This is a genomic window from Arachnia sp., from assembly GCF_057238465.1.
In genome coordinates this window covers 34,204-88,573 of the sequence record NZ_DBHHFZ010000009.1, presented here as the reverse complement: position 1 = coordinate 88,573, position 54,370 = coordinate 34,204, and the positions used below count along the sequence as shown (strand labels likewise).

Annotated in this window: 63 protein-coding genes and 2 pseudogenes (1 of these 65 cut by a window edge); 51 read left to right on the top strand and 14 right to left on the bottom strand. The window is 65.0% G+C overall.

The genetic code is table 11. The features are described from left to right. Both ACO6D6_RS10615 and ACO6D6_RS10610 read right to left on the bottom strand, forming a co-directional pair. Positions 1 to 694 carry the 5' end (the start) of an FtsX-like permease family protein gene (locus ACO6D6_RS10615; RefSeq protein WP_484785228.1) on the bottom strand. It extends 719 nt beyond the left edge of the window, so 694 of the gene's 1,413 nt are visible here — the first part of the coding sequence; it begins with the start codon at positions 692 to 694; the stop codon falls past the left edge of the window. Then, complete coding sequence (locus tag ACO6D6_RS10610) at positions 691 to 1,401, bottom strand: ABC transporter ATP-binding protein (RefSeq protein WP_484785227.1); 711 nt, start codon at positions 1,399 to 1,401, stop codon at positions 691 to 693. Before ACO6D6_RS10610 ends, ACO6D6_RS10615 begins: the two co-directional genes overlap by 4 nt. 405 nt (positions 1,402 to 1,806) lie before the next feature. Between ACO6D6_RS10610 and ACO6D6_RS10605 the strand changes: the two genes are divergently transcribed. From ACO6D6_RS10605 to ACO6D6_RS10510, 20 genes and pseudogenes are all read left to right on the top strand, one after another. Further along, positions 1,807 to 2,520 (top strand): sensor histidine kinase, encoded by a 714-nt coding sequence (locus ACO6D6_RS10605; protein WP_484785226.1) that lies wholly within the window; start codon positions 1,807 to 1,809, stop codon positions 2,518 to 2,520. After that, complete coding sequence (locus ACO6D6_RS10600; RefSeq protein WP_484785225.1) at positions 2,517 to 3,191, top strand: LuxR C-terminal-related transcriptional regulator; 675 nt, start codon at positions 2,517 to 2,519, stop codon at positions 3,189 to 3,191. Before ACO6D6_RS10605 ends, ACO6D6_RS10600 begins: the two co-directional genes overlap by 4 nt. 274 nt (positions 3,192 to 3,465) lie before the next feature. Then, complete coding sequence (gene rpsJ / locus ACO6D6_RS10595) at positions 3,466 to 3,777, top strand: 30S ribosomal protein S10 (protein WP_014847259.1); 312 nt, start codon at positions 3,466 to 3,468, stop codon at positions 3,775 to 3,777. 8 nt (positions 3,778 to 3,785) lie between these two features. Further along, on the top strand, positions 3,786 to 4,448 hold the full coding sequence (rplC, locus tag ACO6D6_RS10590) for a 50S ribosomal protein L3 (protein WP_484785224.1): 663 nt from the start codon (positions 3,786 to 3,788) through the stop codon (positions 4,446 to 4,448). Continuing rightward, a complete protein-coding gene (rplD, locus tag ACO6D6_RS10585) occupies positions 4,445 to 5,332 on the top strand; it encodes a 50S ribosomal protein L4, sunset domain variant (RefSeq protein WP_484785223.1) in 888 nt (295 codons plus the stop codon). Before rplC ends, rplD begins: the two co-directional genes overlap by 4 nt. Then, positions 5,329 to 5,637 (top strand): 50S ribosomal protein L23, encoded by a 309-nt coding sequence (gene rplW, locus ACO6D6_RS10580; protein WP_484785222.1) that lies wholly within the window; start codon positions 5,329 to 5,331, stop codon positions 5,635 to 5,637. Before rplD ends, rplW begins: the two co-directional genes overlap by 4 nt. A gap of 17 nt (positions 5,638 to 5,654) precedes the next feature. After that, positions 5,655 to 6,491 carry a 50S ribosomal protein L2 gene (rplB, locus tag ACO6D6_RS10575; protein ID WP_484785221.1) on the top strand — a complete coding sequence of 279 codons (837 nt, stop codon included), beginning with the start codon at positions 5,655 to 5,657 and terminating at the stop codon, positions 6,489 to 6,491. Between the two features lie 18 nt (positions 6,492 to 6,509). Then, the gene (gene rpsS / locus ACO6D6_RS10570; protein WP_484785220.1) at positions 6,510 to 6,791 is read left to right on the top strand and encodes a 30S ribosomal protein S19; all 282 of its coding nucleotides are present in this window, start codon (positions 6,510 to 6,512) and stop codon (positions 6,789 to 6,791) included. A 28-nt stretch (positions 6,792 to 6,819) separates the two neighbouring features. Continuing rightward, the gene (gene rplV / locus ACO6D6_RS10565; protein ID WP_484785219.1) at positions 6,820 to 7,221 is read left to right on the top strand and encodes a 50S ribosomal protein L22; all 402 of its coding nucleotides are present in this window, start codon (positions 6,820 to 6,822) and stop codon (positions 7,219 to 7,221) included. A gap of 2 nt (positions 7,222 to 7,223) precedes the next feature. Beyond that, positions 7,224 to 8,036, top strand: a complete 813-nt coding sequence (gene rpsC / locus ACO6D6_RS10560; protein ID WP_061788451.1) for a 30S ribosomal protein S3 — start codon at positions 7,224 to 7,226, stop codon at positions 8,034 to 8,036. Between the two features lie 3 nt (positions 8,037 to 8,039). Continuing rightward, a complete protein-coding gene (gene rplP / locus ACO6D6_RS10555) occupies positions 8,040 to 8,459 on the top strand; it encodes a 50S ribosomal protein L16 (RefSeq protein ID WP_014847251.1) in 420 nt (139 codons plus the stop codon). Next, positions 8,459 to 8,692 carry a 50S ribosomal protein L29 gene (rpmC, locus tag ACO6D6_RS10550; protein WP_014847250.1) on the top strand — a complete coding sequence of 78 codons (234 nt, stop codon included), beginning with the start codon at positions 8,459 to 8,461 and terminating at the stop codon, positions 8,690 to 8,692. Before rplP ends, rpmC begins: the two co-directional genes overlap by 1 nt. A 2-nt stretch (positions 8,693 to 8,694) precedes the next feature. Further along, positions 8,695 to 8,967: a 30S ribosomal protein S17 gene (gene rpsQ, locus ACO6D6_RS10545; RefSeq protein ID WP_484785218.1), complete on the top strand. Its 273-nt coding sequence runs from the start codon at positions 8,695 to 8,697 to the stop codon at positions 8,965 to 8,967. 69 nt (positions 8,968 to 9,036) lie between these two features. Continuing rightward, positions 9,037 to 9,702 (top strand): response regulator transcription factor, encoded by a 666-nt coding sequence (locus ACO6D6_RS10540; RefSeq protein ID WP_484785217.1) that lies wholly within the window; start codon positions 9,037 to 9,039, stop codon positions 9,700 to 9,702. Next, positions 9,699 to 10,943, top strand: a complete 1,245-nt coding sequence (locus tag ACO6D6_RS10535; RefSeq protein WP_484785216.1) for a HAMP domain-containing sensor histidine kinase — start codon at positions 9,699 to 9,701, stop codon at positions 10,941 to 10,943. The genes ACO6D6_RS10540 and ACO6D6_RS10535 overlap by 4 nt, the downstream gene beginning before the upstream one ends. 206 nt (positions 10,944 to 11,149) lie before the next feature. After that, on the top strand, positions 11,150 to 11,905 hold the full coding sequence (locus ACO6D6_RS10530; RefSeq protein ID WP_484785215.1) for an ABC transporter ATP-binding protein: 756 nt from the start codon (positions 11,150 to 11,152) through the stop codon (positions 11,903 to 11,905). Then, positions 11,902 to 14,196: an ABC transporter permease gene (locus ACO6D6_RS10525; RefSeq protein ID WP_484785214.1), complete on the top strand. Its 2,295-nt coding sequence runs from the start codon at positions 11,902 to 11,904 to the stop codon at positions 14,194 to 14,196. Before ACO6D6_RS10530 ends, ACO6D6_RS10525 begins: the two co-directional genes overlap by 4 nt. A 54-nt stretch (positions 14,197 to 14,250) precedes the next feature. Continuing rightward, positions 14,251 to 14,334 (top strand): annotated as a pseudogene (locus ACO6D6_RS10520) (50S ribosomal protein L16); the annotation flags it as partial. Continuing rightward, positions 14,334 to 14,612 carry a 30S ribosomal protein S17 gene (gene rpsQ / locus ACO6D6_RS10515; protein ID WP_484785213.1) on the top strand — a complete coding sequence of 93 codons (279 nt, stop codon included), beginning with the start codon at positions 14,334 to 14,336 and terminating at the stop codon, positions 14,610 to 14,612. The pseudogene ACO6D6_RS10520 and the gene rpsQ (ACO6D6_RS10515), both read left to right, overlap by 1 nt. Positions 14,613 to 14,872: 260 nt before the next feature. After that, positions 14,873 to 15,514, top strand: a complete 642-nt coding sequence (locus ACO6D6_RS10510; protein ID WP_484785212.1) for a DUF417 family protein — start codon at positions 14,873 to 14,875, stop codon at positions 15,512 to 15,514. A gap of 89 nt (positions 15,515 to 15,603) precedes the next feature. Here the strand turns inward: ACO6D6_RS10510 and ACO6D6_RS10505 are convergent, their stop codons facing one another. Continuing rightward, on the bottom strand, positions 15,604 to 16,104 hold the full coding sequence (locus ACO6D6_RS10505; protein WP_484785211.1) for a ferritin: 501 nt from the start codon (positions 16,102 to 16,104) through the stop codon (positions 15,604 to 15,606). A gap of 194 nt (positions 16,105 to 16,298) precedes the next feature. Between ACO6D6_RS10505 and ACO6D6_RS10500 the strand changes: the two genes are divergently transcribed. The 13 genes from ACO6D6_RS10500 (at position 16,299) to rplO (ending at position 26,978) form a co-directional block, all read left to right on the top strand. Further along, on the top strand, positions 16,299 to 17,747 hold the full coding sequence (locus ACO6D6_RS10500) for a hypothetical protein (RefSeq protein ID WP_484785210.1): 1,449 nt from the start codon (positions 16,299 to 16,301) through the stop codon (positions 17,745 to 17,747). Positions 17,748 to 18,849: 1,102 nt separating this feature from the next. After that, a complete protein-coding gene (locus ACO6D6_RS10495) occupies positions 18,850 to 19,791 on the top strand; it encodes a PASTA domain-containing protein (RefSeq protein WP_484785209.1) in 942 nt (313 codons plus the stop codon). Further along, the gene (locus tag ACO6D6_RS10490; RefSeq protein ID WP_484785208.1) at positions 19,788 to 22,457 is read left to right on the top strand and encodes a VWA domain-containing protein; all 2,670 of its coding nucleotides are present in this window, start codon (positions 19,788 to 19,790) and stop codon (positions 22,455 to 22,457) included. The genes ACO6D6_RS10495 and ACO6D6_RS10490 overlap by 4 nt, the downstream gene beginning before the upstream one ends. Positions 22,458 to 22,718: 261 nt before the next feature. Then, positions 22,719 to 23,087, top strand: a complete 369-nt coding sequence (gene rplN, locus ACO6D6_RS10485) for a 50S ribosomal protein L14 (RefSeq protein WP_484785207.1) — start codon at positions 22,719 to 22,721, stop codon at positions 23,085 to 23,087. A gap of 1 nt (position 23,088) precedes the next feature. After that, on the top strand, positions 23,089 to 23,460 hold the full coding sequence (rplX, locus tag ACO6D6_RS10480; RefSeq protein ID WP_484785206.1) for a 50S ribosomal protein L24: 372 nt from the start codon (positions 23,089 to 23,091) through the stop codon (positions 23,458 to 23,460). Continuing rightward, positions 23,460 to 24,080, top strand: a complete 621-nt coding sequence (gene rplE, locus ACO6D6_RS10475; protein ID WP_484785205.1) for a 50S ribosomal protein L5 — start codon at positions 23,460 to 23,462, stop codon at positions 24,078 to 24,080. Before rplX ends, rplE begins: the two co-directional genes overlap by 1 nt. Positions 24,081 to 24,089: 9 nt before the next feature. Then, positions 24,090 to 24,275, top strand: a complete 186-nt coding sequence (locus ACO6D6_RS10470) for a type Z 30S ribosomal protein S14 (protein WP_130873492.1) — start codon at positions 24,090 to 24,092, stop codon at positions 24,273 to 24,275. Positions 24,276 to 24,366: 91 nt separating this feature from the next. After that, positions 24,367 to 24,771, top strand: coding sequence for a 30S ribosomal protein S8 (gene rpsH, locus ACO6D6_RS10465; RefSeq protein WP_484785204.1), 405 nt, complete (start codon positions 24,367 to 24,369; stop codon positions 24,769 to 24,771). Between the two features lie 28 nt (positions 24,772 to 24,799). Beyond that, positions 24,800 to 25,342, top strand: coding sequence for a 50S ribosomal protein L6 (rplF, locus tag ACO6D6_RS10460; protein WP_484785203.1), 543 nt, complete (start codon positions 24,800 to 24,802; stop codon positions 25,340 to 25,342). Next, positions 25,342 to 25,725: a 50S ribosomal protein L18 gene (gene rplR / locus ACO6D6_RS10455; RefSeq protein WP_484785202.1), complete on the top strand. Its 384-nt coding sequence runs from the start codon at positions 25,342 to 25,344 to the stop codon at positions 25,723 to 25,725. The genes rplF and rplR overlap by 1 nt, the downstream gene beginning before the upstream one ends. A 25-nt stretch (positions 25,726 to 25,750) precedes the next feature. Then, positions 25,751 to 26,356, top strand: coding sequence for a 30S ribosomal protein S5 (gene rpsE, locus ACO6D6_RS10450; protein WP_484785201.1), 606 nt, complete (start codon positions 25,751 to 25,753; stop codon positions 26,354 to 26,356). Then, positions 26,356 to 26,538, top strand: a complete 183-nt coding sequence (rpmD, locus tag ACO6D6_RS10445; protein WP_484785200.1) for a 50S ribosomal protein L30 — start codon at positions 26,356 to 26,358, stop codon at positions 26,536 to 26,538. The genes rpsE and rpmD overlap by 1 nt, the downstream gene beginning before the upstream one ends. Further along, positions 26,538 to 26,978, top strand: a complete 441-nt coding sequence (rplO, locus tag ACO6D6_RS10440; protein ID WP_484785199.1) for a 50S ribosomal protein L15 — start codon at positions 26,538 to 26,540, stop codon at positions 26,976 to 26,978. The genes rpmD and rplO overlap by 1 nt, the downstream gene beginning before the upstream one ends. Before the next feature lie 114 nt (positions 26,979 to 27,092). Here rplO and wecB read toward each other — a convergent pair whose 3' ends face one another. After that, on the bottom strand, positions 27,093 to 28,262 hold the full coding sequence (gene wecB, locus ACO6D6_RS10435; protein WP_484785198.1) for a non-hydrolyzing UDP-N-acetylglucosamine 2-epimerase: 1,170 nt from the start codon (positions 28,260 to 28,262) through the stop codon (positions 27,093 to 27,095). 269 nt (positions 28,263 to 28,531) lie between these two features. Here wecB and secY point away from each other — a divergent pair, with 269 nt between their 5' ends. The 5 genes from secY to ACO6D6_RS10410 are packed head-to-tail and all read left to right on the top strand — an operon-like array spanning position 28,532 to position 32,605. Continuing rightward, positions 28,532 to 29,833 (top strand): preprotein translocase subunit SecY, encoded by a 1,302-nt coding sequence (gene secY, locus ACO6D6_RS10430; protein ID WP_484785197.1) that lies wholly within the window; start codon positions 28,532 to 28,534, stop codon positions 29,831 to 29,833. Continuing rightward, positions 29,830 to 30,402, top strand: coding sequence for an adenylate kinase (locus ACO6D6_RS10425; protein ID WP_484785196.1), 573 nt, complete (start codon positions 29,830 to 29,832; stop codon positions 30,400 to 30,402). The genes secY and ACO6D6_RS10425 overlap by 4 nt, the downstream gene beginning before the upstream one ends. Before the next feature lies 1 nt (position 30,403). Beyond that, positions 30,404 to 31,231 (top strand): type I methionyl aminopeptidase, encoded by an 828-nt coding sequence (map, locus tag ACO6D6_RS10420; RefSeq protein ID WP_484785195.1) that lies wholly within the window; start codon positions 30,404 to 30,406, stop codon positions 31,229 to 31,231. Positions 31,232 to 31,257: 26 nt separating this feature from the next. Beyond that, on the top strand, positions 31,258 to 31,629 hold the full coding sequence (locus ACO6D6_RS10415) for a DUF1707 SHOCT-like domain-containing protein (RefSeq protein WP_484785194.1): 372 nt from the start codon (positions 31,258 to 31,260) through the stop codon (positions 31,627 to 31,629). Positions 31,630 to 31,678: 49 nt separating this feature from the next. Further along, positions 31,679 to 32,605 carry a lysophospholipase gene (locus ACO6D6_RS10410; RefSeq protein ID WP_484785193.1) on the top strand — a complete coding sequence of 309 codons (927 nt, stop codon included), beginning with the start codon at positions 31,679 to 31,681 and terminating at the stop codon, positions 32,603 to 32,605. A 9-nt stretch (positions 32,606 to 32,614) separates the two neighbouring features. On the opposite strand, the gene ACO6D6_RS10405 is transcribed toward ACO6D6_RS10410, so the two are convergent. Continuing rightward, on the bottom strand, positions 32,615 to 32,899 hold the full coding sequence (locus ACO6D6_RS10405) for a YciI family protein (RefSeq protein ID WP_484785192.1): 285 nt from the start codon (positions 32,897 to 32,899) through the stop codon (positions 32,615 to 32,617). 140 nt (positions 32,900 to 33,039) lie between these two features. Between ACO6D6_RS10405 and infA the strand changes: the two genes are divergently transcribed. The 7 genes and pseudogenes from infA to rplQ form a co-directional block, all read left to right on the top strand. Next, positions 33,040 to 33,261 carry a translation initiation factor IF-1 gene (infA, locus tag ACO6D6_RS10400; protein WP_014847213.1) on the top strand — a complete coding sequence of 74 codons (222 nt, stop codon included), beginning with the start codon at positions 33,040 to 33,042 and terminating at the stop codon, positions 33,259 to 33,261. Between the two features lie 228 nt (positions 33,262 to 33,489). After that, positions 33,490 to 33,603 (top strand): 50S ribosomal protein L36, encoded by a 114-nt coding sequence (rpmJ, locus tag ACO6D6_RS10395; RefSeq protein WP_002514836.1) that lies wholly within the window; start codon positions 33,490 to 33,492, stop codon positions 33,601 to 33,603. A 251-nt stretch (positions 33,604 to 33,854) separates the two neighbouring features. Next, complete coding sequence (rpsM, locus tag ACO6D6_RS10390) at positions 33,855 to 34,229, top strand: 30S ribosomal protein S13 (RefSeq protein WP_014847212.1); 375 nt, start codon at positions 33,855 to 33,857, stop codon at positions 34,227 to 34,229. 37 nt (positions 34,230 to 34,266) lie between these two features. After that, a complete protein-coding gene (gene rpsK / locus ACO6D6_RS10385; RefSeq protein ID WP_014847211.1) occupies positions 34,267 to 34,671 on the top strand; it encodes a 30S ribosomal protein S11 in 405 nt (134 codons plus the stop codon). 30 nt (positions 34,672 to 34,701) lie between these two features. Beyond that, entirely contained in the window at positions 34,702 to 35,307 is a 606-nt protein-coding gene (rpsD, locus tag ACO6D6_RS10380) for a 30S ribosomal protein S4 (RefSeq protein WP_014847210.1), read from the top strand. Between the two features lie 131 nt (positions 35,308 to 35,438). After that, on the top strand, positions 35,439 to 36,485 hold the full coding sequence (locus tag ACO6D6_RS10375) for a DNA-directed RNA polymerase subunit alpha (protein ID WP_484785191.1): 1,047 nt from the start codon (positions 35,439 to 35,441) through the stop codon (positions 36,483 to 36,485). Between the two features lie 47 nt (positions 36,486 to 36,532). Continuing rightward, positions 36,533 to 36,901: pseudogene (gene rplQ / locus ACO6D6_RS10370) on the top strand (50S ribosomal protein L17); the annotation flags it as partial. A gap of 157 nt (positions 36,902 to 37,058) precedes the next feature. Here rplQ and ACO6D6_RS10365 read toward each other — a convergent pair. The 9 genes from ACO6D6_RS10365 to ACO6D6_RS10325 all read right to left on the bottom strand — a co-directional run bounded on the left by ACO6D6_RS10365 (position 37,059) and on the right by ACO6D6_RS10325 (position 49,075). After that, positions 37,059 to 38,315: an AGE family epimerase/isomerase gene (locus ACO6D6_RS10365; protein WP_484785190.1), complete on the bottom strand. Its 1,257-nt coding sequence runs from the start codon at positions 38,313 to 38,315 to the stop codon at positions 37,059 to 37,061. A 635-nt stretch (positions 38,316 to 38,950) separates the two neighbouring features. Beyond that, complete coding sequence (locus ACO6D6_RS10360; RefSeq protein ID WP_484785189.1) at positions 38,951 to 40,171, bottom strand: hypothetical protein; 1,221 nt, start codon at positions 40,169 to 40,171, stop codon at positions 38,951 to 38,953. Further along, entirely contained in the window at positions 40,168 to 40,518 is a 351-nt protein-coding gene (locus tag ACO6D6_RS10355) for a DUF6507 family protein (RefSeq protein WP_484785188.1), read from the bottom strand. Before ACO6D6_RS10355 ends, ACO6D6_RS10360 begins: the two co-directional genes overlap by 4 nt. After that, positions 40,515 to 41,789, bottom strand: coding sequence for a hypothetical protein (locus tag ACO6D6_RS10350; RefSeq protein ID WP_484785187.1), 1,275 nt, complete (start codon positions 41,787 to 41,789; stop codon positions 40,515 to 40,517). The genes ACO6D6_RS10355 and ACO6D6_RS10350 overlap by 4 nt, the downstream gene beginning before the upstream one ends. 66 nt (positions 41,790 to 41,855) lie before the next feature. Next, positions 41,856 to 45,818, bottom strand: a complete 3,963-nt coding sequence (gene eccCa, locus ACO6D6_RS10345) for a type VII secretion protein EccCa (RefSeq protein WP_484785186.1) — start codon at positions 45,816 to 45,818, stop codon at positions 41,856 to 41,858. After that, complete coding sequence (locus tag ACO6D6_RS10340; RefSeq protein ID WP_484785185.1) at positions 45,815 to 46,516, bottom strand: hypothetical protein; 702 nt, start codon at positions 46,514 to 46,516, stop codon at positions 45,815 to 45,817. Before ACO6D6_RS10340 ends, eccCa begins: the two co-directional genes overlap by 4 nt. Continuing rightward, on the bottom strand, positions 46,513 to 47,826 hold the full coding sequence (gene eccD / locus ACO6D6_RS10335) for a type VII secretion integral membrane protein EccD (protein ID WP_484785184.1): 1,314 nt from the start codon (positions 47,824 to 47,826) through the stop codon (positions 46,513 to 46,515). The genes ACO6D6_RS10340 and eccD overlap by 4 nt, the downstream gene beginning before the upstream one ends. Beyond that, positions 47,826 to 48,335, bottom strand: coding sequence for an OCRE domain-containing protein (locus ACO6D6_RS10330; protein WP_484785183.1), 510 nt, complete (start codon positions 48,333 to 48,335; stop codon positions 47,826 to 47,828). Before ACO6D6_RS10330 ends, eccD begins: the two co-directional genes overlap by 1 nt. Beyond that, positions 48,332 to 49,075: a hypothetical protein gene (locus ACO6D6_RS10325; RefSeq protein ID WP_484785182.1), complete on the bottom strand. Its 744-nt coding sequence runs from the start codon at positions 49,073 to 49,075 to the stop codon at positions 48,332 to 48,334. The genes ACO6D6_RS10330 and ACO6D6_RS10325 overlap by 4 nt, the downstream gene beginning before the upstream one ends. Positions 49,076 to 49,378: 303 nt before the next feature. On the opposite strand from ACO6D6_RS10325, the gene ACO6D6_RS10320 reads away from it, so the two are divergent. The 6 genes from ACO6D6_RS10320 to ACO6D6_RS10295 all read left to right on the top strand — a co-directional run. Then, positions 49,379 to 49,723: a hypothetical protein gene (locus tag ACO6D6_RS10320; RefSeq protein ID WP_484785181.1), complete on the top strand. Its 345-nt coding sequence runs from the start codon at positions 49,379 to 49,381 to the stop codon at positions 49,721 to 49,723. A 64-nt stretch (positions 49,724 to 49,787) separates the two neighbouring features. Beyond that, the gene (locus ACO6D6_RS10315) at positions 49,788 to 50,114 is read left to right on the top strand and encodes a hypothetical protein (RefSeq protein WP_484785180.1); all 327 of its coding nucleotides are present in this window, start codon (positions 49,788 to 49,790) and stop codon (positions 50,112 to 50,114) included. Next, positions 50,114 to 51,196 (top strand): DUF6177 family protein, encoded by a 1,083-nt coding sequence (locus ACO6D6_RS10310; RefSeq protein ID WP_484785179.1) that lies wholly within the window; start codon positions 50,114 to 50,116, stop codon positions 51,194 to 51,196. Before ACO6D6_RS10315 ends, ACO6D6_RS10310 begins: the two co-directional genes overlap by 1 nt. Before the next feature lie 4 nt (positions 51,197 to 51,200). Then, on the top strand, positions 51,201 to 51,536 hold the full coding sequence (locus ACO6D6_RS10305) for a hypothetical protein (RefSeq protein WP_484785178.1): 336 nt from the start codon (positions 51,201 to 51,203) through the stop codon (positions 51,534 to 51,536). Further along, positions 51,533 to 51,916 (top strand): DUF6507 family protein, encoded by a 384-nt coding sequence (locus tag ACO6D6_RS10300; protein ID WP_484785177.1) that lies wholly within the window; start codon positions 51,533 to 51,535, stop codon positions 51,914 to 51,916. The genes ACO6D6_RS10305 and ACO6D6_RS10300 overlap by 4 nt, the downstream gene beginning before the upstream one ends. 51 nt (positions 51,917 to 51,967) lie before the next feature. Next, positions 51,968 to 54,370: hypothetical protein (locus ACO6D6_RS10295; protein WP_484785176.1), on the top strand; the 2,403-nt coding region annotated here is incomplete at its 3' end.

The window sequence follows — 54,370 nt, the reverse complement described above, 5'->3', positions numbered from 1 at the left end:
CGAATGCAGCCACCAGGATTCCGGCGAACACCGCGACCCGCTTCCAGGTCGTGGGGGGTTTCACGCCGCGGCGTGCGACGCCGAGCGGGGAGATCCGCACCTGCCGCAGACCCCACCAGGTGGCGATCAGCGCGATGATGACGTTCGCGGCGGCGACGGCCAGCGCCAGCCACCAGGGCAGTACCAGCGTCACCGGTTGGGTCTGGAACTCCAGTGCTCCCCAGGCGGGGGCGGTCACCAGGTAGAACAGGCCGCCGAGGAGGGTGCCGATGCCCGCCTGGATGGCCGAGTCGATCAACGACATGCGGGTCACGTCACCGGAACTCAGGCCGAGCAACCGCAGGGCTGACAGCCGCTGCTCCCGGCCCCGTGCCCCCAGCACCGCAGCCGAGGCGGACAACGAGATCATCGTGGGCACCAGCAGGGCCGTGGCGATCAGGGCCAGGACGAAGTAGAACATCAGGACCAGATCGAAGGAGGAATCCTCTGCCTTGAGGGCGGCCAACAGGCCCGCGGGGTGGCTCCAGCGTTCGTGGAACATCATGGTTCCACCCGCGATGGTGAAGGCCAGGGCCGCGGATATGGTGTTCGCCAGCACCGAGGCGAAGAACAGCAGGGCCTCGCCCTGGCGAACCGCGAACCGCGCGCGGGTGAGCTGGAACGTGAGGCTGGTCAAACCGGTGGCGGCGCTCATCGTGCGACCTCCACGTCTAGGCGGCGGTCGGCGTGGACCAGACCGTCACGGATCTCCACCAGGCGCGAACACCAACGGGCGACCGCCGGGTCGTGGGTGACCATCACCAGCGACGCACCGGCCTGGGCGGCGGTGGCGGTCAGCAGCTGCATCACCTCGTGGCCCGTGGCCTGGTCGAGGGCACCGCTCGGTTCGTCGGCGAACACCACACGGGGGTTCGTCGCCAGCGCGCGGGCTATCGCGACTCGCTGCGCCTGCCCGCCGGACATGTCGGAGGGGCGGCGATCAGCCAGATCGGGAATACCGATCTTCGCCAGGATCTCGTCGGCCTTCGCCAGCGCGGTGCGACGCCGGGTGCCGGTGAGCAACAGCGGCAGCGCCACGTTCTCGCGGGCCGGGAGCTCCGGGATCAGCTGGCCGTCCTGGAAGACGAAACCGAACTGACTCAAACGCAGGTGGGAGCGCTGCGCATCGGACATCCGGGTGAGGTCCTCGCCCGCGAACAGCACATGGCCGTCGTTCGGGACCAGCACCCCCGACAAACAATGCAGGAGGGTGGACTTGCCGGAACCGGAGGGCCCCATGATGGCGACGGACTCCCCGGAGGCGATGGTTAGGGAGACCCCGGCCAGTGCCTTGACCGTGCCGAAGCTCTTGGTGATGTCGTGGGTGGCCAACAGGGCTGCTGAATAGGTGTCGTCGAACATGTCTCGATTCCATCGCCGGGAGCGGTCGCGCAACACAGGGTGCACTCCACATTTGGGGTGGTGTCAGCACTACCCATTCTCCTACACCGCATGCCCCCGGAGCTGCTTGAACCGGCATGCGAGTGTCAACGGGTGGGTCCATCCCAGGTCGAAGTTGGTTGAGCCGGCCTGCGAGCGGCAGCGAGTGGGTCGTGTCGAAACCTTGGTGTCCTTGTGCGGGGTCTTGGGGTTGGGTTTGTTTTTCGGGTGCTGGTGGTTTCGACTCGGGTCGCTCGTTCCTCGCGCCCCGGCTCAACCGGCTTCGTAAGGGCTCGCGACTCGGCTCAACCGGCTTTGGAGGGGATTCACGTGCCGGGTCAAGCCTTGGTCGTGGGATTCGCGGGGTGTGCGAGATAGATTTCTGTCATGCGTTGGGGAAGGAAACGTCTGGTCAGCCATGAGCAGGAGGCCGCCCAACGGATCGCCGAGCTCACCGCTTCGCGGCGGGTCATCGTCGAGGCCTACGAGGTGGAACGCCGCCGCATCGAACGAGATCTCCACGACGGCGCCCAGCAGTACCTCGTGGCCGCCGCCATGAAGGTGGGGGAGGCGCAGCTCTCCCCAGCGGTTGAGAACGACCCCGTCGCCGCGCGGCTCCTGGCCGAGGCCGGCGCCGCCATTCAGGAGGGTCTGGGGGCGCTTCGCCGGACGATCCGCGGCATCCACCCGCAACTGCTCAGACAACAGGGTCTTCCGGCGGCGCTCGAGGAGGTGGCGGCCACCGCGGCCAACCGGGTCCGCATCGTCGCACCGCACCCGCTTCCCGAACTCCCCGAGGGGGTGCTGGCGGTCGGTTATTTCTTCGCCTGCGAGGCCATCGGAAACGCCGCCAAGTACGCGCCCCGCGCTGATGTGACCGTGCTGCTGGCCGCCGACCGGAACCTCCGGGTCTCCGTCGTGGACCAGGGGCCGGGCGGCGCGAGAATCATTCCCGGGCACGGACTGGCGGGCATGAGGGAACGCCTGGCGGCCGCGGGCGGTGAACTCACCATCTCCTCCCCGCCCGGAGGCCCCACCCAGCTGGCCGCCACCATCCCCCTTCTTCTGGACCGAGGTGAACCTGCGGTGGTGATCCCATGACCACAGTGCTGATGGCCGACGACTCCGCTCTGCTCCGGGAAGGACTCGTCGGGCTCCTGGAGCGCCAGGGGTACGAGATCGTCGGGCAGGAACACCGTGCCGACGCGCTCCTGGCCACCGTCGCCGAACTGGCCGGGCGCGATGCGTTGCCCGACGTGGTCATCACCGACGTGCGGATGCCGCCGACCATGACCAATGACGGTCTCCGGGCCGCGATCCGGATCAAGGAGGAGCATCCCCAGGTGGCGGTCCTGGTGCTGAGCCAGTACGTCTCCCCGCTGCACGCCCAGGAGCTGTTCGCCATCCCCGCCCCACCCGGGGCGGGCGGGGCCGGATACCTCCTCAAGGACCGGGTGGCGCAGGTTGCGGACTTCATCGGGGCGCTGCGGATGGTGGTCGGTGGGGGAGTGGTGATCGATCCGGAGGTGGCCCGGGCCATGATGCAGACCTCCCGTTCCGGGCTGGGGGAACTCACCCCGCGAGAACTCGAGGTGATGGAGCTCATGGCCCAGGGACTCTCCAACAACCAGATCGCGGGGCGGCTCTTCCTGTCCGGGGCGGCCGTGGCGAAACACGTTTCCAGTATTTTCTCCAAGCTCGGTTTCGAACCCGATGACGAGAACCGCCGGGTGCGTGCCATACTCGCTTTCCTGAACCGTCCCACTCCCTGAACGCGGCGGTGATTTGGATCGTCGCCGAGGGCGTGCAAGAATGTGCAGGTTGCTCCGCAAGGGGTGGTTTGTGCCGCGCGTGCGGCAAATGCCCTCCTTGTCGAGGTCGAGCAGGTGGCCCAAGCGCGAGATGTGACCTCCGGGAAGCTGGAGGCAGGTCTTTCCTTGCGGCTTCGGGCCCGACACTCCCGACCTCGGGGGTCGGGGCGACGAGGGGTCCAGGCCCCAAAAAGTTCATGAGAACTCCATCAGGGACAAGTAGAAGGAATGAACTGTGGCGGGACAAAAGATCCGCATCCGGTTGCGGGCGTATGACCATGAGGTCATCGACAGCTCGGCGCGCAAGATCGTCGACACCGTGACTCGCACCGGTGCCAAGGTGGCAGGCCCCGTGCCGCTGCCGACCGAGAAGAACGTGTTCTGTGTGATCCGTTCGCCCCATAAGTACAAGGACAGCCGCGAGCATTTCGAGATGCGCACCCACAAGCGGCTGATCGACATCCTCGATCCCACGCCGAAGACCGTCGATCTGCTGATGCGCCTCGACCTTCCGGCCGGTGTCGACATCGAAATCAAGCTTCCGTGAGGTCCGAGATGAGCAACAGCGAACGAATCGTCAAGGGCATCCTGGGCACCAAGCTCGGCATGACCCAGCTCTGGGACGAGAACAAAAAGGTCGTCCCCGTCACCGTCATCCAGGCCGGGCCCTGCGTCGTGACCCAGGTCCGCACCCCCGAGAAGGACGGGTACAACGCCGTCCAGCTCGGTTTCGGGGCCATCGCTTCCAGGAAGGTCACCAAACCGGCCCAGGGGCACTTCGACAAGGCAGACGTCACCCCCCGCAGGCACCTGCTCGAACTGCGCACCGCCAACGCATCCGAGTTCACCCTCGGCCAGGAGCTGACCGCCGAGCTCTTCGCCGGTGGTGAGATCGTCGACGTGACCGGCACCACCAAGGGCAAGGGCACCGCGGGTGTTATGAAGCGCCACGGTTTCGGTGGTCTCAAGGGCTCCCACGGTGTGCACCGCAAGCACCGTGCTCCCGGTTCCATCGGTGGCTGCTCCACCCCCGGCCGCGTGTTCAAGGGCCTCCGCATGGCGGGTCGCATGGGTAACGCCAAGGTGACCGTCCAGAACCTCAAGATCCACGCCGTCGACGCCGAACGCGGCCTGCTGCTGGTTCGCGGCGCGGTCCCCGGCAACAACGGCTCGCTCGTCGTCGTGCGAAGCGCAGCAAAGAAGGGTGAACAGGCATGAGCTCCATCACCGTTGACGTCCACGCCCCCGGGGGCAAGAAGGCCGGCAAGGCCGAACTGCCCGGCGAGATCTTCGACGTCCAGACCAACATTCCCCTGATCCATCAGGTCGTGGTGGCCCAGCTTGCCGCTGCCCGCCAGGGCACGCACTCCACCAAGACCCGCGGCGAGGTCCGTGGCGGCGGCAGCAAGCCGTGGCGCCAGAAGGGCACCGGCCGTGCCCGTCACGGTTCGCGTCGTTCCCCGATCTGGACCGGCGGTGGCACCGTTCACGGCCCCAAGCCGCGCGACTACTCCCAGCGCACCCCCAAGAAGATGATCGTCGCGGCCCTGCGCGGCTCTCTGTCCGATCGCGCCCGCGACGGCCAGGTCTTCGTGGTCTCCGAGCTGGTCTCCGGCGAGGTTCCCTCCACCCGGACCGCCCTGGGGACGCTGGCGCAGCTGGGTGAGCTGAAGAAGGTGCTGGTGGTCCTCGACCGGTTCGAGGAGGTCGCCTGGCTGAGCCTGCGCAACGTCCCGACCATCCACGTCCTGGCCGTCGACCAGCTCAACGCCTACGACGTGCTGGTGGCCGACTCGGTGGTTTTCACCTCCGCGGCACTGGCGGCCTTCACCAACCGGGGCGCCGAGGCGATCGCCACCGAATCCGAGGTCGAGGACACGACCGAGGCCAAGGCCGAGGCGAAGGACTACGGCAAGGATTCCTACCGCGGTGACAAGCCGCCCGCCGGGTTCGACATCAAGGGCAACGAGGACTCCATGAAGTTCCACACCCCTGAGTCGCCGTGGTATTCCCGCACCATCGCCGAGGTCTGGTTCAACTCCGCCGAGGCCGCCGAGGCCGCCGGATTCGTGAACGTGATGGAAGGCAAGGAAAAGAAGTGAGCGAGCTGAAGATCCGCGACCACCGCGACATCATCCTGCGCCCCGTCGTCAGCGAGAAGAGTTACAACCTCCTCGACGAGAACAAGTACACGTTCGTCGTGGCGCCCCACGCCAACAAGACCGAGATCAAGATCGCGATCGAGAAGATCTTTGATGTTCGCGTCACCGCCGTCAACACCCAGAACCGTCAGGGCAAGCGTCGCCGCACCCGTTTCGGCATCGGCAAGAGGGTCGATGTCAAGCGCGCCATCGTGACCGTTGCCGAGGGTGACCGCATCGACATCTTCGCCGGTCAGGGCGAGTGAAGAAGGACTGATTCGTCATGGGTATCCGTAAGTACAAGCCGACGACGCCGGGTCGCCGCGGCGCCAGCGTCTCCGACTTCGTCGAACTGACCCGTTCGACCCCGGAGAAGTCGCTGCTCGTCCCGAAGCCGAAGACCGGTGGCCGCAACAACTCGGGTCGTATCACCACGCGTCACATCGGTGGTGGTCACAAGCAGGCCTATCGCATCATTGATTTCAAGCGTTATGACAAGGACGGGGTGCCGGCGAAGGTCGCTCACATCGAGTACGACCCCAACCGCACCGCCCGCATCGCGCTGCTGCACTACCGCGACGGCGAGAAGCGCTACATCATCGCACCCAACGGCCTGACCCAGGGCACCGTCGTGGTTTCCGGTCCGGGTTCCGACATCAAGCCCGGCAACAACCTGGAGCTGCGGCAGATCCCCGTCGGCACCACGGTGCACGCCGTTGAGTTGCGCCCCGGGGGCGGCGCCAAGCTGGGTCGCTCCGCCGGTGCGGCCATTCAGCTGGTGGCCCGTGAGGGCAAGTACGCCACCCTGCGCATGCCCTCGGGTGAGATGCGCATGGTCGACGTTCGCTGCCGCGCCACCATCGGCACGGTCGGCAACGCCGAGCAGTCGAACATCAACTGGGGCAAGGCCGGACGCAACCGTTGGAAGGGTATCCGCCCGACCGTTCGTGGCGTCGTGATGAACCCCATCGACCACCCGCACGGTGGTGGCGAGGGTCGCACTTCGGGTGGTCGCCACCCGGTGTCCCCGTGGGGCAAGCCCGAGGGCCGTACCCGCGACAAGAACAAGGCGAGCAGCCGTCTCATCGTGCGTCGCCGCAAGACCGGCAAGAAGCGCTGATAGGGAGCCTGAGGAAATATGCCACGCAGCCTGAAGAAAGGCCCCTTCGTTGACGACCACCTGCTGAAGAAGGTGGACGTTCAGAACGAAAAGGGCACCAAGAATGTCATCAAGACCTGGTCGCGCCGCTCGATGATCGTCCCGGACATGCTGGGCCACACCATCGCGGTGCACGACGGCCGCAAGCACGTCCCGGTGTTCATCACCGAGGCCATGATCGGTCACAAACTGGGCGAGTTCGCCCCCACGCGCACCTTCCGGGGGCACGTGAAGGAAGACAAGAAAGCCCGTCGCCGCTGAGGCGCGCGAGGATAGGACTAACGAAACGATGAGCAACGAAAACGGCAACAGCGCCCGTCGCGAGGCCCTGCTCGGTGATCGTCCCGGCTCCTACGCCATCGCGCGTCACGTCCGGATGAGCCCGATGAAGGTGCGTCGTGTGGTGAATCTGATCCGCGGCATGGACGTCTCCGAGGCACTCACCGCCCTGAAGTTCGCCCCCCAGGCGGCTTCGGAGCCCGTGTACAAGGTGGTGGCCTCGGCCGTCGCCAACGCCGAGAACACCGAGGACCTGGACCCCCGGGACCTGTACGTGTCCAAGGCATTCGTCGACGAGGGCGTGACCCTGCGTCGCATCCGTCCCCGCGCCAAGGGCTCCGCCTCGCGGATCCTGAAACGCGGCTCCCACATCACTGTGGTCGTTGAACCCCGAGAGTCGAAGGAGGCCTGAGCATGGGGCAGAAGATCAACCCGAACGGCTTCCGTCTCGGCATCACCACGGATCACATCACCCGCTGGTACGCGACGAAGAACTACGCGGACTACGTGGCCGAGGACGTGAAGATCCGCAACTACCTGACCAAGTCGCTGGAACGCGCCGGGATCTCCTCCATCGAGATCGAGCGCCGTTCCAAGCGGGTCACCATTTTCCTGCACGCTGCGCGTCCCGGGATCGTCATCGGCCGTAATGGCGCCGAGGCGGAGCGGGTGCGGGCCGAGCTGGAGAAGCTGACCGGCAAGCAGGTGCAGCTGAACATCCTCGAGGTCAAGAACCCGGAGATCGACGCCCAGCTCGTCGCGCAGGGTGTCGCCGAGCAGCTGGGTGCGCGCGTGGCCTTCCGCCGCGCGATGCGCAAGGCCCAGCAGACGGCGATGCGCGCCGGCGCCAAGGGCATCCGCATCAAGTGCTCCGGGCGTCTCGGCGGGGCCGAGATGTCGCGTTCCGAGGGCTACCGCGACGGCCAGGTGCCGCTGCACACCCTCCGCGCCGACATTGATTACGGCTTCTACGAGGCCCGCACCACCTTCGGGCGGATCGGCGTCAAGGTGTGGATCTACAAGGGCGACGTCACCGGCACCCGCGCCGAACGCGCCGCCCAGAAGGCCGCCCGCAACTCCGCCCCCACCGGTCGTCAGCGTTCGGGCCGTCGCCCGGGACGCGGCGAGGGCCGTGGAGATCGTCCCGAGCGCGGCGGACGCCGTCGCGCCGAAGCAGCCCAGGCCCCGGCCGAGGCTGCTCCCGAAACCTCGAACGCAGGAGCGTGAGCCATGCTGATTCCTCGTCGCGTCAAGTTCCGCAAGCAGCACCACCCGAAGCGTGACGGTGTTGCCAAGGGCGCCACGAAGCTCGCCTTCGGTGAGTACGGCATCCAGGCGCTCGAGTCCTCCTACCTGACGAACCGTCAGATCGAGGCGGCTCGTATCGCCATGACCCGTCACATCAAGCGTGGCGGCAAGGTCTGGATCAACGTCTACCCGGACCGTCCCCTGACCAAGAAGCCGGCCGAGACCCGCATGGGTTCCGGCAAGGGTTCGCCCGAGTGGTGGGTGGCCAACGTCAAGCCCGGCCGGGTGCTCTTCGAGCTCTCCGGCGTGGGTGAGGATGTGGCCCGTGAGGCGATGCGCCTCGCCATCCACAAGCTGCCCTTCAAGGCCCGTTTCATCAAACGCGAAGCAGGTGAGATCTGATGAGCAAGGCCCTGACCGCCAACGAGCTGCGCGGCCTGTCCCGCGAACAGCTCAACGCCAAGGTGGTGGAGCTGAAGGAGGAGCTGTTCGGCCTCCGGTTCGCTGCCGCCACGGGGCAGCTGGAGTCGCACGGGCGGCTTCGCGAGGTCCGCAAGGACATCGCCCGCGTCTACACCGTGTTGCAGGAACGCAACCTCGGCATCGTCGATGAGCCCGCGATCCAGGAGAAGTGAGTATGTCTGAAGCCACCACCCAACAGCGCGGCCGCCGCAAGGTGATGCAGGGCGTCGTCGTCTCGGACAAGATGGACAAGACCATCGTCGTCCTGGTCGAGGACCGCGTGAAGCACCCGCTCTACGGCAAGGTCATGACCAAGTCGTCGCGCATCAAGGTCCACGACGAGGACAACACCGCCGGTATCGGTGACCGCGTCCGCGTCATGGAGACCCGTCCATTGTCGGCGCAGAAGCGCTGGCGCCTGATCGAGATCATCGAACGCGCCAAGTGATTCGCCAGGAAGTGGCCCGTCCCGGTTGGGGCGGGCCTTTCCGTTTCCAGTGGCGGTTACGATCAGCCCATGGGCGTGTTGATCGTCGACGACGAAGCTGAGCTGGCCGATGCCATCGCAACGTACCTGCAGGCTTTCGGGCTTGAGGCCGAGTACGTCGTTGATGGCGCCTCCGCGTTGGCTGCGTTCAACGCGCGCCCGCCGAAACTGGTCGTGCTCGATGTGAACCTGCCGGATGTGAACGGGTTCGAGGTGTGCCGCGCAATGCGGGCAAGGAGCGAGGTGCCGATCCTGTTCCTGTCGGCTCGGGGCAGCGACGACGACCAGATCCTTGCTCTGGGGCTCGGGGGTGACGATTACGTTCGCAAACCCGTCTCCTTGGCGGTGCTGCTGGCCAAGGTTCGCCGCATGCTGGACCGGCTGGGACAGCCGCGGGGTTTTCGCGACGACTGGCTGGTGGTTGACGACGACGCCGACCGGGTCTTCGTGGATGGGGTCGAGGTAAAGCTGACGGCGATGGAGCACCGGCTGCTTCGGCATCTCGTGGCGAATCGTGGGCGGGTCGTGCCGAAGGAGGAACTGTTTACCGCGGTCTGGGATTCGCCGCTGACCGGCGATGCCACGCTCAGCGTGCATGTGCGTCGTCTGCGCACCCACATCGAACCGGATCCGGCCGACCCCCGCTACGTCAAGACGGTGTGGGGGCGTGGCTACGTCTTTGAGGGCGGCCGGTGAGGCGTTTCGCCACCCTGCTCGTGGCTCCCGTGGTACTGCTGCTTGGGGCGGTCGCGGTGTGGCTGGCCCCGGCTCCCGCTGCGCCGCGGTTCGATGTCGTGGAGGCCAACGACTTCCTCGCCCACGTGCGTGCGACCTGGCCCCGCATCGAGGCCACCTATTCCGGTGATTGGACGATCGTCGCGGGCGGCAGCGTGGTGGCAAGCAGCGGCGACCCGATCGTCTCCGACCTCGAGGCCGCCCAGCGGGGAGCGTTCGGGTTCGACGTCGTGGTTGATGGCCGAGTCGTGGGTCGTGCGTGGCTGGGTTCCCGACAGCAGCAGCATTGGGCGATGGTCTGGGGGAGTGCGCGACGCATCGGGGCCGGTGCGCTGGGGCTGGCCGGGGTGGGTGCCGCCGCCTGGGCCTTCTGGGCGTGGGTGAGGTTGTTGCGACCCTTCCGGCGCCTGGAGCAGTTTGCCGCCGATGTCGGTGCGGGCAGGCTGGATGCGCCTCTCAGAGTGGATCGTGGGCAGGCCTTCGGGGCCTTCACGAGCTCCTTCGACCTGATGCGTACTGAACTCGCGGCCGCCCGCGAGGCCGCAGCCAAGGCGGAGGAGGCCAAACGCGACTTGGTCGCCCAGCTGAGCCACGACCTCCGAACCCCCGTCGCCACGATCCTGGCCAATGCCGAGCTGCTCGCGCTCAAGGAGGGCGATGCGGTCCGGCAGCAGCGGCTCGACGCGATCGCCGAGCGGGCCCGGCTCGTCGACTCCCTCATTGACGAGCTCAGTGCCGCCAGCGACGACCGCCTGGACGCGCTGCCCGTCGTCCCCGAGGAATTGTCGACGCCGCGCGTCGCGGGTCTGCTTCGTGCGGCCGATGCGACGGGGGCGCTCGAACCGTTCCAGCTGGCCGAGGCGATCGTCGTCGCCGACCCGAAGCGCCTCGCCCAGATCCTCGACAACCTCCTGGGCAACGCGGCCAAGTACGCGGGTACGCGGGTTGTCGTCGACTCCGGTACCACGGCCGAGTCGTGGTGGCTGCGTCTGACGGACGCAGGCCCCGGCGTGCGCGACGAGGAGGTCGCAAGCCTGGTGGTGAAGCGCTTCCGAGGATCCAACGCGGCCGGCATCCCGGGCTCGGGCCTGGGGTTGTACACCTCGGCCTGGCTGGCCGAGCGCATGGGGGGCGACCTGACCCTGGCCAACGCGGATGGCTGTGCTGGTTTCGTCGCTCAGCTCACCCTGCCCTTGGCCTAGCCGAACCGCGCCGGGTGTTACTGCCGTGGCCGCCTCCCAATGCCCGTCCGCATCTCGCCATCTTCCCGGCACGCGGCGCCGGGTGAATGAGGAGCCGTGTGCCGGATCAACAAAACGGCGTGGGATTGCTTGGTGGGCCGCCAGTTCAGAAAGGTTTAAGGAATCGGCAAGGACCTTTCAGGGCCCTGGGCCGTAGCGTCAAGGACATGGCGAGTCTGATCACCACTGAGAAGCTGTCGAAGACATTCTCCCGCAAAGGGTCGCAGCACCATGTGTTGAAGAACATCGATCTGGAGATCGATGGTGATGACTTCACGGTCGTCATGGGGCCCTCCGGTGCCGGCAAGTCGACGCTGCTGTACGCCCTGTCGGGCATGGACCGGCCGAGTCTCGGCCGGATCGTCTTCGACGGCCGGAACATCGAGAAAATGTCCGAAGACAAGCTGGCAAGGTTCCGGCTCGACCACTGCGGTTTCGTGTTTCAGCAGGTCTATCTCCTCGACTCGCTTTCGGTCAGCGACAACGTCCTGGCGGTCGGGCTGCTCGGCTCTCGGCGCCGCAGGGAGGTCGTGGAACGAGCCGGTGAGCTGTTCGACCGGGTCGGTCTGCCCGAGCGGACCCGGGGCGCCGTCGCTACGACTCTGTCCGGCGGTGAGGCGCAACGCGCAGGCATCGTCCGGGCCTTGATCCGCGAGCCGCGGGTGCTGTTCGCCGATGAACCCACCGGCCAGTTGAACTCCGAGGCAAGCGATGCCGTCCTCGACCTCCTCAGTGATCTCCATGCCGGCGGTCAGTGCATCCTCATGGTCACCCACGACGTTCGGTCAGCGCTGCGCGGCAGCCGCATCCTCTACTTGAGCGACGGGGTGATCGTCGGGGATCTCAAACTCGGGCGCTTCGACCGCAAGGACTCGGGCAGACGCGAAAGGCTGCAGCACTTTCTCGACGAGATGGGGTGGTGAGCGTGGCGACCGCCATCCTGATCCGCCGCAACCTCAAGCGGCACTGGGGCCGCCTCGCCACGCTCGGGATCCTCACGCTGCTCGCCGCGGCCGTAGCGAACCTGGCGTTGATCGTTGCAACGGACTACAACTCCAACTTCGACCGCCGCGCGCAGGAGCTTGGAACCACCGATCTGATCGTTCTGGACCCCCTCCCGAGGAGCCCAGTCGCCGAGACGCTGCGCGCCGACGGGCGCGTGGCGGAGGTTGACGTCCGAGGGCTCCGAGGACGCTGGTCGAGCATCGAGGTCGGCGGCACCGACCTATCGAGCCTGTTCCTGTTTACGCCGGCCCAGGACTGGAGCCGCAACCAGTACCGCGTTACCGCGCTCGCCGAGACAACTTTCGACGACGGCATCGTGATCCCCTTCACGCTCGCCTCCGACTACCCCTTGGGCGAACCGGTCACGATTCGCGCCGACGGTCAGGACCACACTTTCCACGTCCAGGGCTACCTCGAGGCCACCCATTTCACCGGCCGTGCCTTTGGGGTCATGCTGTTCGTCACCAACCCGGGCGTCGACATCACCGGGTGGACGAACCAGATCACCCTGACCTCGGCGAACGTTACCGCCGACATTGATGCCGACAAGGTCCTGGCCGATACGGAGGCCGCGGTACGCGCGTCTGTCGGCCAGGATGTGCAGCTGTCCTCGGCCAGCGTCGCGCTCCTACGCACGGGTGGGGGACTTGGGGCCAGCGTGTTCGCGCTGTCACTCCTCGCCTTCGCTGCGGTCCTGCTGATCGTCGTGGTCATTGTCCTGCGGACCCTCATAGCCGAGGCAATCTCGCAGGACTCCACCGCCATTGGTGCGCTCAAGGCATTCGGATATCGCACCGGCCGGATCATCGCCTCCGTCGCCCTGCCGTACGTCCTGGGTGGTGCAGTGGCCGCGCTGGCCGGGATCGCGCTGAGCTACTCGGTCCTGCCGGTCCTGAGCTGGCAGCTCTCCCAGCAAGGCTCGGTGGTGTGGAGCCCGGGCCTCAATCTGTTCGCGGGCCTCGTCTCCGCCGCGGTGCTGCTGGCGCCCATCGCCCTGGCCGCCGGGCTCGCGGCGCTCCGGGTGCGTTCCCTGAGCCCGGTGGTCGCGTTGCGGGGTGGCCTGGAGGCCCACGATTTCAGAGCCCAGCCTCTTCCGCTCGATCGTTCCCGGGGAGCGGTGCCGGAACGTTTGGGGCTCGGCCACTCGCTCGTCCATCCCGGCCGCGCCGCCGCCACAACGATGGTGCTCGCGTTGGTGCTGGTGTTCGCGAGTTTCGCGGTCGGCATGGTCAAGATCCAGCCGAACCTCGCGCACTTTCTGATCGGTGACTACGCCGACGTAACCGTCGAACGCATGCACCCCGAGGACGTCGACGCCACGCTCGAGAAGATACGGCAACTTCCTGGGGTCGAGAAGGCCTACCGCCACGATTCCCTCACGCTGACCATCTCCGGCAGGCAGATCGCCGGCAGAACGCTTCAGGACTTCGATGTCCTGTCCACTTCAGCCTACGAGGGCCGTGAGCCGCGCCACGACAACGAGATCGCCATCGGCCCCCGGGTGGCAGACCTCACGGGCGCAGGGATCGGCGACACCATCGCAGTCGACTTCCAAGGCCATGCCCAGGATTTCCTCGTCGTCGGGCTGCTGCAGGGATCGCGGCGGCTGGGGATGTTCGCGGACCTGACCTACGACGGTATCCGACGCATAGTTCCCGAGCACCGGCCGACAGGGCTGTGGGTGTTCGGGCGGCCCGGGCAGTCGTCGGGTGAACTTCGCAGCCAGGTTGAGGCACTAACGCCCAGCGGGTCGGGCGGAGACATGAAGCAGGCGATGGAGACAGAGAGCCGCCCGTACTCGGACATGATGCTCGGCCTCATCGCGACCATCGTCACCCTCACCGTGGCGACGACGGCGCTCGTCACCGGGGTTGTCATCACCACCCAGATCCGCCAGCAGGCGCGCGACTTCGGAGTGCTCAAAGCCCTCGGGTTCACGTCTGGCCAGCTGCGTCGCCAGATCCTGGCCGGACTGCTCCCGCCGTTGCTGATCGGCACAGCTCTCGGAGGGGCTGCCGGCGGGTTCGCCCTCGCGCCTGGTTTCGGGGCTCTGCTGGCAGGGGTGGGGTTCCGGAAGGTGGACCTCGGCGTTGAACCGTGGATGATTCTGGTGGTGGCGGTCGGTGTCGTCCTGCTTGGGACGCTGGTGGCCTGGGGGGCGTCGGCGCGGGTCAAACGCATCTCCGCCTACGCCCTCATCACCGAATAGGCAAGGGACGGGTGGGCGGGGTACCCCAGCCCACCCATGGGTCACTCCGCTGCGGTGCCCCGCGAGGCGATGCGCCTCGCCGTCCACAAGCTGCCCTTCAAGGCCCGTTTCATCAAACGCGAAGCAGGTGAGATCTGATGAGCAAGGCCCTGACCGTCAACGAGCTGCGCGGCCGCCGCAAGGTGATGCAGGGCGTCGTCGTCTCGGACAAGATGGACAAGACCATCGTCGTCCTGGTCGAGGACCGCGTGAAGCACCCGCTCTACGGCAAGGTCATGACCAAGTCGTCGCGCATCAAGGTCCACGACGAGGACAACACCGCCGGTATCGGTGACCGCGTCCGCGTCATGGAGACCCGTCCATTGTCGGCGCAGAAGCGCTGGCGCCTGATCGAGATCATCGAACGCGCCAAGTGATCTGAATCACATGAACGGCCCGGCCTCTTGGAGGCCGGGCCGTTGTCGTGGCGAATTCGTGGTGATTCGCGTTGGTGGCGGAAAAATCAGGTCCCTGGAGCGGGACACTCGATGAACCTCTCGTATGACCGGGTTTCCTTCGTGATTCCTGTAGCATTCTCCGCTTGAGAATCAGTGTGGTTCACGTGACGCGCACGATGTCGGCGGGCTTGTAGGCAAGGTCTTGTTCTTCGAAGCGGATGTCTCGCCCGCAGCGGCTCGTGGGTGTCCTCGTCGAGGAAGGAAAAGCTGTGACCAAAACTGATAAAAGCGGGACAACGGGAATTGTGGTCAAGGTGAGCACGTGGCTCGCGGGTCTCGACCGGGTTGCGATGACGGTGCTGCGGATCGGGGTCTTGATCGTCCTGCTGTGGATCGGGGGACTCAAATGGTTCAAATATGAGGCCGACGGTATCGTCCCCTTCGTTGCCACGTCTCCGCTCATGAGGTGGATGATCAAGGATCCCGAGAACTACAAGGCCCATGTCAATGCCGAAGGTGTGCTGAATGAAGCGAACCGAGCCTGGCATGAGGCCAATGGCACGTATCCGATGGCCATCTTCGTGGGGGTGAGCATCATCCTGATCGCCGTGTTCATCGCCCTGCACTGGGTGCGCCCTGAATTGGGCATGTTGGGTGCGTTGGCGCTGATCGGGTTCACTTGCGTCACCCTGTCGTTCCTTCTCACCACGCCGCAGGTCTGGGTGACTGCTCCGGCAGAGGGGCTGGCCGACGCGGATCTGGGGCAGCCATTCCTGTCGGGCCGCGGACGTCTGGTGGTCAAGGACTGCATCCAGATGGGAGCTGGTCTGGTGCTGCTGGTGGATTCGGCGAGAATGGCGCTGAAGCGGCGGAACGCCTGATCGGGACAACTGCTCCTGACAAGGCGCGGGGCGGCCCGACTCCCGGGAAGGAGATCGGGCCGCCCCGCGCCTGTTCAATGGCTGTGGGCTCAGGCCTGCGTTGAGCGACCGCCGAGTTCCTCGTCGAGGCGGAGGATGCCGTTGCCGTCATTGCCGATCAGTTTGATGCGGTTGATGATGGCGGAGACGGTGGATTCCTCCTCGATCTGCTCGTCGACGAACCAGCTCAGCAGCGGCAGGGCATCGATGTCGTCGGTGGAGTTGGCGAGGCGGTAGAGGCCGCGGATGGCCTCGGACACCTTCTTCTCGTGGGCGAGGGCGGCCTCGAAGGCCTCGAGGACCGTGGTGACGTGCTTGGGCTGGGCGTTGATGGCGCCGATCAGCGGGGTGGCGTCACGATCCAGCATGTGGGTGATGAATTTGTCCGCGTGCACCTCTTCCTCGGCGGACTGGGCCTTGAACCAGCCGGCGATGCCGGGCAGGTCGAGGGCGTCCATATCGATGGAAAGCTGCCGGTACACGACGGCAGCCTGCAGCTCCATGGTGACCTGGGCGTTGAAAGCTTCCTTTAGTTCTCCAGTAAGTTCCATGCCAGAAAGACTAGCCGCTCACCACCCCGGAACCAGCGATTTGGTTAGGTTTGGCTATTGAAGAGTCTGCGTGTGACCAAAACGACGACAGCAGGCCGAGCGGGGCGGAGACTTCCGGAACCGGTTCCGGAAAACCTTCGTCGCGCAGCTCCGGGTGAGCAAGAATGGGGCTACCGGATCAGTGAGGAGTCTGTATGAGCGAACAGCACACCCCACCCGACGGGCATCTCGGCCCGGGACCGGACATGATCGCGCCGCCGCAGGGGTTCGTTCCTCGTCCTCCCGAGCAGTCCGTGGCATCCCCGCAATCCCCGGGGGAAACGGTTCCGGGGCAGGCGGGGCAGCCACAACCGCCGCGCGGACCGGGCAGGGCGAGAACGGTTCTGATCATTGCGCTGGCGGCCGTGCTGGTGCTCGCCGCCGGGTTCGGGACCTGGTGGTTCTTCCTGCGGGGAAACGGGAAGGAGGAGGCCGTCAAACCTGTCGCCGGACTTGGCCAGGCCCCCCAGATCGCATGGGAGGGTCAAAGCGGGGGCGGGGTCGTCGGAGGTGTGGCTGAGGGGTTGCTGCTGGCCCCCAACGCGGCCGGTGGGGAAACACGGCTCAAGTTGTTTGCCTGGGACGACGGTTCGGAGCGCTGGTCGGTTGACATCGGTGAGCGGATCGGTGGTGCGGTGAGCATCCAGATCAACACCAAACTGTCCGACGGGCTGTTCGGGCTGGTCGTCACGGACGCTGCCGGAAGGAACCGGTTCCTGGTTCACCGGGCCTCGGACGGGGGATTCGTGCGTGAACTCGACCTGGGCCACGGATCGATGGTGGGAAGCGACACGAAGGCCGTCTACCACTACGAACCGGACGAGGAGGCCATCGGCAAGGTGAGGATCAGCCGCATCCCGGACATCGCGGGCTCGGGTGTCGCCGAGTGGACGACCGAGGTCGCCATCGAACCGCAGGAGGGCGCGTTCATGGTCAGGGAGCGCGACGGATTCGCCGATCTCTGCTGGGTCAACGAGTTCGGGGCTGATGTCAGCTGCTTCAAGTCCATGTCCCTGACCGACGGCAGCGCACCTTCCTGGTACAGCGATTCGACGGGTTTCGTGCGCATCGACGGGATCGTCGTCGCCTCCGAGCACAACAACGGCCGCCTGGCCGCCTACGACTCGGCAGGCAACCAGATCTGGCAGAAACCGAACTCCAACGGGCCGCTCCACGTCTTCAAGGACGCCCTGCTCGTCGGGTCACTTCAGGGTGAAATGGTTGAACGCCTCGATCCGCGCACCGGGGGCGTGCAATGGGGGCAGAACTGGGGCAGCGGTTACCCGACCATCTTCGATCACGGGGGACAGCCGGTGGTGTTGCTGGCGGAATCGCAGGAGATGTACGTGGGCGTCGCCGACATGGGCACGGGAAAAATCGAGCTGGAGAAGTACTCGGTGGCGTTCGGTCGGGTGGTGTTCCGCACGGCGGATGGAAACGTCATAGCCTCCGATGACAGGGGCGAGGGCGTGCAACTGGTGGCGATCAAACCCGGCCAGCCGGAGATGCTGTGGAAACAGGCCTTCGACGGCTACACCTACATCCAGCAGGAAGACCAGTACCTGATCCTGAGCAGCGAGGACAAGTTCGCGGTGCTGCGGTGACGCGAAACCGTTCCACAGGGTGGGGCGGAGGGCCTGGCGCGCCGCCGGGCCGTTGAGGTCGGCAAGGACCACTGGGAGAGGCCGTCACGGGGTGGGGCAAGTCGGCCGGATGCCCGGAAGGACCCACCAGGTGGTGTGTTCCGCGCAATCGACGGAAATGCCATGGATCGAACAGGACCCGGGTCCCGAGGTGCGATGCCAACGGACAGGATGACGTTGACCGCCATGAAGCCGTGTGGGGCCCGGGCTGCGCGACACCGGGATCGGTTCCGAGAAGTCTTCCCAAGGCGGGGTCGTGTACGCAAGAATTGCATCACTGGATCAATGGGGAGTCCACATGAACGATCACTATCCGCCGCGAGGAAACACCACGATGCCGGTTCCGTGTGCCACATGGGCGGCCTCGAGTTTGTGCGATCGACGATGAATTGGCTCATTTCAAGGGTGAAGGAATCTTTTCGGAGACGTGTGATGAAGAAGTTGGGTGGAGGGAAAATCGATGACACATGAACAGGGACCGGCCGGTGGCGATCAGCCGCAGGCACCTGGGGAATCCGTGAATGAGACCACAGCGGAGGGTAGGGAAGAAGTTTCCGCGGTCGAGGAAGCGAAAAATGGCGGGCCGGTGTCCGGAAAACCTGCGCCTCCCGCGAAGTCACCAAGGCCTTCCATCGGTGGAGGGAAGCCCGGAACAGCGAACCCCGGCCCTCCGCCGGGCGGTCCGCCTCAACAGATGCAGGCGGCAAAACCGGCCGGAGCACCCCGACCACCGGGCGGTGATCCCCGCTCCTCGGCTGGATCGGCTCCTTCCCCGGTGAGTGGGCCACGGCCGCCTCGCCCGCCGCAACCACCCCGGCCGGTGGGGCCACCGCCCGCTGCACAGCAGCAGCCAACGCGAAAGGTGGTGAATCACCCGCCAGCCAGCCAGCCTCCTGTGCAGGTGCCCGTGGGAACACCGGGGCCCGCTGCTCCGCCCGGACCCGTGGGCACGGAGACATCTCAGGATGGTGCCGGGGAGGCCGGGAAACGGCGAGGCAGGAAGAGGAAGGAGAGAACTCCCGACCAGGCGAAGAAAACCCGGAGCCAGCTCCGGAAACTGGGGTTGACCGCATTCGTCCTGTGGAGCGTCTCCTGCCTGCTGGCCGGGCTGGTCGGTGGGTGGTTCCTGAATGAGCGGATCCAGGCGGGACGCTCCGAGGCGGGGCCCTCGGTCATTGAGATCCCTGCGGCGCAGCAGGTTCCTGGACTCGCCATGCCGGATTTGAGGGGAATGGGTCTCGTCGATGCGAAACAGGTATTGGCTGATTCGGGAGTCGCTCTGTCCTCAATTGAGATCTCCGAGGTGGAATGGGGCGGCGATGCGGGATTCGTGGTGGCCCAGGAACCCGTTGGTGGGGAGGCGGTTGCATCTGCGATCAAACTTCGAGTGAGCAAACCAGCGGTCATGCCCAACGTCGTTGGACTCTCCCAAACCGAAGCCGTGGAAGCCCTGAAGAGGCTTGGCGTCGAGGTTGAGGTAGAGGAACGTTTTGACCTTGCTTCGCGCACGGGAACGGTGCTGGAAGCAAGTGTTGCCACGGGTGAACCGCTGCCGAGCGCAGTCAAGGTGATTGTGGCCCAACCAGGGATGGCAGTGTATCTGTCGAAGGTGAAGGCGGAAGGATACGGATGCTCTGCGTTCGACGCCAAGATCAATGGAACCGCTTACACCAATTCCGTCAAGTGCAGCTCGGGAAGAGTGAGCAGCCCGAGCAAGGCGGTATGGCTCATCGATCGGAAGGCGTACAGACTCAGCGGGCTCGTCGGTGTTGATGATCGCGGCGATTCGGATGGTGCCGTGCAGGTGGTAATCACGGGTGACGGTGTTGAGCTGGCAAATGTCACGGCGACTTACGCCAAGCCCGCGGAAGTGAACGTTTCCGTGGAGAAGGTTTTGCGTCTGGAAATTACTGTGACATCTGAGAAGAACAGTAGCGTCATTCTTGGCGACATGATTCTGAAGGGCATCCCTGATCAGATCGCAACATTGGAGACGAACCGATGAAAAGCAAAATTCTGTCAGTTCTGACCCTGCTGGCTCTGCTCGCCACCTTCGTCCATGCCACACCCGATGCCTTCGCGGAGGATGCGCCCCTGGCCATCGTATTTGACGTATCCGGTTCCATGAACGAGAACGACTCATCCGGTACCGTCAAACTGGCCACAGCCAAGGCCGCCATGAAGGACCTTGTCCAGTCCCGTCGTGGACAGCGGGTCGGGCTCTGGACCTACCCCGGGGAGGGGAATCAGGTCGACAATTGTCAAGCGGGTGGTTGGGTGAGAGGGCTGTCTCCCAGCGACAACAGCGATGTCACAGACGTCACTGCAGAGATTCAGATGCTGACCGCCAATGGTGGTACCCCCACGGGGCCTGCCCTGAAGGCGGCTGCCGATTCCCTGAGGGCGGCGGGATACGGAACGGCGACCATAGTTCTGGTTTCCGATGGAAAATCAAACTGCGGCACTCCGCCCTGCGAAGTCGCGAAGAGCATCGTCGACTCAGGGTTTGACCTGACCGTGGCGGCCGTAGCCTTCGACATCGAGGACGGCGGAGGTGAACTGGAATGCATAGCCAATGTCACGGGCGGCACTTTTTCTGATGCAAAGGATTCGGGCGAGCTGATCAAGCAACTGGAAAAACTGAAACCGGCGGCTCTCGAACTCTCGGTGGCGGATCCCGAAACGGTGCGGGCAGGTGAGCTCATGCACTTCCGGGTCACGGTCCACAACCCGAGCAGGAATCCCGTTACGGATGCCAGTCTTTTGATCTCCTTCAGCGATCGCAAGGCAGTTCCCTTCGTGCCCGCGCCCAGCAAACACCTGGCTGCGATTCCGCCGGGCGGCACGGTGGAGCAGGTGTGGACCGTGGGCACTCGTTCCGGACACACGGGAAAGGTGGACTGGGTTGTGCTCGCCGGCTCCCAAGCGCTCGGCGCGGTGTCGAGAAGGGGGACGGTGAACCTGATCGACGGAGACCTGAAGCGGGGGGACGGAGGTGTCCTTCTCAAGCATCACGGAGGAAGAACCGTCGTACTGGGGGACTCCTACTCCTCCGGTGAAGGAGCGGGGGACTACGAGGAGGACGGCGAGGACTACACCTGTCACCGCTCCAGGAACGCCTATGGCGTCGATGTGGAACCCGACGCCGTGGTCATCGCCTGCTCTGGGGCCACCAGCCCCGACCTGCTCGGCCTTCTCCAGACCGACAAACAACCCGATCAGATGAATCTTCTCAAGAAGGTGGAAGCGCCGGAGATCGTGTTCCTCACAATAGGCGGTAACGACATCGGCTTCTCGGAGATAGTGAGACACTGCTTCTTCGGAAATTGTGCCGACGAGAAAGGCCGGCAACACTACCTTGAAAGAATTAAGAAGCATCCCGGGTTCGCCGACACGTATGAAAAGATTGCGCGGGCCGTCAACAGTGAACAGATGATAAAGGCGAGAGGGGGAGTCATGGCCCCCGTGATCGTCTCACCCTACCCCAATCCTTTGTGGCCCAAGAAGCGTGGCCAATGCAACGGTAACCTGGGGGCGGATGCGTTGATCGCCTCCGCGCAGGCGCTCTGGCCGCTGTCGTGGAAGAATCTCGGTACCCGCTACATCGGGTTCAGCCCGGCCGAGATCGAGGTGAGCGAGAAAATACTGGCGGCCCTCAACGGCAAGGTGGAGGCAAGCGTCAAGGAGGCTGCGGGCAAAGGCTGGCCTGTGTATTTCGCGGACTCGGTGGAGGACTTCGCGGTGAGCCACACCATCTGTGAGGAGGACTCCTATTTCGTGAGGCTCACCCTGGGTAGCGTGGCTTGGCGGGGCGCTGCCGAAGTGGTCAAGATGGAAAAGCTGCAGGAGCTCTTCCATCCGAACAAGGAAGGTCACCGCGCTTGGGCGACCAGGTTGATCACGTGGTCCCAGCGCATCAACATCGATGAGGACGCGAAACCTCCGAGCGTGCAGGGGGGTGGGGTCATCGACGCGATCGTCAGGTTCGGGCAACGGCCGATCATTCCCGGGGGAGCGGAGATGAAAGTCACTTTGGGTCCCGTGGGTGAGGATGGTGAATATCCCGCTCACGACACCGAATACCGGGTCACCCAGGACGGAAAGGTCAACATTCGCATCGAAGGACTCCTTCCGGGAACCAAGGTGCGGGTCACCGTCGAGTCGGAGCCGCAGATGCTCGGCAACTTCACGGTGGCGGAGGACGGCACCGTGGAGGCCACGGTGACGCTGCCGGAACTGTCAACGGGAGGACACCAACTCGTCCTCGAGGGGTACGACACCGAGTACAACCTGGTGGGCAAACGGGTGCCGCTCCAGGTCGATTCCGGTGTTCCCTACTGGGTTCTCCTGGCGGGCCTGGTCCTGATCGCCACTTCGCTGGGAACCTGGCTGGCCGTTCGGAAACGCCGGAACCTCCTCCACGGGAAACCGGAATCCGGGAACGGCAAGAGCAAGAAGAAGACGAGGTCCGGATCCGGGGGAACCGAGAAATCCGAAGCGCAGGACGACCCGGAGAAGGCGGACGAACCGGGTGGATCCGAGGCGCCCGGAGAATCCAGCTGTTCCGAGGAATCGGCAGAACCTGAGGAAGCCGGTGATCCCGGAGAACCGGATGACCCCGGTGAGCCGGAGAAACCCGACGGATCCGGTTCCGGGCCGGGGGTGAACTGAGAGTTGGTGTGGGGCCGTCGCGTGTTTGTGTGTGACGGCCCCACACCCTCTGGGTATCGGTTTCGCCCGACGGGGCCCCTTGGGGTACGCTTTGCAAGTTGCCTTGAGTCTGTGCCCTCCGGCTTTCCGGGTGGGGACCTCTCTCGGGCGACGAAACCCCGTGCCCGAGGCCCGGGGCGCCTCCTGGCAAAATCCAGGGGGTTCATCATGCGAGTTCCGACCAGGCCCGGGCCCGGGAACCGGTCGGACGGAGGAGAACAAATGATCCAGCAGGAGTCGCGACTCAAGGTCGCCGACAACACTGGTGCCAAGGAGCTCTTGTGCATCCGCGTTCTCGGTGGCTCGAAGCGTCGTTACGCCTACCTCGGTGACATCATCGTCGCCACGGTCAAGGACGCGATCCCCGGCGGCAACGTCAAGAAGGGCGACATCGTCAAGGCCGTCGTAGTGCGTACAGCCAAGGAGCGTCGCCGCGGCGACGGCTCGTACATCAAGTTCGACGAGAACGCCGCCGTCATCCTGAAGAGCGACGGGGAGCCCCGCGGCACCCGCATCTTCGGCCCGGTGGCCCGGGAACTGCGCGAGAAGAAGTTCACACGCATCGCTTCACTCGCCACGGAGGTGATCTGAGATGAACTCGCTCCACGTGAAGAAGGGCGACCGCGTCAAGGTCATCGCAGGCAAGGACAAGGGCAAGACCGGTGAGATCATCGCCGTCGATCCCCGCGCCCAGAAGGTGACCGTCGAGGGCGTCAACGTCGTCAAACGGCACAAGCGCGAATCCCAGGGCACCAACGGGCGTCGCATCGAGGGCGGCATCATCAGCTTCGAGGCCCCCATTCACGTCTCGAACGTCCAGCTCGTCACCAAGGTTGACGGCAAGGAGGTCGTGACCCGGGTCGGCTACCAGCGCGTCGATGTCACCAAGAAGCGTTCCGACGGGTCCGAGTACCAGGCCCAGCGCAGCGTCCGCATCGCCCAGAAGACCGGGAAGGAGATCTGATGAGCAACGACATCGAGATCCCGCGCCTGAAGAAGAAGTACCGCGAGCAGATCGTTCCTGCCCTGCAGGAGGAGTTCAAGTACGCCAACGTCATGCAGATCCCCGGTCTGACCAAGATCGTGGTCAACATGGGTGTCGGCGAGGCCGCTCGCGACTCCAAGATCATCGACGGCGCCGTCCGCGACCTGACCGTGATCACGGGTCAGAAACCCACCATCACCAAGGCCCGCAAGTCCATCGCCCAGTTCAAGCTGCGCGAGGGCATGCCCATCGGCTGCCACGTCACCCTCCGCGGGAACCGTATGTGGGAGTTCGCCGACCGGCTGCTGACCCTGGCCCTGCCCCGTATCCGCGACTTCCGTGGCCTCAACGGCCGCCAGTTCGACGGCAAGGGCAACTACACCTTCGGATTGAACGAGCAGGTCATGTTCCTGGAGATCGACCAGGACAAGATCGACCGCGTCCGTGGCATGGACATCACGTTCGTGACCTCGGCCACCAACGACCAGGAGGGCCGTGCGCTTCTGAAGCACCTCGGGTTCCCCTTCAAGGCCGTCGACGACCCGAAGCCGGTCAAGGGCAGCCGCGGCCCCGCGTTCCAGCCCAAGAAGAAGAAGTGAGCGTGAACCATGGCTAAGACAGCACTCAAGGTCAAGCAGTCCCGCAAGCCGAAGTTCGGTGTGCGCGCCTACACCCGCTGCAAGCGCTGCGGTCGTCCCAAGTCGGTGTACCGCAAGTTCGGTCTGTGCCGCGTCTGCCTGCGTGAGCTCGCCCACGCGGGTCAGCTTCCCGGCGTGACCAAGTCGTCCTGGTGACCCAGAGCGCCACGAGAAGAACTTCCAATTTCGATTTGTCCAAGGTCCCCAGCAGTGAGGGAAACCGGGGCGAGAAAGAAGCCAAACAGCCATGACAATGACTGATCCCATCGCAGACATGCTCACGCGTCTGCGTAACGCCAATCAGGCGTACCAGGAGTCGACGTCCATGCCGTCGTCGAAGATCAAGGTCGGCATCGCGGAGATTCTGAAGGCCGAGGGTTACATCTCGAACTTCGAGCTGACCGAGGTTGAAGGACAGGTGGGCAAGGTGCTCAAGGTCACCCTCAAATACGGTGACTCCCGCGAGCGCTCCATCGCAGGGCTCCGTCGCATCAGCAAGCCCGGTCTGCGCGTCTACGCGAAGGCCAACGCCCTCCCGAAGGTGCTCGGCGGTCTCGGTATCGCCATCATCTCCACCTCCCAGGGGCTGCTGACCGACAAACAAGCAATTGCCAAGTCCGTGGGCGGCGAAGTGCTCGCCTATGTCTGGTGACCCGACGAGACTGAAAAGGAGATAGAACATGTCACGAATTGGCAGGCTCCCGATCGCGGTCCCGTCCAACGTCGAGGTCAAGATCGACGGCCAGGACGTGGCCGTCAAGGGCCCCAAGGGTGAGCTGAAGTTCACCGTTCGCGAACCCATCACCGTCGCGAGGAACGAGCAGGGCGAACTGGAGGTGTCGCGTCCGGACGACGAGCGGCTGTCCCGCTCCCTGCACGGCCTGACCCGCACCCTCGTGTCGAACATGGTCACCGGGGTCACCCAGGGATACGAGAAGAAACTCGAGATCGTGGGTGTCGGATACCGCGTCATCTCGAAGGGCCCCACCCAGCTGGAGTTCGCCCTCGGGTTCTCGCACCCGGTGGTGGTCAACGCCCCGGAGGGCATCACCTTCACCGTCGAGACCCAGACCAAGTTCACGGTGCACGGCATCGACAAACAGCTTGTCGGTGAGACCGCCGCGAACATCCGCAAGATCCGCAAGCCCGAACCGTACAAGGGCAAGGGCGTTCGCTACGCGGGCGAGCACGTCCGCCGCAAGGCCGGAAAGGCTGGTAAGTAATGGCTATCTCGCTTGGCATGCGCAAGGGCCTGGCGGCGAAGACCGCCTCACGCGCCCGCCGTCAGTTGCGTGGCCGCAAGAAGATCAACGGCACCGCCGAGCGGCCTCGCATGGTGGTCACCCGCTCCGCGCGGCACCTGTACGTCCAGGTGATCGACGACACCGCCGGCCGCACCCTGGTCTCCGCATCCACCATGGAGGCGGACCTGCGGGCGGCGGAGGGCGACAAGTCCGCGAAGGCCCGCAAGGTGGGGGAGATCATCGCCCAGCGCGCGAAGCAGGCCGGCATCGAGAACGTCGTCTTCGACCGTGCCGGGAACAAGTACCACGGCCGGATCGCCGCGCTCGCCGATGCGGCGCGCGAGGCCGGTCTCGGATTCTGAGAACGACGAGAGGATAGGGAACACGATGAGTGAAACCCAGCAGCGCGGTGACCGCCGCGGTGGGGAGCGTCGTGGCCGTGACGATCGTCGTGGCCAGGCTTCCAAGGAAGAGAAGAACCAGTATCTGGAGCGCGTGGTCGCCATCAACCGCGTCGCCAAGGTCGTCCAGGGTGGGCGTCGTTTCAGCTTCACCGCCCTGGTGGTCGTCGGTGACGGTGAGGGAACCGTCGGCGTCGGCTACGGCAAGGCGAAGGAGGTGCCTGCCGCCATCGCCAAGGGCGTGGAGGAGGCCAAGAAACACTTCTTCCGCGTGCCGCTGATCCAGCGCACCATCCCGCACCCCGTGCAGGGCGAGAAAGCCGCGGGCGTGGTGCTTCTGCGCCCCGCATCGCCCGGTACCGGTGTCATCGCCGGCGGATCGGCGCGTGCGGTGCTCGAATGCGCCGGTGTGCATGACGTGCTGTCCAAGTCGCTCGGCTCGGCCAACGCCATCAACGTCGTCCATGCGACGGTGGATGCCCTGCAGCAGCTCGAGGAACCGGAGTCCGTCGCGAAGCGTCGCGGCCTGCCGGTGGAGGACGTCGCCCCGGCGGCGCTGCTCCGTGCACGCAAGGAAGAGGTGGCTGGCTGATGGCGGAACTGAGGATCACCCAGATCAAGTCGGGGATCGGTGGCAAGGACTACCAGCGGGCCACGCTTCGCACCCTGGGATTGAAGCGCATCGGTCAGACGGTGGTGCGTGAGGATTGTCCCGAGGTGCTCGGCATGATCCGCACCGTCGCCCACCTCGTGGAAGTGGAAGAGGTCAAGTAATGGCTCTCAAGATTCATCACCTGCGTCCCGCCCCGGGCGCCAACACCGCCAAGACCCGCGTGGGCCGCGGTGAGGCGTCCAAGGGCAAGACCGCCGGTCGTGGCACGAAGGGTACGGGCGCTCGCAAGAACGTGCCCGCGAACTTCGAGGGCGGTCAGATGCCGATGCACATGCGGATCCCGAAGCTCAAGGGCTTCAAGAACCCGTTCCGCGTGGAGTACCAGGTCGTCAACGTCGGTCGCCTTGCCGAGCTGTTCCCCAAGGGGGGAGCGGTCACGGTTGAGGATCTCGTCGAGGCCGGTGCCGTCCGCAGCGGCGCGCTCGTCAAGGTGCTGGGCGACGGCGACATCAACGTCGCCCTCAATGTGACGGCTGATGCGTTCTCGAACTCCGCGAAGGAGAAGCTGGCCGCGGCCGGCGGCTCCGCGGTGGAGGCCTGAGAAGCGATACCGAAAAGGGGCTGGGTGCCGATCCGAGGATTCGGCACCCAGCCCCTTCCTTTTCCCGCCGGGTGGTTCCGGTTCCGCTGGGGCCCCGGTCCCGGGTGGACCCTCTCAGGCGGACCTGGCCAGCGGCCAGGGACGCGCCGGGGTGTGGCTGACGAAATCGGGCAGGGGATCGCCGACACCGAGGAGGGCCGCGATTCCCGCGACCGCCCGCACCGCGGCCGCGCCGTCCCCGTAGGGGTTGACCGACTCGGAAACCGGGGCGTGGCCGGCGGGGAGGTCGAGCAGGTTGCCGATCTCCGAGAGGATGATCTCCTCGTCCGTGCCGACCAGCCGGGCCGCGCCGACCTTGATCGCCTCGGGACGGTCTGTCCTCTCGCGCAGCACCAAGACGGGTTTGCCGAGGGCCGGTGCCTCTTCCTGCAATCCGCCGGAATCGGTCAGGACGATGTCCGAGGCCTTCAACACCTGGATGAACTCGCCGTAGGGGAGGGGTTCGCAGACGATGACGTTTTCCAGGCCGGCCAGCGGGGGCAGTAGACAGTGTCTGACGATCGGGTTGAGATGGGCCGGCAGGATCACCCGGAGCCCTGGGTGGCTGCGGGCCAGGCGGGCGAGGGCATTGCCGATCCGCTCCATGGGGGCTCCCCAGTTCTCGCGGCGATGGGCGGTGACCAGCAGGATCGGTGCGTTCGAGGCGATCACCTCGCGGATCTTCTCGTTCCGGATGGGGACATCGGCCTCCACCGCCCGCATCAGGGCGTCGATGACGGTGTTCCCGGTGACGATGATGTCCTTGCCGCGCACCCCTTCTCGTTCCAGATTGACCCGGCACTGCCGGGTCGGGGCCAGGTGGAGAGAACTGACCCGCGTCGCGACGCTGCGGTTGGCCTCCTCCGGGAACGGCGCCGCGATGTCGCCGCTGCGGAGCCCCGCCTCCAGGTGGACGATGGGGATGTGACGGTTGAAGCTGGCCAGCGCGGCCGCCGCGACGGTGGATGTGCCGCCCTGGACCACGACGGCGTCGGGGCGTTTCATTTCGAGGATCGGGTCGAGCAGCGTGATGATTCGGGCCATGATCTCGTTGAGGGTCTGGCCCGGCGCGAAAACGTCGAGATCGTGCGTCGGGGTGATTCCCAGCACCTCGCCCACCTGGTCCAGCATCTCGCGGTGTTGTCCCGTGACCACCGAGATCGACTCGAATCGCGGATCCTCCTCGAGGCGACGGATGACGGGCGCCATCTTGATGCCCTCGGGACGGGTCCCGTAAATGGTCATTACTTTTACTTTTTTCATGTTGCCCCCCAACCAACGACGACGCTCACGTTGCGAAGTCGATGTTGGAGAGCTTAGGAGAGCTGGCCGGAAGTATGCAATACTCCCGGGATGTGTCGGGTCCCGGCGTCGCTGGGTGGCGGTGCCCGGACGGATCCGAGAGGTCCCGGGCGTGGCGCGGCATTGGGGAATGTGCTTGCCCCTTGGTACGCTGCCTAGGTTGCCTGAGGTGGGTGACGAGTAATTTGCTGAGCAACTGAAAGAGGGGCCGGATGCTCTCCGCCTTCGCTAGCGCGTTCAAGACGCCTGAGCTGCGCAAGAAGATCTTCTTCACGCTTGGGATCCTCCTGGTGTTCCGTCTCGGTTCCACCATCCCTGCCCCGAACGTGAACATGCAGGCGCTGAACATATGCGTTGCCGACGCCACGGCAGGTTCGCAGGCAGGGCTCTACTCCCTGATCAACCTGTTCTCGGGCGGTGCCCTGCTGCACCTTACGATCTTCGCCCTGGGTGTGATGCCCTACATCACGTCCTCCATCATCCTGCAGCTGCTCGCCGTGGTGATCCCACGGCTGGAAGCCCTCCGCAAGGAGGGCGCCTCGGGGCAGGCCACGATCACCCAGTACACGCGATACCTGACCCTCGTGCTGGCGCTGCTCCAGGCGACGGCGTTCGTCACCATGGCGCGCACCGGGCAGCTGCTGAACTGCCACGGCATCCTCTACTCCCAGGAACTCTTCCCGATGGTCACGATGGTGCTCACCATGACCGCCGGAACCGTCGTGATCATGTGGCTGGGTGAGCTCATCACCGACCGCGGTGTCGGCAACGGCATGTCCGTGCTGATCTTCACCCAGATCGCCGCCCAGTTCCCGACGGGCCTGTGGTCCATCAAGCAGGGCCATCAGGGCGCCACCGGTTGGTTCCTGTTCCTGGCGGTCATCGCCATCGGTCTGCTCGTGATGCTCGGAATCCTGTTCATGGAACAGGGGCAGCGCCGTGTTCCCGTCCAGTACGCCAAACGCATGGTGGGCCGGCGGCTCGTCGGTGGATCCACCACCTACATCCCGCTGAAGGTCAACCAGTCCGGCGTCATCCCCGTGATCTTCGCCAGCTCCATCCTCTACCTGCCGATCCTCTACGCCACCTTCCGGCCCGAGTCCGGAACCGGGCAGTGGATCGCCGCCAACTTCCACACGAACAGTTGGGTCTACAGCGCCCTGCAGTTCCTGCTCATCGTCGGTTTCTGCTACTTCTACGTCGCCATCACCTTCAACTCCGAGGAGGTCTCGGACAACATGAAGAAGTACGGCGGCTTCATACCCGGCATCCGCGCCGGCAAACCGACGGAGCGCTACCTGACCTACGTGTTGAATCGCCTGACCGCGCCGGGGTCGCTTTACCTGGCGGTCATCTCGATGATCCCGACCCTCGCGTTCATCGCGGTTGGTGCGAACCAGAACTTCCCGTTCGGTGGAACCTCCATCCTCATCATCGTCGGTGTGGCCCTTGACACGGTCAAGCGCATCGAAAGTCAGCTGCAACAACGCAACTACGAAGGATTCCTGAGGTGAGAATGCTCATCATGGGCGCCCCCGGAGCAGGCAAGGGCACCCAGTCGACAGCGCTGGCCGAGGCGTACTCGGTGCCAGCCATTTCAACGGGCGACATTTTCCGCGCCAACATCCGCAACGCCACCGAACTGGGCGTCAAGATCAAGGCCCTCATCGAGGCCGGGGAGTACGTCTCCGATGACGTGACGGAGGCCATCGTCGCCGACCGGCTGGCCGAGGAGGACTGCGCATCCGGTTTCCTCCTCGACGGGTTCCCACGAACCATGCACCAGGTGCACTTCCTGGACCGGCATCTCTCCCGCCAGCGACGGGGCCTCAACGCGGTGGTCTCATTGGTGGTGGAGCCCGATGAGCTGGTCGCGCGCCTTCTGGACCGGGCCCAGAAGGAGGGGCGGACGGACGACAACGAGGACACCATCAGGCGTCGCATGGAGGTCTACGCGGGCCAGACCGCACCGCTGTTGTTCCACTACGAGCGGCAGGGTTTGCTGGTGGAGATCGAGGGCACGGGCACCGTCGAGGAGGTGCGGCAGCGGATGCTCGATGCGGTGGCGGCGCACAAGGCCTGAGATGTCGATAGAGATCAAGACGCCCGAACAACTGAGGAAGATGCGCGCCGCGGGACTGGTCGTGGCAGAGGGCCTGCGCCGGATGCAGGAGGCCGCCGTGGTGGGCATCACCACCGCCGAGATCGATGCGGTGGGTCGGAATGTCCTGGCCGAGCACGGGGCGACCTCGAACTTCCTGGGCTACGGCGCCGAGTACGGCACGCCGTTTCCCGGGGTTGCGTGCATATCCGTGAACGACGAACTGGTCCACGGCATTCCGGGGAACCGGGTGATCCGTGACGGCGATCTCGTCTCCATCGATTTCGGTGCCGTGCTGGAGGGCTGGCACGGCGACGCTGCCCGCAGCTTCGTCGTCGGGGAGGCCCGGACGGAGGACGTCGAGATGATAGAGGCCACCCGTCAGGCCATGTGGGCCGGCATAGCAGCGATCCGCGACGGCGGTCGCGTCGGGGATGTGTCGCGGGCCATCGAGCAGTCCGTCAAGTGCCAGCCGCGCCGCTACGGGTCGTTGCGCGACTACACGGGACACGGGATCGGTTCCCGGATGCACATGGACCCGGATGTCCCGAACCAGTTCAGGTTCCGCCCCAACCCGCGTCTCGGGGTGGGGATGGCCATCGCGGTCGAACCCATGCTGACCCTCGGGCTGCACCAGACGGTGGTCGCATCCGACGACTGGACGGTGCGCAGCCGCGATGGGAAACGCGGAGCCCACTGGGAGAACACCGTGGCCATCACTGAACACGGGCTCTGGGTGCTCACGGAACCCGACGGGGGAGAGAAGGAACTGGCCGCGCGCGGTGCTCCTTTCGGGCCGCTCAACGGGTGACGTGCAGGACTTCTACCATTGATCGCATGAGCAAGCTGCCACCCTCCTCCCGGTACCTTCAACGCGCTGACGAACCGGTCGGCGAGAAGGAACGGGAGGCTCTGTCCAAGCGGGTTTCGGACGCCTTCGCCGACGGCCGGCTGGAATCGGATTCCTACCAGCAGTCAATGGACGTGATCTACGGCGCGAAGACCCTGGGTGAGCTGGTTCCCGTGGTGGAACAGCTCCCGGCTGCGGCCCTCGAGACCCCCGCGATCGTCGGGGAGGGAAAACTCCCGGCGGGACAGACCGGCGAGATCCGCGCCCCGGCGCGAATCGGCATGGTGGCGGTCGGGGCCGTGGCGGGCGTCGTGACCCTGCTGGCCATCGTGGCCGTCCTTCTGTTGTGGCTGCTCTGAGCAGGGAACCGTGGGTTCGAAGCGGTGCGGGGCTGAGTAGTCTCTAGCCATGAGCGAGCCCGGCCTTCGTGTGATCCCAGCCTTCGACAACCACCCCCTCCACACCCGGGTCTGGCTGCCTGACGAGGAACCGGTGGGGGTGCTCGTGCTGGCGCACGGACTGGCCGAACACGGCGGCGTCTACGGTGAGCTGGCCGCCTCCGTGGTGGAGCAGGGGTTCGTGATGTATGCGGCTGATCATCGCGGGCACGGCTGGACCGCCCCCGACATGACGCAGCTCGGGTTCTTCGCCGCCGAGGATGGCTGGGCGAAGGCGGTGGGTGACCTCGGAACCGTCATCGCATTCGCTGAGAAGGCCCACCCCGGGGTGCCGGTGTTCCTGCTCGGGCACTCCATGGGTTCGATAATGGCGCGCTGCTACGCCATTGAGAACTCGCAGCAACTCGCGGGACTGGTGCTCTCGGGGACGATTGCCGAGCCCGGTCTGGTCGGGATGATGGCCCATGGCTTGGCGTGGGTCGTGTCGCGGGTATGCGGGGCCAGGTATCGCAGCGAACTGCTCCGGCGGCTGTCCTTCGGGGGCTACAACGCCGCCTTCCGGCCGAACCGCACCGAGGCGGACTGGCTGACCCGCGACGAGACCTGGGTGGATGCCTACCTGGCGGATCCGCGCTGCGGGTTCACGCCGGCGGCAGAGCTGTTCGTGAACCTGCTGGAGGGTACGCGCTGGGCGGGAAACCCGGACAATGTGGCCCGTGTCCGTCCCGGGTTGCCGGTTCTCATCTGCTCCGGGGAGGCCGATCCGTTGGCGGTGAACATCGAATCGGTGGCCGAACAGTACCGCCGGGTGGGCCTGGGGGATGTCACGCTCAAGCTCTACCCGGGGGCACGCCACGAGCTGTTCCACGAGATCAACGTCAAGGAGGTCTGCGCGGATCTCGTCTCTTGGCTCGGGGCGCGCCTGGCCAGGACCTGAGCGCGGAAGCTACTCCGCGAAGATCCCGATCACCGGGGTCCAGTGGACGATTCGGACGTCGGCCAGCACCTTGTTGGCCCGGAACGGGTCTCCAGCGAGCAGTTCGGAAACGGCCTCGGCGCTCTCGGCCCTGACCACGAGGAGGGCTGACGGGGGAGTGGCATCGGGGTAGGCACCACCCGCGACGAGTCCCTTGTCGGTCAATCCCGACAGGAAGGCCCGGTGATCGGGGCGGTGACGGGCGATGAGCTCGGCGTCGTCGACATAGGTGTAGTGAACGGCGAAGTACTGCATGGGGCAACGTTACGGCCCGGCGGTTAGGGCGACCGGGCCGGGGCGGATTTGGGGTGCCGCAGGGCGCCGCGTAAACTGCTTGCGGTACTGCGGCTGTTTGCCGCTGCCGGAAACCGGGTTCCACTGACGAATGAGAGCACATGGCGAAGAAAGAAGGAGCCCTCGAACTCGAGGGTACCGTGGTCGAGGCGCTGCCCAACGCAATGTTTCGCGTTGAACTGCCCAACGGGCACAAGGTCCTGACCACCATCAGCGGAAAAATGCGCCAGCACTACATCCGCATCCTGCCCGCCGACCGAGTGGTCGTCGAGCTTTCCCCCTACGACCTCACCCGTGGTCGCATCGTGTACCGGCACAAGTGACCAAGCGGGTCCAGACTCGAAAATCCCAACGCCCGGCCCACGGCCGGGCGTCCCTCTTTTGCCGTGCCCGTTTGGCGAAAACCGGGGACGTGACGTAGGCTTTGTCGTCGGTCGTCCATGCCCGGATGCTGCCGCGCGCCTGCGGCGGTCGTGGTTTTCCGGCGGCCAGCACATCCACCACAGATTGGGCAGGGAACTGCCCAGTCGCTGATTGAAAAGGTTGCTCGAATGAAGGTTCAGCCGAGCGTCAAGAAGATCTGCGACAAGTGCAAGGTCATTCGCCGGCACGGTCGTGTGATGGTGATCTGCGACAACCCGCGCCACAAGCAGCGCCAGGGCTGAAAGCCCGGCGAGGGTTCGCAGAACATCGCGGAACGGGGCAGGTCGCCCAGCCCGCCAGACAATTGAACACAACGTGATCGCAAGGGCCGCCGAACGGTGACTCCCGACCCTTGGACGAAGGCCAAGGCCCCTCTGCGGCGGATAGAGAACCGCCGCGCGCCAGGAGGGGACGCGACACGCCACACACCTTCGCGGTCCCCGATCTGACCGGACGGAAGCCCACAGGGACCGGAAACACTGAAAGGTAGAACATGGCACGCCTCGTTGGTGTTGACCTGCCGCGCGACAAGCGCCTGGAGGTCGCACTCACCTACATCTTCGGGATCGGCCGCACCCGCGCCGCCGAGACCCTCGCCGCCACCGGTGTCAGCGGCGATCTCCGTGTCCACCAGCTCACCGACGAACAGCTCGTCGCGCTGCGTGACCACATCGAGGGCAACTACGAGATCGAGGGTGACCTCCGTCGTACCGTTGCCGCCGACATCCGCCGCAAGGTCGAGATCGGCAACTACCAGGGCCGTCGCCACCGCAGTGGCCTCCCGGTCCGTGGTCAGCGCACCCGCACCAATGCGCGCACCCGCAAGGGCAAGAAGAAGGCCGTGGCCGGCAAGAAGAAGGCACGCTGACCCGCGCGGTGAGCTGAGACAGGAGATTTGACTACTGATGGCAACCAGCCGCAAGCAGGCCGCCAAGACCAAGGTGCGCCGCAAGGAGAAGAAGAACGTCCTCGCCGGACAGGCTCACATCAAGAGCACCTTCAACAACACGATCATCTCGATCACCGACCCCAACGGGGCAGTGATCTCCTGGGCCTCCGCCGGCACCGTCGGCTTCAAGGGCTCCCGCAAGTCGACCCCCTTCGCCGCCCAGATGGCCGCCGAGGCCGCCGGTCGCCGCGCCATGGAGCACGGCATGAAGCGCGTCGACGTGTTCGTCAAGGGCCCGGGGTCGGGCCGTGAGACCGCGATCCGCTCGCTGGGCGCCGTGGGCCTCGAGGTCGGGACCATCTCCGATGTCACGCCCGTGCCGCACAACGGCTGCCGCCCGCCGAAGCGTCGCCGCGTCTGAGCGCCCGAGAAGTAAAGGACTGAAGAGAAAATGGCTCGTTACACCGGCCCCATGACCAAGAAGTCCCGTCGCCTCGGGACCGACCTGGTTGGCAATGACAAGGCGTTCGAACGCCGCCCCTACCCGCCCGGTGTCCATGGTCGCGGTCGCACCAAGGATTCCGAGTACTCGCTGCAGCTCAAGGAGAAGCAGAAGGCACGTTTCGCCTACGGCGTCCTCGAGAAGCAGTTCCGCCGTTACTACGAGGAAGCGGACCGTCACCCCGGCAAGACCGGTGACACGTTGCTGCAGATCCTCGAGTCGCGTCTCGACAACGTCGTGTACCGTGCAGGTTTCGCGGCCACCCGCCGCCAGGCCCGCCAGCTCGTGGTGCACGGGCACTTCCTCGTCAACGGCAAGAAGGTGAACATCCCGTCGTACCGCGTCAAGGCCCACGACATCATCGACGTCGCCGAGAAGTCGATGAACCTTCACCCGCTCGTGGTGGCTCGTGAAACCCACGGGGAGCGCACCGTTCCCGCGTGGCTCGAGGCCCGCCCCAACCGGATGCGTATCCTTGTTCACCAGCTCCCCGTCCGCGAGCAGATCGTGATCGACGTCCAGGAGCAGATGATCGTCGAGCTCTACTCCAAGTAGTAGACGCCACCAGGCTGGCCGGCACGTCAAAGGCCGGCCGGCCCAGCTCGGGTTTCCGGGCCCTGCGGCCGGAGAGGTTCCGGTCGTGGCATTCGCGTCATCAAATAGTGGGTGGCGCGGGAAGGAAGAAAATGCTCATCGCACAGCGTCCGACCTTGTCGGAGGAGACGGTTTCCGATTACCGTTCGCGGTTCATCATCGAGCCCCTCGAACCTGGTTTCGGCTACACCCTCGGCAACTCGATGCGCCGCACCCTGTTGTCGTCCATCCCGGGCGCGGCCGTGACCTCCATCAAGATCGAGGGCAATCAGCACGAGTTCTCCACCCTGGAGGGTGTGGTTGAGGATGTCACCGAGATCATCCTGAACCTGAAGAGCCTGGTTCTGTCCTCCGAGGAGGACGAGCCCGTGGTCATGTACCTGCGCAAGGCGGGGGCCGGTGAGGTCACCGCGGCCGACATCCAGCCTCCGGCCGGAGTCGAGGTGCACAACCCCGAACTGCACATCGCCACCCTCAGCGAAGGCGGCAAACTCGAGATGGAGCTGGTGGTCGAACGCGGCCGGGGCTACGTCTCGAGTGTCCTCAACAAGGACCCCGACGCCGAGATCGGACGCATCCCCGTCGACTCCATCTACTCCCCGGTGCTGAAGGTGAGCTACAAGGTGGAGGCCACCCGCGTGGCGCAGCGCACCGACTTCGACCGTCTCATCATCGACGTCGAGACCAAGCCGTCCATGGCCCCCCGCGATGCCGTCGCGTCCGCGGGACGGACCCTGGTGGAGCTCTTCGGCCTGGCCCGTGAACTCAACGTCAACGCCGAGGGCATCGAGATGGGTCCCTCGCCCGTGGATGAGCAGATCGCCGAATCGCTGAACCTGCCCGTCGAGGACCTGAACCTTTCGGTTCGCTCCTACAACTGCCTCAAACGCGAGGGCATCCACACCGTCGGTGAGCTCGTCGCCCGTTCCGAGGAGGATCTCCTCGACATCCGCAACTTCGGCTCCAAGTCGATCCTTGAGGTCAAGGTCACCCTGCACAACCTGGGCCTCGCGCTTCGTGACGCCGCCCCGGGCTTCGACCCGATCCAGGCCATCGAACGCTACGACCAGGAGCACGAGGGCGAAGAGGACATCGACGCCGAAGCGGACGACGACTACGCCGAGACCGAGCAGTACTGAGAACCCACACCGAGCGCTGCTCGGAACCAGACCGAAAGAATTGAGAAATGCCTAAGCCGACCAAGGGCCCCCGTCTGGGTGGCAGCCCCGCCCATGAGCGCCTCATCCTGCGCAACCTGGCCACCCAGCTCTTCGAGCACGGCCGTATCACCACCACCGAGACCAAGGCCCGCCGCGTCCAGCCGCTGGCCGAGAAGCTCATCACCAAGGCCAAGCGCGGCGACCTCCACTCCCGTCGCCTGGTGTTGAAGTCGGTGACCGACAGGGATGTGGTGGCGAAACTGTTCGAGGAGATCGCCCCCACCTTCCAGGGCCGTAACGGTGGCTGCACCCGCATCACCAAGATCGGTATCCGCAAGGGCGATTCCGCGCCCTTGGCGGTTCTGGAACTCGTCACCGAGCCGGTGGAGAACAAGTCCGAGGCCTGAGCCTCAAGCGACGGGTAGGCATCCTTGTCCGGGATGCCTACCCGTTTTGTTTTCCACGGGTTTCTGTGAGCCAAACCGGTTGAGCCGGGCTGCGAGGAACGAGCGGCCCGTGTCGAAACCATCCACCGGCACCTCGCAGTCCGACTCAGCCCGCTTTGATGTCGCCTCGGCGCTGGTCGCGCACCCAGGCGGCTATTCCCCGGTTCTCGGGCAGCAGGGCGTAGAAGGTGGCCTGGTAGGCGTGGTAGAGGTCAGGTTTGCCCTCCCACGTGTGGGTGACGGGGCGGTTCTGCACGTCGAGTTCCTGCCACCAGGAACCGTCCACGTGGTCGATGAGGTGTTCATCGGCGTAGGTCCAGAGGGTACGGTAGGCGTCCTCGTAGCGCTGCTCACCGGTGGCGCGGAACAGCCCTGCGGCCGCGCCGATACCCTCGGTGATCTCCCAGAAGAACCGCTCCGGCACCACGGGTTTCCCGTCCCAGTCGACGGTGTAGCAGAAACCGCCGTTGTCCGCCCAGGCGTCGTGGAATGCGCCGTCGAAGAGGTTCCGGGAGGCTTCCAGCGACCAATCCTCCCGAACGCCGAGGCCACGGAGCTGGAGCAGCAGCTTCGACCACTCGAGCCAGTGCCCGGGCTGGGAGCCGTAGGGCCGGAACGGATGCCGGAGTTCGTCGCGGTTGTGGTCGGGGAGTTCCCGCCAGGTGGCGTCGAAGTGTTCCGGGAGCCGCCAGGCCCCTTCCGTGGCGTCTGCGGCCCGCCCCGCGATGCGATGCGCGATTCTTGCGGCCCGTTCCAGGAGTCGCTCGTCGCCGGTCGTCTCGTAGGCTGCCAGGTAGGCCTCCGTCAGGTGCATGTTGGCGTTCTGGCCGCGGTAGGGCTCGGCCTGGTGGAATTCGCGGTCGAAGGCATCAATGCCCGCACCGTCGGCCTCCACCCAGAACCTCTCGATGACGTCCAGGGCCGCCGCCAGCAGCTCCTCGCCCCCGGGAATCCCGGCTGCGGTCGCGGAACTGGCGCCGAGCAGGATGTGGGCCTGCCCGTAGAGTTCCTTGCGGAAACTGGGGGAATCGCCTCCGACGGTCGGGAACCAACCGCCGTGCTCGGTGTCGCGGCCGGCGCCGTTCAGGTAAAAACCGATGCCGTGCCGGGCCACGTCCTCGGCACCTGGGCGCCCCTGCATGGCTGCTATGGAGAAGCAGTGCAGCATTCGTGCGCCCAACCACACCTGCGATCCCAGCCGGGGCAGGGCGTGGCCCTGCGAGTCAAGGTAGGCGTAGCCCGCGCCGGGCAGCACCACCTCGGGTTGGAAGAAGTCCAGCAGCGCTTCCCGGTGCCTTGCGAGCCAGCTGTGATGCTCGGCGCTGTCCAGCCAGCTGATCCGCTCTGGCTTTGATTGATTCATCGGGTCTCCTTCGACTGTCAATGGCTCGTGTGACGACATCCGGAGGATGTCCAGCGGGTTCCGGTCGTGAACCCACCGCGCCCTGCGCACCCATGCGGTCCTCGTCCCCGTGCCACTGAGACGTTGCACACGACCAACCATCTTATTGCCGCGTGGAAACCGGGCAGCCCACGCCCGGTTCAGCGCCTCACCGTTGCTTTCCTCGTTGGGCTGCTTCGCGTTGTTGTTCCAGGGGGAGGGCTTTGAAGGCTCCCATGGCGTTGGGGTCGTTGCGTGGGACGCCGGCCTTCACGGCTCGGCGGTACCAGCGGGGGAGAAGGAATCGGGGAAACCAGATCAAAAATCCCAGCATGAAGATGATGAAGCAGATGAAACATGTCACGCTGACCGCGTACATTATAGCTCGGGGAAGAATTGGCTCCAGGCCGGCTATTCCCAAGCATAGCATGAATCCGCCTCCGTAAGGGAGTGCGAGGGGTGTGGATGACCACCCTCTGTAGCTTATGACAAATCGAGGTGTGGGTTCACTGTAAATTACCCGTCCTCTCCATAGTGAGAGGAGGCCCAAAAAAATGAGCCCGATCGCAGTGAATATGGCTCCAGGAGCAATGATTTCTAGTGACATTATTCACCTCTCATCCGCCAAACGGGTTTTTGAGGGCATTCCAAACTCCCTCTCCGAAGTCCGCGATGCGGTCCCCGACAGTCTTGCCCTCGCCGGTGTTGATGCTCATTACGAGCCCAACCCCGACGCCCACTGCCAAGCCGACAGCGGTTCCTCCTACAGGGATGACGGAGCCAACCAGAGCTCCTGCTCCTGCGGCTGCCGCCACCTGCGAGCCTGTCCGGACCGCGGCGGTTTCCCTCACCCGCGATTGACGCTCGCTTGCGGAAAGTTCCGGGTTTTGTTCGCGGTATCGTTTGTCGGCTTTCTCGAGTTCGCTGCTGTAGGTCAAGCCGACTCCGAGAACGAAGAGGCCGCGTCCTGCTGCGCGTCCAAGAGCGGACGTGCCGGTGCGGGTCTGCAAACTGTGCTCCCGCCCGAGCCCCCACGACCCCGTGATGTTGGGTGGACGGATCACGGTTGCCGGACCGTATCGTCCCCGCGCAGGACCGAGGAATGTTTCGGTCACTGCCGTGCGGAAGCGGGTCAGGAAGCTTCCCTGCTGGTTGGTTTGAGGAAACCACGATTTCCAGTCCCAGTGCCGGGATTTGGCGTGCTCCACCCAGTAGGGGATCCTGAAATCACTCCCGAAGAGGCGAATGACAACGCGTCTGATGACGCGTTCGACGTCCACCTTCCTGCTCTCACCCACGGCTGCCAGAGACGCGAGCAGGGTGTCCCCGGCGACTCCTTGCCACGCAGGAGACCCCGCTTCCGGGAGACCGTCGTCGCCAATCGTCGCCAGCTGTTCGAAGCAGGTGTTGATCGCGGTTTCGTACTTCTGGACGAGGACATCGATCTTTCCCTTGAGAGCCACGGCCTCGGCCACGTAGCCCTGGCGGCTCGCATCATCCTCAGGGACAGATTTGGCGTCGAAGTTGGCGGCTTCGGTCACCAGTGCATCGCGCTCCGGTTTGAGAGCGGAGACCTCGTCAGCGAACAGTGTCATGGCCGCCTTGATGCTGACACACCCGTCCGAGGCGTGCTGTCCGGACTGCAGGGCCGGGTCCAGGGCGGAGTACATGAGGTCCTGGTGGGGAGTCTCGTAACAGGCACTGAGGCCCTTCCAAGTGCTGTGGGCCGCCTCCACGTGCTCCGCGAAGCTGGCACCGTGCTCCATGAGGCTGGAAGCCGCGCTGAACAACGAAGCCGGATCCGGCCAGTCCTCAAGGCCGCTGATGTTGATGCTCACGCTTTCTTCCCATCCCTGATGCGTACCTCGTCCACCGCGTTGGCTGCGCGTTCGGTCTGGTCCGCCATCTCCTGGTCCCCCGCCTGGATGGCCGCGACGGCTGAGCGCCCACCGGCCACGGCATCGGTGATCTGCTGCTCGGCCCCGGTCATCCCTGCCGTCAGAACCCGGTTGTAGACGGCGTTCAATTTTGCCGCCAGCTTCGAACTCTTTCCCGTGCACAGGGAACCGAGCGTGTCGATGTCGCCCGACACCGATGTGTGAGCCGTCGACGCATTCGAGCGCTCCCCCTCGACCTTCGAGAAGATGCTGCTGCAAGTTTGGGCATTCACCCTGTAGTGGGTCATGTGTTTCTCCTGATTCCTGTTGCCGGGTCGAGACCCGCGATGGTCCCGACCAGACGCAGCCAGAACGGATCGTCGTGATCCTGCTGAATGGAAATGAGACGCCGGATGTTGCGCAGGGAGGGATTGACCCAGCTCACCGCGTCGCCTCGCGTGTTTGTGTGAACCCAGTTGAGGAACGGCTCATCGAAGTCGTCGCTCAGCGACATGTAGGTCCACCGCTGCTCCACGAACTCGCCCGCACCGCCCACATGAAGACCGGGCGTCACGTTCTGCTCGAGTTTGGCCCGTAGCTCTTTGCGGCTCAGTTCCAGGTGCATGTCGAACGGCCACGACGGGAACGCCTCCACCCAGGTCAGGAGAAGACGGAACAGGTCGTTCGAGGGGCAGTATCCCAGGAAATTCCGGCCCTTGAGCTCGGGGTGCGGGGTCACGAAAATCGTCGTGGAATCCGTCATCCAGAACCTGAACTCGGCGGATCCGGGAGCTGCCACCCGAATCTTCCAGGCCTCACCGCTCAGAACGTGGTCGACATACCAGAAACCGACGCTGGAGAGATTCCCGTCGTCGTCCACCAGCTCTGCGTCTGCCAGCTCTTTCCTCACCCCGCCCGTGACAGTGGGAAACACCCGTGTCCTGGCACCGTTCAGGAAGACCGTGCTCGCCTCATCGCTGAGCACGATCGGCTCGGCCTGCAACACGAGAGCGGGAGGCTCGATCACGCTGAGATCCTCCCGGGGTGCCCCGTCGTGTGCCGTCGCCCACTCGTCCAACACGACTGGGGGCACATTCGATTCCATGGGCGGTGAGGTGCGCTCCGCGACCGGCATGGCCGCCAGCGAATCCACGACCGCCTCGTGCTGATCACCCGGCGACCATTCGACAAGAGGCAGGGTCACGGTCAGTTCAGCGACCACACCGTCGACGACGGCGAGTTCCTGGATGCCCAGAATGCAGAGGATGTTCCCGTGGATCTCCTCGTTCGTGACCGGGGAGAGCGTCCAGATCCGGCGGTGCTCCACCCCGTGGCGTCGCACCGCCTCGACCCGCACCACCAGCGTGCCCGGCGTCTCCTTCCCGAACGCACGAAGATTCGCCTGGCTGACGGCCGCCAAGATGTCGGGGCGTTCCTCGACCCGGGATTCCCTGAGAACCGCGTTGGGTGTGAAACCCAGCACAGGTGCCGGCGCCGTCGCCACCACACAGCCCGGTTCCCGCGCCTCTGACCAGCCGTCAGGTATCTCACAGAAGAAGGTTGATCCCAGCAATTGCATGCTTTGTCCTTTCGGAGTTCCGCAAGTCTTCTTGAACCAGCTTGGCGGTCATTGTGACCCCCCGAGTCAGGGTTGATGGGAGTGTCGTGGTGTGTCGGCCACCTGAACGATGTATGGCTGTTCCCCGCGACGGATGTAGCGGCCACGACCGGGCGGCATGTGTTCCGGGGTGATCCGGGGCAGTATCTGACCCTCCGACCGGTCGCCGGACATCAGCAGTACCGCCCCGCCGGTGTCCCGGATGCTTTGCAGCAACGGACCGTAGAGTGCCCTCGTGGCGCCTGCGACGGGACGGGTGGCCACCACATGAAACCCCAGGTCCCGCGCCGCGGGCAGGTAGGGGACCAGCGGGGCGAGGGGTTCGGAACCGCCGGCCGAGATGATGTCGTGATCGTCGATGAGGAGCACGACCTGCGGGGAACGCAGTTTCTCCTCCGGGCTGCGGGAGGGACGGGCCTCCAGCTCGCTGGCGATGGAACTCGCGAGCCCCGCCGCTTGCCGGAGGGAACTGGCGTGGGCCGCGAGATAGGCATCGGGAATGACCCCCGGGACGTGTCCGCGTGGATCGACGACGGCGATCGCCAGTTCTTCTGGGGTGTATCGCTCGATGAGCCCCCGGGCGATGGTGCGCAGCGTGGTGGATTTGCCGCATTTCGCGTCGCCCAGCACGAGAAGGTGCTGGTCTCCGTCGTCGAGATCCCACAAGGCGGTGTCCATGGTGTCCTGCCGGAGGCCCAGCGGAATGGAGGACTCCTCGGCGGCGTCGGGCAACGACTCGGGCGGCAGGTGTTCGGGAAGCAACCGGATTGGCGCGGCGGCAGGACCGGACCACGACTCCGAGACCTGCTGCGCGAGTCGTTCGAGGGCCTCGCCGATGTCCTCGGATTCCGAGATCTCCAGGCTCGGGAGGGCCACCTGGGCCAGGGTCTTGTTGTCGGTCAGCGCCCGGCCTGGGGTGTCGGACGGAATGGTCGGGGCCAGTTTGCGGTCGATTATCGAATCGGTGGGATCGTTCAGGCGCAGTTCGACGCGGGTGCCGAACAAGGTCTGGTGCGCCATCCGGAGTTCTCCCCACCGGCCCATTGAGATCACCAGGTGCAGGCCATAGCTGGCGGCCTGGAGCATGAGACGGGTGAAGGAATCCTCGAGCGGTTCGAAATCGCTGCGGAGGATTCCGTAGCCGTCCACCAGCAGCACGATGTCGGCGCTTGCCAGTTGGGGCAATCGGCCCGCGGCGTGCATGGCGCGCAACTGCGACATCGAATCGATGCCGATGCTCTTGAACAGCTGCTCGCGGGAGCGCAGCATCAGGGCCAATTCCTCCACCAGACGACGCATCCGGTCGGTGTCCCCGCGCGTGGCAACCCCGCCGACGTGAGGGAAACCCTCGATGCGCCTGAGACCACCACCGGCCAGGTCCATGCCGTAGATCGCCACCTGCTGGGGGGTGGCGTGCAACGCCAGGGAAGCGGCCACCGTGCGCAACAGCGTGGTGCGACCGGTCTGGGGGCCGCCGATGATCGCGACGTGACCGCCGCTGCGGGTCAGATCCAGCGTCCAGGGGAGTTGGCGTTGATGCGCCGGATCGTCCTCCAGACCGACAACCACCTGCAGCGGATCGCCGTCGGAGCGTTCCCTGACCTGCCCGAGAGTGAGGCGGCTGGGTAGTGGCGGAAGCCAGACCGGGGAGACGGCTGTGTCGTCGGCCCGCAGCCCTGCGACAACCTCCTCCACGAGGGTGCGTCCCGTGTCCGGGCGACGCAGCAGGGGAACCGACGGGTCACGTTCGTCGACGTTTATGCCGTTGTAGACCGGGAGTTCGTAGATGCGTGGACCCGAGGTCACCGTTTCCTGACGGACCCCGCTCGGCACGGGCCCGGAGACGTATCCGGCGCGGAATCGCTGATACACCGAGGTGTCGACCTTCAAATAGCCGTAACCGGGCATGGGTGGCAGGTGGAAGGCGTCGGTGGAGCCGAGCACCACCTGGGACTCCGATTCGCTGAAGGTCCGCAACCCCAGACGGTAGGACAGATAGGTGTCCAGGCCGCGCAGTTTCCCGCCCTCGATCCGCTGGCTGGAAAGCAGCAGGTGAACCCCGATGGAGCGTCCGATGCGCCCGATCTGCAGGAACAGGTCGATGAAATCCGGTTCGGCGGTGAGCAGTTCACCGAATTCGTCGATTACCACGAACAGGTGCGGCATCGGAGGCAGGTCGGGTCGTTTGCGGCGCAGTTCCCGGTAGTGGGTGATCGACGGCGAGGAGTCCGCGTCCTTGAGCTGCTGCTGGCGTCGCACCACCTCGCCCTGCAGCGATGCGCGGGCACGCACGGTCAGTTGTGGATCGTCGGCGAGGTTGTCGATCAGACCGGCCAGATGGGGGAGCGGGGCGAAGGGGGAGAAGGCCGCCCCACCCTTGTAGTCGATGAGGATCATTGCCAGATCCTCCGGTGAGTGCGCCGTCGCGAGTGACAGGATCAGGGTGCGGAGCATCTCCGACTTGCCGGAACCGGTCGCGCCGATGCAGATGCCGTGCGGCCCCATTCCCTGCTGGGCGCTTTCCTTCAGATCCAGGTGCACGGTGCGGCCGTTGTCGTCGATGCCGAACGCGACACGCAGGAAGTCCGCCGGGGTGCGGGGACGCCACAGCTGGGCCAGATCGATGGGCTGGTGCAGGTCGATGCCCAACATGTCCTCGATGTCGGCCTGTTCACCCTCGACGACCTCCTGGTGAAGGGCCGAGAAGGTGCGGCGTGCGGCGAGGTCACGGGCAATGGCCTCAAGCTGCCAGGACTCCGCCCCCTCCGGGGTGAAATGGGTGGTGCTGGGCTCGGTGCCGCGGGCCCCGTGTGTGATGGTCGCTTCGTCACGCAGGTCGATGCGGATGTCAACGTCGTCGGGTTCGTCCAGACGGTCATCCAGGAGGTGGATGACGGTCACCTCCAGGTCACGGTGGTGGAGGGTCTGATCGGGATGCCGCAGGCCTGATGCCGGGTGCCCGTGATCATCGGAGAGCACCACCAACCGGGACAGCTCCTCCGCCTGCCCACCCCGCCGTCTGGCTGCCGTAGCGGCGGCGGAGCGTTCGGCCATCTCGCTGGCGAGGATGTCGCTCAGCGCATCAAGGGTGGGTGCGACGCGCCGGGCCGGCACGGGTCCGTCGAAAAGGTTGGGATCATGAACGTGCGGCAGCAGGTCGAAACCCCGCCAGTCGCGCGCGTGTTCAGCGGGGAAGGCGGCCGCCAGCTCCAGGTCCTCGGGCAGTTGGTGGGCAGCGAGTTGCATGACCAGTGCGCGGGTCATGGGGATGGTGCGTTCGCGAGGCCCGATCACCGCCACCACCGCGGCTTCCCTCAGATCGGCGGTGGCGGGCATCGCCTCGATGAAGGAATGGGAGCTGGTGAGCATCTCGGCCTCGCGCAGCAGAATCGGGTCGATCGGCTCCACGGGGGATTCGGAGGTGGGAACGTTCAACGTGAACCACGGCACCGTCGCCATCCCGATACGCGCCTGGAGGTGGTCGGCGTCGGAGCGGCGGCGCTCCCACAACCTCTCGGGGTCGTGGATGAAACTGACGATCCCGGACGGGCTCGGGTGCAGCGCCAAAGCGGTGTTGCGGGTGTGTTCGGCCTGTTCCCGCAGCTTGTCGCGGGTGCGTTCGAGGTAGTCGAGGTAGCGACTGCGGTGAAGACGCAGCTGCTTGCCGGCGCGTCCCCGGCTGGAGATGGCGAAACCGAGACCGCTGACGAGGGCCACGGTGAAAACCACGGCGGCGATCAGCATGAACAACGGCTGGCCGTTGCGCATAACCACCATCATCACCACGGATGTGAGCGCCCCGACCACCGGCAGCAGGAACTGGAACGGGGTCGGGCTGATCTCGGCGCCGAGCGTGGGCGGCGACGGGATCTCGATCGGGTCCGGACGTTCGAGCGGTGTCGTGGTGCGGGTGGGGCGTTGGATTCGTCTGTGAGCCGAGGCGGGTTCCTGGAGTTCCTGATCCTCGGGAGCCATGGTTTCGTTCGTCACGGGATGCGTCCCTTCCCGGGGCGGGTGAGCGTCTCGATCAGGCCGGCGGCCAGGCGGTACATCTCGAAGGCATCGGGTTCCCTGAGTTTCTTGCGGGTGCCTGAGCGGCGATCGTGTCGTTGCAGGACCGATGTCGAGGGAAGTCCACGCACCAGGGCGCGGATTGACGGACCGACCACACCGCGCACATCGGCCACGGCCAGCAACACGGGAAGGCGTTCACCCAGGGCCGTCGCGACGTCGAGGGTTGACTGGATCATTCCCCTGTCGGCTGCCGTGACCAGACACAGCGCGTGGGAATCGGTGGCTATCAGGTTCAGCTGGGGAAGCGGCGCGGCTCCCCAGTCCGTGATCGTCAGATCGTGGTCGCGCTGGGAGTTGCCGACGACCTCACCCCAGAACAAGAGCGGATCACTCCAGTGCTCGGGGGTCAGATGACGCACCGTGTGCGGGCGCGTCAACCGCGCGAACTGCGACCGTTCAGGATCGTCGGTGGTGACGACGAGCAGACGGTCCGGACGCAACCGGGCCAACGTCACGGCCAACCCGGAGGCGATGGTCGTGGTGCCGCTCCGGTGCCCTATCGAGGCGACCGCGATCCGTCGCCTCACCGGCAGCGGGGTGTTGATACTGCGTGCCAGCTGCGCCAGATGCCGGTGACGGGCACTTCCCGAGGCCCGAAGCCAGGCGCTGATCATCGGAAGGTCTCCAACAGATCGGTGTACACGTCGAGCGCGCCCAGGGCCAGAGGGATGGTGGTGATGATCAGCAGCACCTCCGCGACCTCGGCGGCGCGCCGCAACTTGGCCGCGAGGACAGCGCTGGGCCGGATCAGGGCGACGCCGAACAACGCGGCCAGCAGGGCGGTTGCGATGGCCAACCGTGACGTGGGGCTGAGTTGCGGACTTCCGATGAGCATCACCAGCAGCGGCACCAACCCGGCGATCAGGAGCGCGATGCGCTGCGGTACGAGGGGCAGCACACGGGCGCGCAGCAGGAGAACCAGACAGATCACCGGGGTCAGGCCGGTGGCCCACGGGTTCTCCTGACCGGACAACGACAAGAGCGCAAGTCCCGTTGGGAGGCCGATCGCGATGAGGGCCCAGGTGAGGGTGGCGAATCCCTCCTCGATGGCGTGGTCAACGTCCCGGCGTTCCGAACGTTCCCCACGCATGGCGCGATCGTCGTACCGGGTCAGTCCGCTCAGGGCCAGGGCCACTCCCGGCAACAGGCCAATGAGCGCCATCCCGGTCAACGCCGTCACCACGGCGACCAGGAGCTGCGGCCAGGACAGCTGGTCCCCCAAAGCGGCCAGGACAGCTGCCAGCACCCCGATTCCGCTGCACAGCAGAGCCGAACGCCGGCTCAAACCGGCCCCGATGATCGCCCCGAGCACCAGCCAGGCGGCGCCCGCCAGGACGACGATGCGAGTACCTGCGGTCCAGGGCTGGGGAGCCAGGACGAGCAGGGGAGCGGCGATCCCGAAGGCCGCGGCCCCGAAGGCGGCGGCAGCACCGGTGCGGGAGCGGCGGGCGAAAAACACCGCCAGGGCGGTCAGAAGTGCGGCCGCCAGGAGAAGCCAGTAGTTCCTCGGATCCGTGAGCCCACCCAGCACGGCCTGTGCGCTCACCGAGACGATGCTGCCGACAACAGCGGAAAGTGTCGCGACCGAGGCGGCGCCCGCGCCCTCGCCCCAGTGATCGCCACGCCGCCCGGCCGCCGTCGCCACCGTGTCGGTGATGTCAACGATCTCGGGGGGATGAGGGGCATCGTCGAGAGGGACCAGGTGGATCATCGTGCCGTGGTCAACCCCTTGGTCCCCGAGGGTCGCGTCGAGTTCGATGCGCACTCCCGTGAGCGTGGTCAGCGCGATCTCACGTCCCCCGGGGATGCGTTCGTCCAGCACCTCCAGCAATTGCGGCAGCAGCGCCCCGACGGGTTCGTCGTCGGGAAGGACCAGGTCGGCCTTGCGGTTGCTGCCGATCATGGTGAGTCGCGTGTAGGCCATCACCGCTCCTTCTTGACGACAGTGAGGGTTTCCGGATCGATTATCAGACCCGATGCCGGGTCCGTGTAGGTTCTGGTCTCCGGGTCGTAGTACCAGCCGAGTCGGATGTCGATCGTGCGGCCCTGGGGGTCGGTGGCCAGCATGGTTTCGGGATCGACCCGGAAACCGGTCCGGGGATCGATGTAAATGCCGGTTTCCGGGTTGAACAACAGCCCCGTCTTCTCATCCTCGACGTATCCGTTACCGGGTTTTATGGGATTGGCCTTCATGGCCGCCATGAAGGAGTTGACGGCTTGTTCGTGCTGTTGGCGTTCCAGCAGGCCCAGCACGAAACCGGTACCCAGACAGGCGATCCCGACAACCGCTGCGAGAATCACCGAGCCGAGCAGCCGGCCCAGATTCGTGTTCACCTTGTGTCTTTCCGTGAGTCTCCCGTGGATGAAGGCGGAAGCGAGACGTTCCCTGTGGGTCTTGGTGGTCTCGATCAGGGTGCGGTCGAATTCGTTCATCGCGTTCCTGGCAGGTTCGGAAGGGCCTCGATCCGGAGCTCACGCTGCCCCAGCCGGAGATGAGCCAGCAGACCGGGAGCCATGGGGAGGCTGATGGTCTGGTCCGCGGGTAGCGGGTGATTTCCCTGGGCGGTGATGATGGCGGTTCCGCCCAGGCTTCCCATGTCGCTCAGCAGCAGCAGACCTGATTCGCTCCACAGCATCAGATGGGTGCGGGAGATGGTCCGGCTGATGTCGGTGACGGCCAGGCAGTGGTAGGGGGGAGCCACCCGTGGGTCGCGCCCGATCACGCATGGCATGTCGAGCCGGTAGCTGGAGCCGTCGTCAAGGGAGGCGATCAACGTCACGTCGACGGGTGGGCGTCTCGGTGCCGTGGTGTCCAGGACGAGGGGGCGGGGCCGTGGGCGCAGCGGATCCTGGCCGCGTCTGATGTCGACGGCGTGCAGACCAGGCAACCTGCCGGGCAGCCCGGTCACCGGGTCAACCGAGCGCAACCCCAGGAGCAGATGCCCGGGGCTGGTTCCCCGGTGCGTGCGCAACCGCCACCACATGACCGTCAGGAAGATCGTGACGAGAGCGCTCAGTGACACGACCAGAGTCCTCGGGAGATCACCGGCCAGACCCCAGAGGGCGACGGCCGTGACGACCAGGACGATGATGATGAGATCCAGAACCGAGGAGGCGAACAGCCGCCACGTCCTGGCCGGGACATCGGCGAAGGCCGGGGTGCTTCCAGCCATGGGTCGAACCTCCTCTCCCGCAGCCGTGGTTCGGAGGCAAGTCAATCATGTCCTTCGGTTAGTTGCGTATACCGGGGTTAACCGGGTTTGTGTTGTGTGGTCCTTGGCGAATGGCGCGATGTCCTCTTTTTGGCTGACGGGGTTTTGGGGGAGTTGAGTGTTGCCGCTTGTCGGAGTGGTTTTGGGTGGGTGCTCGCGGGACGGGGGGTTAGGTTGATTTTTCAACTATGCTTGCGTGTCCTTGGGTTTTCGGGTGAGGGTTGCGAGACTCGAATTCAGTCGTCCAAGGAATTGAGGATTGTTGTGAAGTTCGCGATGGAGAGCGACGCGCTGGTTGATTTGGGGCAGCGAACGCAGGCGGAGTCGGAAGATCTCGGTGTTTTGGTGAGAAATCTGTTTGATGCCGCGGAGCCGCTGGCGGGTCAGATGAACGGTCCGGCTCGGGCCGCTTTTGACAAGTTCAAGGGCAGTATTGATGACATTGCTTACTCGCTGAACAGTGCTTTGGCCGGGATTGTTGGCTCGATCTCTGGGCAGAACAAGGCCTTTGTTGGGGCTGCTGAGGATGGTGCCGCAGTACATACTTCTGCTGAAGGGGCGGCTGACTTCAGCGCTGGTGTGTTCTTGAGGGGAATCGGCCCCTGCTGATCGGGCTGACCGGTTGAGCTTTCGGTACCTGTTCGGATGTTTGAGTTTTCTGGGAGAGTGTGTGATGTCGGGTAATCAGATGGATCGTAATGATTACAGCGTGGCTGCGTCGCAGAGCGCGCAGGCCAATTTTGAGGCGGCTGCCTCCAGGCTGGAGGCGGCATTGGACCGTCGGGACAGCGATGTGAAGCAAGCGATGGGTAGGTATCAGGCGGATGGCGTGTCTGAGGAGTATGCGCATCTGGAGCGGCGATGGAATATGGGTGGGCATCAGGTGCGTGAGGTGATCGGCGCGATTCGCCAATCGTTGGGGGACAACGACGACATTGCCGTCCGGGCTCTCTCCACTGCCGCAGCCGCCGTTCCCGATGTTGGCAGTTCCGCCAGGTGATGGAAGTTTCTTTCTCTCCGTTCGCCGATGGGTGGGGGCACGATTATCGGACCCTGTTGTGTTCGAGCGAGCGGGTCACTTTGACGGCGGCGGTTCGCGGGTTCATCCGAGAAGCTCTCGCGAGTCAGGTCAGGCCGGTTCTGGGTACTTCAACGGCAGCTCATCTGGGCTGGTTCGTCGCCGACGAGTTGCGGTTCTCGGGTGGCTACTGGACGGTCAGGGGTGAGGACGGGGCCGTCTATGACGGGCGTTCCGGGTATCGACTCGATGCGCTTGAGGATTTGTGGGGGGAGTTCTCCCCGGACCGGGAGCAGTTGTGGTCCTTCAGGGAGTTGGCTCCCAGCGCCCAGGGGGCGTTCTTCTTTGATGTGTTCACCCGGGAGAGGGCCCAGGAGAAAACCCTGTGTGGGGCGGTGGCCGAGCACATGGTCGCGGGACTCGGTGGGGGCAGGTTGGTTCGTTGGGGTGAGTGCGAGCCGCTGGCCAATGTGTGGAGCAAGGGCGACCTGACCGGTTCGTTGCGGGCGCAGATGCCTACATCGCGGCGTCATCTGGCAAGGGGGGAGCACGGGGAGCCGGTGAGCATCCAGGTTTCCAGGACCAGGATCGGGCTGCTGGAACACACCCGAGGGTTGGTGCCGGCCGGCGAGTACGGGAGACCTGATGGTCTTGTGGAAGGGATGCCGTTGGCGATGCATCCGGCGATCACCGAGACCCTCAAAGGCTTGGTCGACGGGTTTCGCCCGAACTTGGCGATGGTCTCGTACAGCGAGGTGGTTGATCAGGACGGATCGCTGGGGCAGATCGCGTCCAGAAGAAGAATGGACGTGCCGTTGGCGGTGTTGATCGGGGCTCCTGCGGTGCGGGACCTGGGGATCAATGTTGCGGATTTGTCGGTGAACCACGATGTGACTCCGCTGGGTTTGAGACGGGCACCGAGTTTGTTGGTCAGGTTCAGCGGCAGGGACGAGCTGTGGCATCAACTGGTCGCTTTCGCCCACGATCTTGATCAGGAACGCCTGGCAGCGGTGTTGGCGGTCGAGTTCGACGACGCGAAACCCCGGGAAGAAACGAGAGGATGACCAGGTGGCCACTGAACTGGTGTTGCTCAGCGAGGTTCCGGTCACGGCCGAGGTACACCACCGCGCCTATGCGCGTCTCGGCATGGAGGGGGAGATGTTCGAGTGGCTCGACGGCCAGTTTGCGACCCTGCACGACGAATCCGGGCGGCATGTTCTCACGGTGCATGCGCCCGTGGTGATCCACGACGCCCGGGAAGCAGTGGCTGCGCTCAAGGATCCGCCAGGGGCGTTCGGGTTGTGGAGTGAAATCATGGTGCCTTTTGACAACACGGAAACCGGCCGTGCGGTGGCCGAGGCCCTGGCTGTTGAGGTCGGTGGCCTGATCAGGGAAAGAGTGTGAGGATTGTGGCAGGCAGCTGGAAGATAGATCCCGCCGGCGTGGAGGGAATCCTGGAGCAAGTTGGGGCCGAGCAGCAGGGTTTGGTCGCGGCGCTGGGTGAGGGAGAGTTCGAGGCGATATTCACCGGGATCGGTGAGGCCGGTGGATTGATCGCCGAAGTGCCGAAGGCGTTGCAAGCTTTGATGCAGAATCAGAAGTCGAATCTGCAGACAGTCACCAACAGGGTCGCTGCGGGCACGAACGGGGTGGCGAACGCTGTGGTTTCCTACAACCAAGGACAGGAAGCAATGGCCGGCGAGTTTCAACGGCAAATGGTCGCTTCCGCGTCGAGTGGCGACTTTTCTTATTTCGAAACCAATGGATACAAAAGCGGGCTGTAAGAATATCTGCAGAACCGGTCAATAATGGGTTTTCAGGGCAGGGAGTGGTGAGTGATGGCTGAGCAGCCACAGTCGGGTGACGGTTTGGTAATGCCGGAGGCGTTTCCATGCAAGAGCGAAAACATCAATGTGGAAAACGTCAAATCGGCGTCCTCGAAATTGAAGTCCATGGGGCAGACGGTTGATTCCAAGATGGATGCGATCGTTGGTCTGTGGAATGGTTTACCAGCCGTGTACGTTGCCCCGGAGGCCGAACAGGCCTACGGTTTGATGGCGCCGGCCGCCACTGCCTCGGAAGCGATCAAAACCAAATTTGAGAAGGCCTCCAGCGCGTTGGATACGTTCGCGGAGGCAATAGGCCCCGTCAAGTCAGAACTCGCCAGTTTGGAATCCGAGGCCGCCACATTCCGCAGCAACACCCTGTCAACCTACGGGGACAAGTGGCGGGATCATCAGGAAGTGGTGGACCGCAACAACGAATTACTCGGCCGCTACGCCAAGATCGTGGAAACGATGACCACCGCGGCCGCCACATGCGCCACCGCAATCAATGGACTGCTGGACGGGGTCAGCTTGCCTGCGGTGGAGGGGATCTCCGCCGAAGCGATCATGAAATCAGGGGAAATAATGCCCTGGGGTGGTGCGGTCGAGAAAAACCGTAACTGTGGTGAGTCGGTGGTCCATGGGGTAGGGAACTTCGCCAAGAGCACTTGGGAGGGTGTAACCGCCATGGTCGGGTTCGGTCCCGACGGGTGGAGTCTGGGGAATTTCGCAAACACGTGGCTTGGTATGGCTGATTTCATTGGCTCAACCGCCTTGCTGGCTTCGCCTACGCTGAGTGGGGCGATCAAGTTCTTCGGTAATGATGATGTGGATGCTTGGGTTGATCAACGTCATGAGGTTGCCAAGACGGCATTGAGCGGTATGGTCGGTTTCGATTACGCGGCGCACAAGGCTGGTAAAGATGGTTGGCACAAGTGGAAAGAGGACGGAGTCGCAACCTTCACCGAAACTGCGTTGAATATCGGATCCAATTTCATTCCCGGTGCTGGGGCCGGTGGGGCGGCCGTCAAGGCTGCTGCCATGAGTAGCAAGGTTGGCGGCCTCACGGTGAAAGCGGCGACCTTCACCACCAAGGTGGCTGATTTCGCGGTTCCCGGTGGTGGTTGGCTGGTCAAGGGTGGGGTCAGAGTCGTCGAACTCGGCGTGGATGCAGTCAAGAAGGTCGATCTTCCGTTCGGGGCGGGCAAGAGTCCGCTGTCGGTTACCGAGGGCATGATTCCTACTAAGGCGGGACCACTGACGCCTGGTTCGCATGGTGTTCCTCAGGGTTCGGGGTCGCGTGCTGGGGGGTATGTTGCTGATTCTTCGTTGCCTGCGGGTAAGCCGCTGGCTGGTCCTGATTTTGAGGCTCCCGCGAATGTTGGTGGGCCGAGGTTTGGTCCGGATCCGGCTGATTCTGGTTTGCACTTGAACAGCGCTTCGGGTGGTGGGTCGGCAGGTTTGCCGCGTCCTGATTTGGTTGATTCTGTTGTTACCCATGGGGATCCTGGTAAACCGCCGTCGCGTTTCGATATGGATGATGCCCCTGATGTGGGTGTTGCTCCGGGTGGGAAGAAGCCTTCGTCCGGGCTTGGGAGTGATGATGCTTTCGGGTCGTGGTCTCGGGAGAAGGTGGCTGCTTCTTCTCCGTCGCCTGATGGCAAGGGGCCGTCGGGTCATGGTGATGGTGCCGGGGCTCGTGAGCCTGCGATGGCCGGGGCTTCTGCGGGGGCGGGGCGGAATGTGTTGGATCTGGAGTCGTCGCGGGTGTCGGCAGGGGCGGGGGGAAGTCGTCCTGTCGAGGTGGGCGGGTCTTCGTCCCATGCGCGAGCACCGGAGCCTGTTCATGTTTCGGCCGGCAATGGTGGTGGAGGGCCGAGTGCGCATCATCACAGTGGTGGGGTCGGTCATGGTGGTGGATCGTCGCCTGGTGGCGGTGGGTCCGCGAGCGCCCACCTCGGAAACAATGGTGGGGTCGGTCATGGCGGTGGGTCATCGCATGGTGCTGGCAGCACGACCCCGCACACCGGTGGTGGTGGGGCCGGGCATGGGGGTGGAACCTCGCATGGTGGGTCGTCGGGGCATCATGGTGGTACGTCGGGTCAGCACGGTGGCGCGCCTGGTCATGTGCCGGAGCCGGAGGTTGGATCGCGGCCGAGGCGTTCTCCGGATGAGAACAACGTGCCGGATGATCATGCGTCCGGGTCGGGCAACCGTAGGGGTGAGCCGGGAAGTGATGTTCCTGATGCTCCTCGGAAGAAACCGGATGCTGATCTCGCGGATTCGCCTGACCAGCGTCCTGGTGACAGGACACGTCCGGAGGGGCGTGGGGACGATGTCGAGCGGCCCCGTACTGATGCCGGTGATCCTGCCAAACCCAGAACCGACACCACACCCGACAACCATCCGGGT

Bases quoted from the DNA above. Each gene is read 5' to 3' on its own strand.
- ACO6D6_RS10610 (WP_484785227.1), bottom strand. From the start codon at position 1,401: ATGTTCGACGACACCTATTCAGCAGCCCTGTTGGCCACCCACGACATC.
- ACO6D6_RS10605 (WP_484785226.1), top strand. From the start codon at position 1,807: ATGCGTTGGGGAAGGAAACGTCTGGTCAGCCATGAGCAGGAGGCCGCC.
- ACO6D6_RS10600 (WP_484785225.1), top strand. From the start codon at position 2,517: ATGACCACAGTGCTGATGGCCGACGACTCCGCTCTGCTCCGGGAAGGA.
- rplC (WP_484785224.1), top strand. From the start codon at position 3,786: ATGAGCAACAGCGAACGAATCGTCAAGGGCATCCTGGGCACCAAGCTC.
- rplD (WP_484785223.1), top strand. From the start codon at position 4,445: ATGAGCTCCATCACCGTTGACGTCCACGCCCCCGGGGGCAAGAAGGCC.
- rplB (WP_484785221.1), top strand. From the start codon at position 5,655: ATGGGTATCCGTAAGTACAAGCCGACGACGCCGGGTCGCCGCGGCGCC.
- rpsS (WP_484785220.1), top strand. From the start codon at position 6,510: ATGCCACGCAGCCTGAAGAAAGGCCCCTTCGTTGACGACCACCTGCTG.
- rplV (WP_484785219.1), top strand. From the start codon at position 6,820: ATGAGCAACGAAAACGGCAACAGCGCCCGTCGCGAGGCCCTGCTCGGT.
- rpsC (WP_061788451.1), top strand. From the start codon at position 7,224: ATGGGGCAGAAGATCAACCCGAACGGCTTCCGTCTCGGCATCACCACG.
- rplP (WP_014847251.1), top strand. From the start codon at position 8,040: ATGCTGATTCCTCGTCGCGTCAAGTTCCGCAAGCAGCACCACCCGAAG.
- rpmC (WP_014847250.1), top strand. From the start codon at position 8,459: ATGAGCAAGGCCCTGACCGCCAACGAGCTGCGCGGCCTGTCCCGCGAA.
- rpsQ (WP_484785218.1), top strand. From the start codon at position 8,695: ATGTCTGAAGCCACCACCCAACAGCGCGGCCGCCGCAAGGTGATGCAG.
- ACO6D6_RS10540 (WP_484785217.1), top strand. From the start codon at position 9,037: ATGGGCGTGTTGATCGTCGACGACGAAGCTGAGCTGGCCGATGCCATC.
- ACO6D6_RS10530 (WP_484785215.1), top strand. From the start codon at position 11,150: ATGGCGAGTCTGATCACCACTGAGAAGCTGTCGAAGACATTCTCCCGC.
- rpsQ (WP_484785213.1), top strand. From the start codon at position 14,334: ATGAGCAAGGCCCTGACCGTCAACGAGCTGCGCGGCCGCCGCAAGGTG.
- ACO6D6_RS10505 (WP_484785211.1), bottom strand. From the start codon at position 16,104: ATGGAACTTACTGGAGAACTAAAGGAAGCTTTCAACGCCCAGGTCACC.
- ACO6D6_RS10500 (WP_484785210.1), top strand. From the start codon at position 16,299: ATGAGCGAACAGCACACCCCACCCGACGGGCATCTCGGCCCGGGACCG.
- ACO6D6_RS10490 (WP_484785208.1), top strand. From the start codon at position 19,788: ATGAAAAGCAAAATTCTGTCAGTTCTGACCCTGCTGGCTCTGCTCGCC.
- rplN (WP_484785207.1), top strand. From the start codon at position 22,719: ATGATCCAGCAGGAGTCGCGACTCAAGGTCGCCGACAACACTGGTGCC.
- rplX (WP_484785206.1), top strand. From the start codon at position 23,089: ATGAACTCGCTCCACGTGAAGAAGGGCGACCGCGTCAAGGTCATCGCA.
- rplE (WP_484785205.1), top strand. From the start codon at position 23,460: ATGAGCAACGACATCGAGATCCCGCGCCTGAAGAAGAAGTACCGCGAG.
- ACO6D6_RS10470 (WP_130873492.1), top strand. From the start codon at position 24,090: ATGGCTAAGACAGCACTCAAGGTCAAGCAGTCCCGCAAGCCGAAGTTC.
- rpsH (WP_484785204.1), top strand. From the start codon at position 24,367: ATGACAATGACTGATCCCATCGCAGACATGCTCACGCGTCTGCGTAAC.
- rplF (WP_484785203.1), top strand. From the start codon at position 24,800: ATGTCACGAATTGGCAGGCTCCCGATCGCGGTCCCGTCCAACGTCGAG.
- rplR (WP_484785202.1), top strand. From the start codon at position 25,342: ATGGCTATCTCGCTTGGCATGCGCAAGGGCCTGGCGGCGAAGACCGCC.
- rpsE (WP_484785201.1), top strand. From the start codon at position 25,751: ATGAGTGAAACCCAGCAGCGCGGTGACCGCCGCGGTGGGGAGCGTCGT.
- rpmD (WP_484785200.1), top strand. From the start codon at position 26,356: ATGGCGGAACTGAGGATCACCCAGATCAAGTCGGGGATCGGTGGCAAG.
- rplO (WP_484785199.1), top strand. From the start codon at position 26,538: ATGGCTCTCAAGATTCATCACCTGCGTCCCGCCCCGGGCGCCAACACC.
- wecB (WP_484785198.1), bottom strand. From the start codon at position 28,262: ATGACCATTTACGGGACCCGTCCCGAGGGCATCAAGATGGCGCCCGTC.
- secY (WP_484785197.1), top strand. From the start codon at position 28,532: ATGCTCTCCGCCTTCGCTAGCGCGTTCAAGACGCCTGAGCTGCGCAAG.
- map (WP_484785195.1), top strand. From the start codon at position 30,404: ATGTCGATAGAGATCAAGACGCCCGAACAACTGAGGAAGATGCGCGCC.
- ACO6D6_RS10415 (WP_484785194.1), top strand. From the start codon at position 31,258: ATGAGCAAGCTGCCACCCTCCTCCCGGTACCTTCAACGCGCTGACGAA.
- ACO6D6_RS10410 (WP_484785193.1), top strand. From the start codon at position 31,679: ATGAGCGAGCCCGGCCTTCGTGTGATCCCAGCCTTCGACAACCACCCC.
- ACO6D6_RS10405 (WP_484785192.1), bottom strand. From the start codon at position 32,899: ATGCAGTACTTCGCCGTTCACTACACCTATGTCGACGACGCCGAGCTC.
- infA (WP_014847213.1), top strand. From the start codon at position 33,040: ATGGCGAAGAAAGAAGGAGCCCTCGAACTCGAGGGTACCGTGGTCGAG.
- rpmJ (WP_002514836.1), top strand. From the start codon at position 33,490: ATGAAGGTTCAGCCGAGCGTCAAGAAGATCTGCGACAAGTGCAAGGTC.
- rpsM (WP_014847212.1), top strand. From the start codon at position 33,855: ATGGCACGCCTCGTTGGTGTTGACCTGCCGCGCGACAAGCGCCTGGAG.
- rpsK (WP_014847211.1), top strand. From the start codon at position 34,267: ATGGCAACCAGCCGCAAGCAGGCCGCCAAGACCAAGGTGCGCCGCAAG.
- rpsD (WP_014847210.1), top strand. From the start codon at position 34,702: ATGGCTCGTTACACCGGCCCCATGACCAAGAAGTCCCGTCGCCTCGGG.
- ACO6D6_RS10375 (WP_484785191.1), top strand. From the start codon at position 35,439: ATGCTCATCGCACAGCGTCCGACCTTGTCGGAGGAGACGGTTTCCGAT.
- ACO6D6_RS10365 (WP_484785190.1), bottom strand. From the start codon at position 38,315: ATGAATCAATCAAAGCCAGAGCGGATCAGCTGGCTGGACAGCGCCGAG.
- ACO6D6_RS10355 (WP_484785188.1), bottom strand. From the start codon at position 40,518: ATGACCCACTACAGGGTGAATGCCCAAACTTGCAGCAGCATCTTCTCG.
- ACO6D6_RS10350 (WP_484785187.1), bottom strand. From the start codon at position 41,789: ATGCAATTGCTGGGATCAACCTTCTTCTGTGAGATACCTGACGGCTGG.
- ACO6D6_RS10340 (WP_484785185.1), bottom strand. From the start codon at position 46,516: ATGATCAGCGCCTGGCTTCGGGCCTCGGGAAGTGCCCGTCACCGGCAT.
- eccD (WP_484785184.1), bottom strand. From the start codon at position 47,826: ATGGCCTACACGCGACTCACCATGATCGGCAGCAACCGCAAGGCCGAC.
- ACO6D6_RS10330 (WP_484785183.1), bottom strand. From the start codon at position 48,335: ATGAACGAATTCGACCGCACCCTGATCGAGACCACCAAGACCCACAGG.
- ACO6D6_RS10325 (WP_484785182.1), bottom strand. From the start codon at position 49,075: ATGGCTGGAAGCACCCCGGCCTTCGCCGATGTCCCGGCCAGGACGTGG.
- ACO6D6_RS10315 (WP_484785180.1), top strand. From the start codon at position 49,788: ATGTCGGGTAATCAGATGGATCGTAATGATTACAGCGTGGCTGCGTCG.
- ACO6D6_RS10310 (WP_484785179.1), top strand. From the start codon at position 50,114: ATGGAAGTTTCTTTCTCTCCGTTCGCCGATGGGTGGGGGCACGATTAT.